This window comes from Sphingomonas sp. (genome assembly GCF_035714405.1).
Taxonomy (GTDB): Bacteria; Pseudomonadota; Alphaproteobacteria; order Sphingomonadales; family Sphingomonadaceae; genus Sphingomonas.
Window position 1 is genome coordinate 55210 of the sequence record NZ_DASTMA010000028.1, and the last position, 56391, is coordinate 111600.

50 protein-coding genes, 2 tRNA genes and 1 pseudogene (2 of these 53 cut by a window edge) are annotated in these 56391 nt (G+C 67.6%); 26 read left to right on the top strand and 27 right to left on the bottom strand.

The annotated features are described in order from the left end of the window. Positions 1–419: the 5' portion of an arabinan endo-1,5-alpha-L-arabinosidase gene (locus VFQ64_RS15200; protein WP_414712909.1), read on the bottom strand. The gene continues 610 nt to the left of window position 1, outside the view; the window shows 419 of its 1029 coding nt (coding positions 1–419); the start codon lies at positions 417–419; its stop codon lies off the left edge, out of view. 34 nt (positions 420–453) lie between these two features. Continuing rightward, the gene (locus tag VFQ64_RS15205) at positions 454–3156 is read right to left on the bottom strand and encodes a TonB-dependent receptor (protein WP_325104196.1); all 2703 of its coding nucleotides are present in this window, start codon (positions 3154–3156) and stop codon (positions 454–456) included. A 187-nt stretch (positions 3157–3343) separates the two neighbouring features. Between VFQ64_RS15205 and VFQ64_RS15210 the strand changes: the two genes are divergently transcribed. Genes VFQ64_RS15210 through VFQ64_RS15220 form a run of 3 tightly spaced genes read left to right on the top strand, consistent with a single transcriptional unit; the run spans position 3344 to position 6824 of the window. Further along, on the top strand, positions 3344–4915 hold the full coding sequence (locus VFQ64_RS15210; RefSeq protein WP_325104197.1) for an aldehyde dehydrogenase (NADP(+)): 1572 nt from the start codon (positions 3344–3346) through the stop codon (positions 4913–4915). Then, a complete protein-coding gene (araD1, locus tag VFQ64_RS15215) occupies positions 4912–5898 on the top strand; it encodes an AraD1 family protein (protein ID WP_325104198.1) in 987 nt (328 codons plus the stop codon). The genes VFQ64_RS15210 and araD1 overlap by 4 nt, the downstream gene beginning before the upstream one ends. Then, the gene (locus VFQ64_RS15220) at positions 5895–6824 is read left to right on the top strand and encodes a Gfo/Idh/MocA family oxidoreductase (RefSeq protein ID WP_325104199.1); all 930 of its coding nucleotides are present in this window, start codon (positions 5895–5897) and stop codon (positions 6822–6824) included. Before araD1 ends, VFQ64_RS15220 begins: the two co-directional genes overlap by 4 nt. 3 nt (positions 6825–6827) lie before the next feature. Here VFQ64_RS15220 and VFQ64_RS15225 read toward each other — a convergent pair whose 3' ends face one another. The 3 genes from VFQ64_RS15225 to VFQ64_RS15235 all read right to left on the bottom strand — a co-directional run bounded on the left by VFQ64_RS15225 (position 6828) and on the right by VFQ64_RS15235 (position 11082). Further along, a complete protein-coding gene (locus VFQ64_RS15225) occupies positions 6828–7688 on the bottom strand; it encodes an SMP-30/gluconolactonase/LRE family protein (protein ID WP_325104200.1) in 861 nt (286 codons plus the stop codon). Then, the gene (locus VFQ64_RS15230; protein WP_325104201.1) at positions 7688–9493 is read right to left on the bottom strand and encodes an IlvD/Edd family dehydratase; all 1806 of its coding nucleotides are present in this window, start codon (positions 9491–9493) and stop codon (positions 7688–7690) included. The genes VFQ64_RS15225 and VFQ64_RS15230 overlap by 1 nt, the downstream gene beginning before the upstream one ends. 65 nt (positions 9494–9558) lie before the next feature. After that, a complete protein-coding gene (locus tag VFQ64_RS15235; RefSeq protein WP_325104202.1) occupies positions 9559–11082 on the bottom strand; it encodes an alpha-L-fucosidase in 1524 nt (507 codons plus the stop codon). A 113-nt stretch (positions 11083–11195) separates the two neighbouring features. Between VFQ64_RS15235 and VFQ64_RS15240 the strand changes: the two genes are divergently transcribed. The 3 genes from VFQ64_RS15240 to VFQ64_RS15250 all read left to right on the top strand — a co-directional run bounded on the left by VFQ64_RS15240 (position 11196) and on the right by VFQ64_RS15250 (position 14469). Continuing rightward, positions 11196–12233: an aldose epimerase family protein gene (locus VFQ64_RS15240; RefSeq protein ID WP_414712910.1), complete on the top strand. Its 1038-nt coding sequence runs from the start codon at positions 11196–11198 to the stop codon at positions 12231–12233. A gap of 87 nt (positions 12234–12320) precedes the next feature. Continuing rightward, positions 12321–12554, top strand: coding sequence for a hypothetical protein (locus tag VFQ64_RS15245; RefSeq protein ID WP_325104203.1), 234 nt, complete (start codon positions 12321–12323; stop codon positions 12552–12554). A 1-nt stretch (position 12555) separates the two neighbouring features. After that, complete coding sequence (locus VFQ64_RS15250; RefSeq protein ID WP_325104204.1) at positions 12556–14469, top strand: peptidase M61; 1914 nt, start codon at positions 12556–12558, stop codon at positions 14467–14469. A 10-nt stretch (positions 14470–14479) separates the two neighbouring features. Here the strand turns inward: VFQ64_RS15250 and VFQ64_RS15255 are convergent, their stop codons facing one another. The 3 genes from VFQ64_RS15255 to VFQ64_RS15265 all read right to left on the bottom strand — a co-directional run bounded on the left by VFQ64_RS15255 (position 14480) and on the right by VFQ64_RS15265 (position 18037). Beyond that, the gene (locus tag VFQ64_RS15255; RefSeq protein WP_325104205.1) at positions 14480–15454 is read right to left on the bottom strand and encodes a hypothetical protein; all 975 of its coding nucleotides are present in this window, start codon (positions 15452–15454) and stop codon (positions 14480–14482) included. 69 nt (positions 15455–15523) lie between these two features. Next, positions 15524–16285 carry a 23S rRNA (guanosine(2251)-2'-O)-methyltransferase RlmB gene (gene rlmB / locus VFQ64_RS15260; RefSeq protein ID WP_325104206.1) on the bottom strand — a complete coding sequence of 254 codons (762 nt, stop codon included), beginning with the start codon at positions 16283–16285 and terminating at the stop codon, positions 15524–15526. Positions 16286–16438: 153 nt separating this feature from the next. Further along, positions 16439–18037: a M20/M25/M40 family metallo-hydrolase gene (locus VFQ64_RS15265; RefSeq protein WP_325104207.1), complete on the bottom strand. Its 1599-nt coding sequence runs from the start codon at positions 18035–18037 to the stop codon at positions 16439–16441. 131 nt (positions 18038–18168) lie between these two features. Between VFQ64_RS15265 and VFQ64_RS15270 the strand changes: the two genes are divergently transcribed. Together VFQ64_RS15270 and VFQ64_RS15275 are read left to right on the top strand one after the other, a co-directional pair. Next, positions 18169–18254, top strand: a tRNA-Tyr gene (locus VFQ64_RS15270). A 12-nt stretch (positions 18255–18266) separates the two neighbouring features. Next, positions 18267–18340, top strand: a tRNA-Gly gene (locus tag VFQ64_RS15275). A gap of 101 nt (positions 18341–18441) precedes the next feature. Here VFQ64_RS15275 and VFQ64_RS15280 read toward each other — a convergent pair. Together VFQ64_RS15280 and VFQ64_RS15285 are read right to left on the bottom strand one after the other, a co-directional pair. Then, positions 18442–19161 carry an MOSC domain-containing protein gene (locus VFQ64_RS15280; RefSeq protein WP_325104208.1) on the bottom strand — a complete coding sequence of 240 codons (720 nt, stop codon included), beginning with the start codon at positions 19159–19161 and terminating at the stop codon, positions 18442–18444. 214 nt (positions 19162–19375) lie between these two features. Beyond that, positions 19376–21415, bottom strand: a complete 2040-nt coding sequence (locus tag VFQ64_RS15285; protein WP_325104209.1) for a M13 family metallopeptidase — start codon at positions 21413–21415, stop codon at positions 19376–19378. Positions 21416–21518: 103 nt separating this feature from the next. On the opposite strand from VFQ64_RS15285, the gene VFQ64_RS15290 reads away from it, so the two are divergent. Next, positions 21519–22793: a methyltransferase family protein gene (locus VFQ64_RS15290; protein ID WP_325104210.1), complete on the top strand. Its 1275-nt coding sequence runs from the start codon at positions 21519–21521 to the stop codon at positions 22791–22793. On the opposite strand, the gene VFQ64_RS15295 is transcribed toward VFQ64_RS15290, so the two are convergent. The 3 genes from VFQ64_RS15295 to VFQ64_RS15305 are packed head-to-tail and all read right to left on the bottom strand — an operon-like array spanning position 22790 to position 25108. Further along, a complete protein-coding gene (locus VFQ64_RS15295; protein WP_325104211.1) occupies positions 22790–24163 on the bottom strand; it encodes a glutamate--cysteine ligase in 1374 nt (457 codons plus the stop codon). The genes VFQ64_RS15290 and VFQ64_RS15295 overlap by 4 nt on opposite strands. A 40-nt stretch (positions 24164–24203) precedes the next feature. After that, positions 24204–24944, bottom strand: a complete 741-nt coding sequence (locus VFQ64_RS15300; RefSeq protein ID WP_325104212.1) for a 16S rRNA (uracil(1498)-N(3))-methyltransferase — start codon at positions 24942–24944, stop codon at positions 24204–24206. Then, positions 24944–25108: a hypothetical protein gene (locus VFQ64_RS15305; protein WP_325104213.1), complete on the bottom strand. Its 165-nt coding sequence runs from the start codon at positions 25106–25108 to the stop codon at positions 24944–24946. The genes VFQ64_RS15300 and VFQ64_RS15305 overlap by 1 nt, the downstream gene beginning before the upstream one ends. Positions 25109–25338: 230 nt before the next feature. Here VFQ64_RS15305 and ubiA point away from each other — a divergent pair, with 230 nt between their 5' ends. From ubiA to VFQ64_RS15320, 3 genes are read left to right on the top strand one after another with little or no spacing between them, the layout of a single operon-like run. Continuing rightward, a complete protein-coding gene (ubiA, locus tag VFQ64_RS15310) occupies positions 25339–26244 on the top strand; it encodes a 4-hydroxybenzoate octaprenyltransferase (RefSeq protein ID WP_325104214.1) in 906 nt (301 codons plus the stop codon). Positions 26245–26277: 33 nt separating this feature from the next. Next, positions 26278–27624: a TldD/PmbA family protein gene (locus VFQ64_RS15315; protein ID WP_325104260.1), complete on the top strand. Its 1347-nt coding sequence runs from the start codon at positions 26278–26280 to the stop codon at positions 27622–27624. After that, positions 27611–28396 carry a 3'(2'),5'-bisphosphate nucleotidase CysQ gene (locus VFQ64_RS15320; protein ID WP_325104215.1) on the top strand — a complete coding sequence of 262 codons (786 nt, stop codon included), beginning with the start codon at positions 27611–27613 and terminating at the stop codon, positions 28394–28396. The genes VFQ64_RS15315 and VFQ64_RS15320 overlap by 14 nt, the downstream gene beginning before the upstream one ends. 40 nt (positions 28397–28436) lie before the next feature. Here the strand turns inward: VFQ64_RS15320 and VFQ64_RS15325 are convergent, their stop codons facing one another. Together VFQ64_RS15325 and VFQ64_RS15330 are read right to left on the bottom strand one after the other, a co-directional pair. Further along, positions 28437–29039 (bottom strand): 2-hydroxychromene-2-carboxylate isomerase, encoded by a 603-nt coding sequence (locus VFQ64_RS15325; protein WP_325104216.1) that lies wholly within the window; start codon positions 29037–29039, stop codon positions 28437–28439. A 2-nt stretch (positions 29040–29041) separates the two neighbouring features. Beyond that, positions 29042–29785, bottom strand: coding sequence for an SDR family NAD(P)-dependent oxidoreductase (locus VFQ64_RS15330; RefSeq protein WP_325104217.1), 744 nt, complete (start codon positions 29783–29785; stop codon positions 29042–29044). 74 nt (positions 29786–29859) lie between these two features. Here VFQ64_RS15330 and VFQ64_RS15335 point away from each other — a divergent pair, with 74 nt between their 5' ends. Continuing rightward, complete coding sequence (locus VFQ64_RS15335) at positions 29860–30309, top strand: helix-turn-helix domain-containing protein (RefSeq protein WP_325104218.1); 450 nt, start codon at positions 29860–29862, stop codon at positions 30307–30309. Here VFQ64_RS15335 and VFQ64_RS15340 read toward each other — a convergent pair. Together VFQ64_RS15340 and VFQ64_RS15345 are read right to left on the bottom strand one after the other, a co-directional pair. Beyond that, entirely contained in the window at positions 30306–31022 is a 717-nt protein-coding gene (locus VFQ64_RS15340; protein ID WP_325104219.1) for a hypothetical protein, read from the bottom strand. The genes VFQ64_RS15335 and VFQ64_RS15340 overlap by 4 nt on opposite strands. Before the next feature lie 6 nt (positions 31023–31028). Then, positions 31029–32243 carry a toxic anion resistance protein gene (locus VFQ64_RS15345; RefSeq protein WP_325104220.1) on the bottom strand — a complete coding sequence of 405 codons (1215 nt, stop codon included), beginning with the start codon at positions 32241–32243 and terminating at the stop codon, positions 31029–31031. Positions 32244–32412: 169 nt separating this feature from the next. Between VFQ64_RS15345 and VFQ64_RS15350 the strand changes: the two genes are divergently transcribed. The 7 genes and pseudogenes from VFQ64_RS15350 (at position 32413) to VFQ64_RS15375 (ending at position 38967) form a co-directional block, all read left to right on the top strand. Next, a complete protein-coding gene (locus tag VFQ64_RS15350; RefSeq protein ID WP_325104221.1) occupies positions 32413–32676 on the top strand; it encodes a hypothetical protein in 264 nt (87 codons plus the stop codon). Continuing rightward, positions 32673–32965, top strand: a pseudogene (locus VFQ64_RS15630) (type II toxin-antitoxin system RelE/ParE family toxin). The gene VFQ64_RS15350 and the pseudogene VFQ64_RS15630 overlap by 4 nt, the downstream one beginning before the upstream one ends. 86 nt (positions 32966–33051) lie before the next feature. After that, positions 33052–34875 carry a translational GTPase TypA gene (gene typA, locus VFQ64_RS15355; protein WP_325104222.1) on the top strand — a complete coding sequence of 608 codons (1824 nt, stop codon included), beginning with the start codon at positions 33052–33054 and terminating at the stop codon, positions 34873–34875. An 8-nt stretch (positions 34876–34883) separates the two neighbouring features. After that, on the top strand, positions 34884–35951 hold the full coding sequence (locus VFQ64_RS15360; RefSeq protein WP_325104223.1) for a serine hydrolase domain-containing protein: 1068 nt from the start codon (positions 34884–34886) through the stop codon (positions 35949–35951). Between the two features lie 268 nt (positions 35952–36219). Continuing rightward, complete coding sequence (locus tag VFQ64_RS15365; RefSeq protein ID WP_325104224.1) at positions 36220–37020, top strand: 2OG-Fe(II) oxygenase; 801 nt, start codon at positions 36220–36222, stop codon at positions 37018–37020. 16 nt (positions 37021–37036) lie between these two features. Further along, complete coding sequence (locus tag VFQ64_RS15370) at positions 37037–37978, top strand: glycosyltransferase family 2 protein (RefSeq protein WP_325104225.1); 942 nt, start codon at positions 37037–37039, stop codon at positions 37976–37978. A 131-nt stretch (positions 37979–38109) separates the two neighbouring features. Next, the gene (locus VFQ64_RS15375) at positions 38110–38967 is read left to right on the top strand and encodes a methyltransferase domain-containing protein (RefSeq protein WP_325104226.1); all 858 of its coding nucleotides are present in this window, start codon (positions 38110–38112) and stop codon (positions 38965–38967) included. A gap of 40 nt (positions 38968–39007) precedes the next feature. Here VFQ64_RS15375 and VFQ64_RS15380 read toward each other — a convergent pair whose 3' ends face one another. After that, a complete protein-coding gene (locus VFQ64_RS15380; RefSeq protein ID WP_325104227.1) occupies positions 39008–39586 on the bottom strand; it encodes a L,D-transpeptidase family protein in 579 nt (192 codons plus the stop codon). 89 nt (positions 39587–39675) lie between these two features. After that, on the bottom strand, positions 39676–40077 hold the full coding sequence (locus tag VFQ64_RS15385; protein WP_325104228.1) for an EVE domain-containing protein: 402 nt from the start codon (positions 40075–40077) through the stop codon (positions 39676–39678). Positions 40078–40213: 136 nt separating this feature from the next. Here VFQ64_RS15385 and VFQ64_RS15390 point away from each other — a divergent pair, with 136 nt between their 5' ends. Together VFQ64_RS15390 and VFQ64_RS15395 are read left to right on the top strand one after the other, a co-directional pair. Beyond that, complete coding sequence (locus VFQ64_RS15390) at positions 40214–40582, top strand: hypothetical protein (RefSeq protein ID WP_325104229.1); 369 nt, start codon at positions 40214–40216, stop codon at positions 40580–40582. 85 nt (positions 40583–40667) lie between these two features. Further along, entirely contained in the window at positions 40668–40943 is a 276-nt protein-coding gene (locus tag VFQ64_RS15395; RefSeq protein WP_325104230.1) for a DUF3297 family protein, read from the top strand. Here VFQ64_RS15395 and VFQ64_RS15400 read toward each other — a convergent pair. The 8 genes from VFQ64_RS15400 to VFQ64_RS15435 form a co-directional block, all read right to left on the bottom strand. Beyond that, on the bottom strand, positions 40940–41074 hold the full coding sequence (locus tag VFQ64_RS15400; RefSeq protein ID WP_325104231.1) for a hypothetical protein: 135 nt from the start codon (positions 41072–41074) through the stop codon (positions 40940–40942). The two genes, VFQ64_RS15395 and VFQ64_RS15400, sit on opposite strands and share 4 nt — an antisense overlap. 75 nt (positions 41075–41149) lie before the next feature. Next, positions 41150–41962 (bottom strand): LytTR family DNA-binding domain-containing protein, encoded by an 813-nt coding sequence (locus tag VFQ64_RS15405; protein WP_325104232.1) that lies wholly within the window; start codon positions 41960–41962, stop codon positions 41150–41152. A 70-nt stretch (positions 41963–42032) separates the two neighbouring features. Then, positions 42033–43145: a sensor histidine kinase gene (locus tag VFQ64_RS15410; protein ID WP_325104233.1), complete on the bottom strand. Its 1113-nt coding sequence runs from the start codon at positions 43143–43145 to the stop codon at positions 42033–42035. Positions 43146–43255: 110 nt separating this feature from the next. Continuing rightward, a complete protein-coding gene (locus tag VFQ64_RS15415; protein WP_325104234.1) occupies positions 43256–46657 on the bottom strand; it encodes a TonB-dependent receptor in 3402 nt (1133 codons plus the stop codon). A gap of 159 nt (positions 46658–46816) precedes the next feature. Continuing rightward, a complete protein-coding gene (ligA, locus tag VFQ64_RS15420; RefSeq protein ID WP_325104235.1) occupies positions 46817–48886 on the bottom strand; it encodes an NAD-dependent DNA ligase LigA in 2070 nt (689 codons plus the stop codon). Between the two features lie 40 nt (positions 48887–48926). Next, the gene (locus VFQ64_RS15425) at positions 48927–49247 is read right to left on the bottom strand and encodes a hypothetical protein (protein ID WP_325104236.1); all 321 of its coding nucleotides are present in this window, start codon (positions 49245–49247) and stop codon (positions 48927–48929) included. After that, entirely contained in the window at positions 49244–50902 is a 1659-nt protein-coding gene (recN, locus tag VFQ64_RS15430) for a DNA repair protein RecN (RefSeq protein WP_325104237.1), read from the bottom strand. The genes VFQ64_RS15425 and recN overlap by 4 nt, the downstream gene beginning before the upstream one ends. Before the next feature lie 187 nt (positions 50903–51089). Further along, positions 51090–52088: an outer membrane protein assembly factor BamD gene (locus tag VFQ64_RS15435; protein WP_325104238.1), complete on the bottom strand. Its 999-nt coding sequence runs from the start codon at positions 52086–52088 to the stop codon at positions 51090–51092. Positions 52089–52165: 77 nt separating this feature from the next. Between VFQ64_RS15435 and VFQ64_RS15440 the strand changes: the two genes are divergently transcribed. The 4 genes from VFQ64_RS15440 to groL all read left to right on the top strand — a co-directional run. Continuing rightward, a complete protein-coding gene (locus tag VFQ64_RS15440; RefSeq protein WP_325104239.1) occupies positions 52166–52996 on the top strand; it encodes a phosphoheptose isomerase in 831 nt (276 codons plus the stop codon). 75 nt (positions 52997–53071) lie between these two features. Continuing rightward, a complete protein-coding gene (locus VFQ64_RS15445; protein ID WP_325104240.1) occupies positions 53072–54475 on the top strand; it encodes an MATE family efflux transporter in 1404 nt (467 codons plus the stop codon). A gap of 114 nt (positions 54476–54589) precedes the next feature. Then, positions 54590–54877, top strand: a complete 288-nt coding sequence (gene groES, locus VFQ64_RS15450) for a co-chaperone GroES (RefSeq protein ID WP_056531718.1) — start codon at positions 54590–54592, stop codon at positions 54875–54877. 75 nt (positions 54878–54952) lie between these two features. Then, positions 54953–56391: the 5' portion of a chaperonin GroEL gene (gene groL, locus VFQ64_RS15455; RefSeq protein ID WP_325104241.1), read on the top strand. It continues 205 nt past the right edge of the window; only the first 1439 of its 1644 coding nucleotides appear in the window; the start codon lies at positions 54953–54955; the stop codon falls past the right edge of the window.

Below are 56391 nucleotides of genomic sequence, written 5' to 3' on the forward strand. Positions count from 1 at the left end.
GGCGAGGTCGCGAGGCCGATTGCGGAATGATTGCTGCCGAAGGTCGAGACCGAATAGTATACCCGATACTGCCCGTTTACGAAGGCGACGTCCGGGGCCCATAGCCCCTTGGTGCCGCGAACGGTCGTCTTGGCCCATTCGGGCAGCTTGGCGAAGACCGCGCCGACCTTCGTCCAGGTGACGAGATCCTTCGACGTGCGGATGTGGATCAGGCCCGGCGGCTCGTTCTCGGAACTGACGGTGTTGAACAGGTACCAGGTGTCGCCGGCGCGGATCAGCGCCGGATCGTGGACGGGCGATATGTCCCCCGCCATGCGATCGTTGATACTGGTCGTGGGTGCGGGCGAGGGCGGAACAGGTGGTGCCGACTGGGCGCCGAGCATCAGCCCGGCGACCGCGACTGCTGCGCAACGTTTGATCGGCACACCCATCCTCCTGCCTGCCAGTACCGCCTCAGAGTCGGACGCGAACGCCCGCGCCGAACGTCCGGTCGAACAACCTGGTATCACGCGGCGTGATACCGCTGGTGCCGAAGCTGTCCTGGTACTTCTCGTCGAGCAGGTTGGTCGCGTCGATGGTCAGCGTGATCGCGTCATTGATCGCGTAGCTGGCGGAGAAATCGAGGAAGCTGAGCGGCTTGACGACGATCCGGCCGTCCGGGACCACCGCCGAATAGCTGTCGGTGTAAGACGAGCGCCAGTTGTATGCGAGCCGCGCCGAGAAACCGTATTTCTCGTAGATGCCAACGAGGTTGTAGGAGTATTTCGACAGCGGCGTGATCGCGCGCTCGACCCCGGCGGCATCGGTCAACGATCCGTCCGCATAGGTGAAGCTCGCCTGCGCGCCGAACCCGCCGAGCGCGCCGGGCAGGAAGTCGAGGAACTGCGTCGCCGCGATCTCCACCCCCTTCAACTCGCCGCTGGCCGTGTTGCGCGGCCGGGTGATGAGGAAGTTCTGCAGACCGCCGCCCGCGGCGACCTGCGGTTCGACGCTGGTCGAGGTCTGGATGTAGTTGCTCAGCTTCTTGTAAAAGCCCGCCACGGTGATCGAGCCGGTGCTCGACATGTACCACTCGGCCGTCACGTCGACATTGTCCGACTTCACCGCCGCGAGGTCGGGATTGCCGCCGGCGCCGGTGCCGAACGCCGTGCTGCCACCGGTGATCGAGGTCGGCGTGAGGCTGATCGCGGGATTGAGCTCGGCGAATTGCGGCCGGAAGATCGCCTTCCCGGCGACCGCGCGAAGCACCACGTCCTCCATGGGCCGGAACTTCAGCGTCAGGGTGGGAAGGATGTTCAGCTCGTTGCGCCGCCCGGTGGTCGGCGAGAGGACCGGGCCGGTCGGAAGGTTGGTGACCTGGATCGCGTCCAGCGTCGTCACGGTGTTGACCAGGCGCGCGCCGAGGGTTCCGGTAAAGGCTTCGCTTTCATTGCCGAACTGCACCTGCGCGTACGCCGCATAGACCGACTCGCGCAGCGAGAATACCGACGGGGGGTCGAACGGCGGCGCACCGGCCGGTCGGCCGGCGAGGGCGCGCAGCCGATCCAGGTTGGTGTTGATGTAGTCGGTGCTCGGCAACGCGAACCCGTCGACGCCCAGCGCGCCGCCGATGATATCGCCGGGCGCGTTGGTGATGATGCCCGCAAAGCCGCTGACCGGCGTAAAGTTCAGCCCATATGGGGCGTTGCTCGCCGCCGCCGAGTCGCCCTCGCGCAGCGCATAGCGCGCGCCGAACTTCAGATTCTTCAGGAAGCCGCCGTCGATGTTGTAGGTGACATCGCCACGCCACGCATATTGGTCGCTGTGCGCCTCGTTGCGCTGATCGAACAGCGTCAGCAGGTTGAAGTTGGCGCCGTTGGTCACATTGAACCCGTTGAACGCGATGCTCGGCGTACCTCCGACATCGAAATTATAGTCGACGCGGGGAATCACGAACGCGGTGTCGACGATAATGGCGCGGCTGAACACGTCGCTTTTGCTATAGGTGAATTCGGTCGAGACGACCGCGTCACCCGCGTTGAATCGCGTGCCGACGTTGAACTGATAACCATCGGTGACCTGGTCGAACGCCTGCTTGCTGGTGATGGTGAAATTGTCGCGGGTCGTGATCGTCCCGGCCACCGGGCGCAGCACCCGGTTGGGCACTGACGGCTCGTCGAAGCCGACCGTCCCCGTGCGACGCGTGTTGACGGTCACGGCACCAGCCTTGGGCAGGCCGACGAAGAAGTTGACGTCGTAGTTCTGCCGATAGCCGGTGTACAAGGCGTCCGCGAAGATCTCCAGGTCCGGGTTCGGCTTCCACTGGAACGAGGCATTGACCGCGGGACGCTGACGATTGCCGTCGGTCACCAGCCCGCCGACCGTGTCTGGGATCAGCGTGGGATCGGCGGCGCTGAGCGGGTTGAAGCCGAAGTTGAACGCGGTTTGGTCGCGATATTTGCGGTCGTTGTACGAGCCGCCGATCAGGATGCCGAATTCCTGTCCGCCGGAGGTTGTCCAGCGATTGCTGATCAGACCGCTGCCGACATAGCTCCACTTGTCGCGCTTGTCGCTGTAGAAGGCGCGCCCGCCGCCTGCCAGGGTGAAGCCGGTGTCGAAGTCGAGCGGCCGGCGCAGCCGGATGTCGATCGTGCCCGAAACGCTGCCTTCGATCTGGTCGGAAGTGGTGGTCTTGTAGACGTCGACGCCCGCGACGAGCTCGGCCGGGATATCCTGCAGCTGGACGCCGCGGCCGGTGCCGGTGAACACTTCGCGCCCGTTGATCAGCGTCTCGACATTGGGCAGACCGCGCACCAGCACCGAATTGACCTCGCCGCCGCCACGCGCGACCTGGATGCCGGTCACGCGCTGCAGCGCGTCGGACACGGTGTTGTCGGGGAACTTGCCGATATCCTCGGCGACGATCGAATCGACGACCGCGGTCGCGTTGCGCTTGATGTCCTGTGCGCCCTGCAAGCTGGCGCGGATGCCGGTGACGACGACGTCGGCAACGTCGTCGCTCTCTTCCTGCGGGGTGGTGGCCTGTGTGCCGCCGGCCGCGACGCTGCCCTGCGCGCCCTCGGCCGGGCTCGCCGGCGTGGTCTGCGCCCACGCGCCTGACCCGGTCGTCAATGCTAGAACCGATGCCGTAACGGCGAGCTGCCTGAAAAGCGTCATACCCTCTCCCCTGTGTTCGCCGATCTGTCGCCTGTGAAGGTTCCGTCGGCTATTACTCAGACAAAACGATAGACAAGCGTTTGGCGGGGTGCAAGTGACCTTAGTTCGATTAATCAGACAAAAGGCGCTGTTGCCCGGTGGCGGTTGGCGATAGCGTTGTCGCGACGAGATTTGGGGACGTGGTCGTATGCTGACGGGTCAATCCATCATTGCCGGGACGCCGGCCGGCGGCGGTCACCCGTTCAGGGCGATCGATCCCTCGACCGGTGCTTCGCTGGAACCCGAATATGCAGGTGCCGGGGAGGGAGAGGTGGCGCTCGCCTGTGCTGCGGCAGAGGGTGCGTTCGACACCTTCGCGCATGCCGCGCCGGAGGTCCGGGCGCGCCTGCTGGAGGTGATCGCCGACGAGATCATGGCGCTGGGCGACCCGTTGCTCGAGCGTGCGGCGGCGGAGTCGGGCTTGCCCGCTGCACGGCTGACCGGCGAGCGAGGGCGCACCGTGGGGCAACTCCGCCTGTTCGCCGCCGAAGTCCGCGAGGGCGGCTGGCAAGGTGTCCGCATCGATCCGGCAATCCCGGACCGTCAGCCGATGCCGCGATCCGACCTGCGGCTGCGCACGATCGCGATCGGGCCCGCGGCGGTGTTCGGCGCGAGCAATTTCCCGCTCGCCTTTTCCGTTGCGGGTGGCGACACCGCCTCGGCGCTGGCGGCGGGCTGTCCCGTCGTCGTCAAGGGCCACCCGGCGCAACCCGGCACATCGGAGCTGGTCGGCCAGGCGATCACGCGCGCGGTCGACGCCTGCGGACTGCCCGCCGGCGTCTTTTCGCTGCTGCTGGGCACGGGTAACGCACTGGGCAGCGCTCTCGTCGCCGATCCGCGCATCGCCGGCGTCGGCTTCACCGGCTCGCGCAGCGGCGGGCTGGCGCTCATGAAGATTGCCGCCGCCCGGCCGGTGCCGATCCCCGTCTATGCGGAGATGAGCAGCATCAATCCGGTGGTGCTGTTCCCTGGCGCGCTCGCGGCCCGCGCGGAGGCATTGGGCGCGGCGTTCGTGGCATCACTGACCCTGGGGTCCGGGCAGTTCTGCACCAACCCCGGCCTGGTGCTGGCGATCGAGGGCCCGAACCTCGACCGCTTCCTCGACGCCGCGGCGGCGGCCACGGTCGCAGCGGGGCCCGCGACGATGCTGACCCCCGACATCCACGCGGCCTATGAGGCGGGCGTGGCGCGGCTGGGGGCGCTACCTGACGTGATGGCGCTCGCCCGAGCCGATTCAACCGGCGGGCCGCACAGCGGGCGCGCGGCATTGTTCGCGATGCCGGCGCGCGCCTTCATCGCTCGTGCCGAGGCATCGCAGGAGGTGTTCGGCGCCGCGTCGCTGGTGGTGCGCTGCGCCGACGCGGACGAGCTCCGCGCCGTCATCGCGCATGTCGAGGGCCAGTTGACCGCGACCTTGCACTTCGATGCCGTCGACGAACCGGTGGTGGCGACCATGATCCCCGCGCTCGAGCGCATCGCCGGCCGGCTGATCGCCAATGGCTGGCCGACCGGTGTCGAGGTGTCGCACGCGATGGTGCATGGCGGGCCGTACCCGGCGACCTCCGACGGTCGCACCACGTCGGTCGGCACCCTGGCGATCGAGCGGTGGCTGCGGCCGGTCTGCTACCAGGACTTCCCCGATGCGTTGCTGCCGCCGGTGCTGCGCGAGGGCGGCCAGGCCGGTATCGCGCATCGGTTCGACGGCGCGCGGAGGGGTTGACGATGGCCAGCCTGATCCAGTTGATCGATCCCAAGGACCAGCGGATCGTCGCCCTGCGCGACGGTGACACGCGACGGGTGGAGGGTTTCGAGCGCACTTACGACCTGGCGCTTTCCGCACTGGCATCGGGCCAGGGGCTGCTCGACGCGGCCCGGGCGCGGCTTGGGCCGGCGGTGGATGTGGACGCGGCGATGGCGGAGCGCCGCGTGCTCGCGCCGATCGACCATCTCGATACCGCCCATTGCCACCTGACCGGTACCGGCCTGACGCATCTCGGCTCCGCCGCCGGGCGCGACCAGATGCACAAGGCGGCCGCCGGCGGCACCGTCACCGATTCGATGCGGATGTTCATGCTGGGCGTCGAGGGGGGCAAGCCCGCGCCGGGCGAGGTCGGTGCGCAACCCGAATGGTTCTACAAGGGCGACGGCACCGCGCTGGTCGCCACCGGCGCGCCGCTATCGTCGCCGGCGTTCGCGCTCGACGGCAGCGAGGAGCCGGAGATCGCGGGCCTGTACGTCATCGACGCCGACGGCACGCCCGTGCGGCTCGGCTATGCACTGGCAAACGAGTTCTCCGATCATGTGACCGAGCGCGGCAACTATCTCTGGCTCGCCCATTCCAAGCTGCGCAATGCATCGCTGGGTGCCGAGTTGTTCATCGGTACGTTGCCCGATGACGTGCGCGGCACCAGCCGGGTGTTGCGCGACGGCCAAACGATCTGGGAAAAGCCGTTCCTGTCGGGGGAGGCGAACATGTCGCACACGATCGCGAACCTCGAACATCATCACTTCAAGTACGCGCAGTTCCGGCGGCCCGGCGACGTCCATGTCCACTTCTTCGGCACCGCGACGCTGTCGTTCGCCGACGGGATAGCGACAGAGCCGGGCGACGTGTTCGAGATCGAGGCGCATCCCTTCACGCTGCCGTTGCGCAATACGCTCACGGTCGACGCCGCCGAAGCCGTCGCGTTGCGCGCGCTGTGAGCGAGCCGATCCGCATCGCGCTGGTCGGGATCGGCAAGATCGCGCGCGACCAGCATATCCCCGCCCTCGCCGCCAACCCGGCATATGATCTGGTCGCCTGCGTCACGCGCCATGCGCCGCTGCCGGGCGTACCCGCTTATCCGAGCATCGAGGCGTTGCTGGCGGAGCGACACGATGTGCAGGCGGTGTCGTTCTGTACGCCGCCCCAGGGTCGTCATGCGATCGCGCGTCAGGCGCTAGACGCCGGCAAGCACGTCATGCTCGAGAAGCCGCCGGGCGCGAGCGTCACCGAGATCGACGACCTGATCGCCACCGCCACTGCGCAGGGAGTCGCCCTGTACGCGACCTGGCACACGCGCGAGGCGCCCGCGATCGAGCCGGCGCGTTCGTGGCTCGCCGACCGCCGGATCGAGCGAGTGACAATCAGCTGGAAGGAGGATGTCCGCCGCTGGCATCCCGGCCAGGCGTGGATCTGGGAACCGGGCGGGCTCGGCGTGTTCGATCCGGGGATCAACGCGCTGTCGGCGATCACCGCGATCCATCCTCATCGCATCTTCCTGACCGCGGCGGCGCTCGACTATCCGGCCAATCGCGGCGCCCCGATTACCGCGCGCCTTTCGCTCGCCGACGCTCTGGCGACCCCGATCGAGGCGACGTTCGACTGGCTGCAGACGGGTGACCAGATCTGGGAGATCGCGATCGAAGCCGAGGGCTCGACGGTTTTGCTGTCGGGCGGCGGCGCGAAGCTGGCGGTCGACGGGACGACGCTGGTCGATGCGACCGATGCCGAATATCCCGGCCTCTATCGGCGCTTCGCAGAGCTGGTGGCGACGCGATCACTGGACGTCGATCTGGCGCCGTTCAGGCTGGTCGCGGATGCGTTCATGCTCGGCAGCCGCCGGCAGGTGGCGGCATTCGAGGACTGAGCGTCAGCCGCGATAGCGGTGCGGCGCGAGGCCCCTCACGCCCGGCTCGATCTCGAACAGCGCGCCCGCCAGCGGCTCGTGCTCCGCGCCGGCGGCGGCGGAGGTGACGAACATGCGATCCAGCCGCTCGCCCGCGAAGACACAGTTGGTGATCTGGCTGGCGGGTAGCGCGATCGAGCGATCAAGCTCGCCGTCCGGCGTGAAGCGGCTGACCCGGCCGCCGCCGTAGAAGGCGATCCACAATCCGCCTTCGGCATCCATCGTCATGCCGTCAGGCCGCCCCTGCGCGGGGTCGAAGACGAGGAACGGCTCGCATTTGCCAAGCTCACCGCGCGCGTCGATCGGAAAGCGGTACACCGTCGCGCGGCCGGTGTCGGTGTGGAACAGCGCCGAAGTCCGCTCGCAGATCGCCGGGCCGTTGGCGATGATGATGTCGCGTTCGATGCAGGCGACTTGGCCGTCGGGGTCGAGCCGATACAGCGCCCCGCTCGGGCGATCGGCAGTGACCGGCATCGTCCCGGCCCAGATCCGCCCCCAGCGGTCGGCCTTGGCATCGTTCATGCGGTTGTCCGGCAAATCCGGCTCGGGATCGTGGAACGGCATCAGCGTGAGGGGATCGAGCGTCAGGCGCGCGAACCCGCTTTGCAGGCCGACTATGAACCCGGGTGTGCCCTCTCGCTCGATGATCCAGCCGATCATCTCCGGCATCGTCCATTGCGAGACCTGCCCGCCCTCCAGTCGCAGCCGGTGGAGTTTGCGACCGAGGATGTCGGTCCAATAGACGCTGTCCTCGCGCGCCGACCACCACAGCCCCTCGCCGAGCAGGTCGCGGTGATCGCGCGCGATGACGCGGGGTTGCGGCATCAGTGATTGTGGCGGGGGATGCCGTGGGTCTGGGCGATGCGCTTGAACTCCACCGCGTCGCGCAGGACCATCCCCTCGCCGAGCTGATCGACCCCCGATCGCAGGATCTTCTGCCACGGCGTCTGGCTGGCGGGAAAGGCGAAGCCACCCGCCGCCTCCAGCGCGGCGCGTCGCCGCTCCAGCTCACCCGGTTCGAGCAGTGCGTTGACCTGGCCGCGCTTCAGGTCGACGCGCACGCGATCGCCGGTTTGTAGGAGGGCCAGTCCGCCGCCCGCGGCCGCTTCGGGCGAGGCGTTGAGGATCGACGGCGACCCCGAGGTGCCCGACTGGCGCCCGTCGCCGATACAGGGCAGCGCCTCGATCCCGGCTTCGATGAGCCGCACCGGCGCCCGCATGTTCACCACCTCCGCGGCACCCGGATAGCCAATCGGGCCGGCGCCGCGCATAAACAACAGGCTGGTCGCGTCGATGCCGGTGGCGGGATCGTCGATCCGGGCGTGATAATCCTCGGGCCCGTCGAACACGACCGCCGTGCCCTCGAACGCGTCGGGGTCTTCCGGGTTGGAGAGATAGCGGGCGCGGAACGCGTCGGAGATGACGCTCAGCTTCATGATCGCGCTGTCGAACAGGTTGCCGCGCAGCACCGTGAACCCGGCCTCGTTCTTCAACGGCGCGTCGAACGGGCGGATCACGCGCTCGTCCTCGATCACGGCGTCGCGATTGTTGTCGCCGATGCTGCGGCCGTTGACGGTCAGCGCACCCTCGTGGATCAGCCCCTGCTTCATCAGTTCGGCAACTACGGCGGGGACGCCGCCCGCGCGGTAGTAGTCCTCCCCCAGATACTCGCCGGCGGGCTGGAGGTTAACGAGCAGGGGCAGGTCGCGCCCGAATGCCTGCCAGTCCTGCAGGTTGAGATCGACCCCTAGATGCCGCGCGATCGCGATCAGGTGGATGGGCGCGTTGGTGGAACCGCCGATCGCTGAGTTGACCCGGATCGCGTTGATGAACGCCTCGCGCGTCATGATGTCGGACGGCTTGCGGTCGGCGAGCACCATCTCGACGATAGTCTGCCCGGTCCGCCATGCGCATTCCTGACGGTCGCGATAGGGCGCGGGGATCGCGGCGGAACCGGGCAGGGACATGCCCAGCGCCTCCGTCAGCGAGTTCATCGTGGTCGCGGTGCCCATGGTGTTGCAATAGCCGGTCGAGGGCGCGGAGGTCGCGACCAGCTTCACGAACCCGGCATAATCGAGTTCGCCCGCTGCCAGCAGCTCGCGCGCCTTCCACACGATCGTGCCCGAGCCGGTGCGCTCGCCCTTGTGCCAGCCGTTCAACATCGGCCCGACCGACAGCGCGATGGCCGGGATGTTGACGGTCGCCGCCGCCATCAGGCACGCCGGCGTGGTCTTGTCGCAGCCGATCGTCAGCACCGTGCCGTCGAGTGGGTAGCCGTACAGGATCTCAACCAGCCCGAGATAAGCCAGATTGCGGTCCAGCCCGGCGGTTGGGCGCTTGCCGGTCTCCTGGATCGGATGGACGGGGAATTCGATCGCGATGCCGCCGGCGTCGCGCACGCCCTCGCGTACCCGCTCGGCGAGCACCAGATGGTGGCGGTTGCATGGGCTCAGGTCGCTGCCCGTCTGCGCGATGCCGATGATCGGCTTGCCCGACTGCAGCTCCTCGAGCGACAGTCCGAAGTTCATGTAACGTTCGAGGTACAGCGCGGTCATGTCGGCGTTCGACGGATCGTCGAACCACGCGCGCGACCTCAGACTGCGTCCGCCACCGTTCTTGTCATCGTTCACGAGAATGTCCGCCCACCCGATTTACTCAGACAAATGCCTAGAACTGGCCCGGCATGCAAGGGGCGTTAGGCGAAGCTAACCTTGAATACGCTGGCATGTCGGGACGGCAACTCCTCGGGTACGCGCAGGACCAATGCCCCGTCCTGCTGCGAAAAGGCGACCGGCGTCGGCGACCCGAGCAGCTTGACCGATCGGATCGGCCGAGCGGCGCTTGCGTTCTTGCCCAGCGCGGTGACGGCGAGATCACCCGTCGGCACCCCTAGCACGGTGACGTAGAGTGCCTGCCCCTTGGTAGTGAAGCGCAGGTCCCGGGGCGTGTAGATGGCCTTCTCGTTGAACGCGCCTTCGACGGTCTCGGTCGGGCCTTCGCCATAGGCGGTCCAAGGCCGCGTGCCGTGGATCGCCTCGCCGTTGATCTTCATCCAGGCGGTCATCTCCGCCAGGAACGTGTCGCATTCGGGCGGCAGGCTGCCGTCGGGATATTGTACCACGTTGATCAGCAGGTTGCCGTTCTTGCTGACCACATCCGTCAGCATGTGGATGACTTCGGTCGTCGATTTGTATTTGAAGTTCTCGCTATAGTACCAGTCGCCGATCGACGTGTCCGTCTGCCAGGGTAGCGTGTTGATGCCCTTGAAGGTGCCGCGCTCGACATCCTGTACGCCCGCCTCGCGATAGAATTCGCCGGTGCCCAGATCCTTGTATGCATAGACCGCTTCCAGCTTTCCCCGGTGCCGCGCCATGTTTCGATTATAGAAGTGCGCCAGCAGCGTCCGGCCGACATCGCCGAACGGAATGCCGCCATCGGTGTAGAGGTAATCGGGCTGATAACTGTCGATCAGGTCCTGGACGCGGTCGAACCATTTGCGATGCCAGACGGGATTGTTCGCATACCAGGACCGGCCCCAGCGGAACGGCTCGTCATGCGGCGGGTGGTAAAGGTCGGCGTAGGCGGGATCGTTGCCGTCATAGCCGACGCCGCCGAGCGGCCAGACCTGATCGTACATGTGACTGGGGTAGAACCAGGCATAGCTTGGGCCGAGATGCTCGGACACGCCGAAGCGCAGTCCGTGCTTCAGCGTCGCCTTGCGCCAGTCGCCAACGATGTCGCGCTTGGGCCCCATCGCGACAGAATTCCAGCGATGGTGTTTCGAGTTCCAGAGATCGAAGTTGTCGTGATGGACACCCATCGACACGAAATACCTGGCGCCCGCGGCGCGAAACTGCGCCATCAGCCCGTCGGGGTCGAACTTCTCCGCCTTCCACAGCGGGATGATGTCCTTGTATCCGACCTTGGAGGGGTGACCGTAGGTCTTGACGTGGTGGTCGTAGTGCGGATGCCCTGGAATATACATGTTGCGCGCATACCAGTCGCCGACGCGCGGCACCGCCTGTGGACCCCAATGCGACCAGATCCCGAACTTGGCGTCTCGGAACCACTCGGGGCATTGATACTGTTTGAGTGAGGCGACGGAGAGATCGAACTGCCCGGGCGCCGCGACGGGAGCAGCCGCCTGAGCAAAGCTGCGCGGCGCGATCGGCGCCAGCAGCGACGCGCTCAGCAAAGCACGTTTCCCGAGATCGACCACCGCTACGTCCCCTTTTGTGATTTGTCTGACAATTCGCTAGTTCTGCGCGTGTCCGAAGCGGGCGACAAGAGGAAGATGCGATGATGGGGATCACGCGGCGAGGCTTCGGGCACATGCCAGGGGGCGACGCAGTCGAAGCGATCACGCTGACGAACGGGCGCGGGACGGCGGCCACGATCATCAGCTACGGCGCCACGCTGCAGGCCTTGGTCGGGCCGGACAGTCGCGGAGAGATGGCCGACGTTGTCCTCGGCTACCCGGCCTTGGAAGGCTATCTGTCGGGACGCGACTATCTCGGCGCAACGGTCGGCCGGGTCGCGAACCGCATCGCCGGCGGCCGCTTCGTCCTCGATGGAATCGAGTATCGCCTGACTCGCAATAACGGCAAAGCGCATCTGCATGGCGGCGAGGCGGGGTTTGACCGGGCGCTCTGGGCGGTGGACGGGGTCACAGAGCTTGCGACCTCAGCCTCCGTGACATTGTCGCATTTGAGCGTCGACGGCGACGAAGGCTATCCGGGCCGGGTCGAAGTGGAGGCCCGCTATACGCTCGACGACGAGGATCGCCTGACCATTGCATATCGCGCCACGACCGATCGGCCGACGATCGTCAACCTGACCAACCACGCCCTGTTCGACGCGGCGGGGGAAGGGTCGCCGGAAGGCGCGCTCGGCAATGTCCTGACCCTTGCCGCCGATGCTTATCTGGAAGTCGACGCTGATCTGATTCCGGTCGGTCCGCCCCGGAAGGTCGCCGGAACCGCTTTCGATTTCAGGCAGCCCCGCGTCATCGGGTCGGATACGGGGGCAACGGCCGAGCGGGCCGCGGTCGCGCGGCGCTATGACCACAACATGGTGCTACCGGACAATGCGGCACGCGCCGTGCGGTTGGTGGCGCGGCTGGAGGACCCGTTGTCGGGCCGCGCCATCGAATTCTCCACCGATCAACCCGGCCTACAACTCTATACCGGCGGCTTTCTGGACGGGACGACGCACGGCAAGCGGGGCAACCCCTATCGTGCCGGCGACGGCGTCGCGATGGAGCCGCAGCACTTCCCCGACGCGCCCAACCGGCCGGATTTCCCGTCGATCCGGCTCGACCCGGGTGCCGTTTACCAAAATCGTTCGGTGCTCGCCTTCGCCGCGCGTTGACCGCAAGGGGCCGCTTATTCCGAGGAAATCACACTATCATTCGTCAGCCAACCCGAACCCTCGTCTCGGCTGCGACGTTTCTAGCCCATGCCATTGTTCTCACTATGCATTCGCGATCGTGCCGGAGAGGCGCTCAACCACACCAGCATCGAGGCGGCGAACGTCTATGAAGCGCTCGCCTATGCCAACACGCGACTTCGCGACGCCTTCGAAGATGAACGTAGCGGCATTGACGCCAAGGGGCATATCGACGTCAGGGTTCCCGAGGGCGAGACGGTGGCGAGGTTGGTGTGCGCCGAAGCCATGATCGGCATGTCCTGACATGAACTGGCTACTCGCCGACGCGGACCCTCACGAGCTGCACCAGTCGCTGCCCGGTCCGCCGCGGCAGCAGGGTGAGCCCTCGCCGCCGCAGCCCTTGCCCGAGCCACCCGGCATTCCCGAGCCGGTCGACGCGCCGTACCCCGGCACACTGCGTCTGCGCGTCGACGCGACTGACGTGCAACGCGGTATCTTTCGCGTCCACCAAATCATTCCGATCGCCCAGCCGGGGCCGACCGTGCTGCTCTACCCCAAATGGCTGCCGGGTTTTCACGCGCCGCAAGCGCCGATCGAGCTGTTCGCCGGGCTAGTGCTGCATGCGGGCGGGGAGCCGATCGGCTGGTCACGGCACCCGGCGGTGGTCAATGGCTTCCGTTTCGACGCGCCGCCCGGCGTGGCGGCGATCGAGGCCGAGTTCCAGTATCTGTCGCCCACGGACGCGTCGCAGGGGCGTGTCCATTGCACACCCGACATGCTGTTCCTGCCCTGGAACACCGTACTCCTCTACCCGGCGGGCCATTACGCGCGGCAGATCGAGGTCGCCGCCAGCGTGCGTCTGCCCGAGGACTGGGAACATGCCTGTATCCTCGAAATGGAGGAGCAGGATGGCGCGGAACGCCGGTTCGCGCCCGTTGCGCTCGATACACTGATCGACTCGCCGGTGCTGGCGGGCCGCTACTTTCGCCGTTTCGCGCTGGACGAGCATGTCGGGCTCAGCGTCGCCGCCGACCAGCCGCATCAGCTGGATGCGACGTCCGACCAGATCGCAGCCCATCGCGCGGTGGTGGAGCAGGCGGACCGGCTGTTCGGCAGCCGCCGCTTCGACCGGTTCGAGATGCTGCTGGCGCTCAGCGACGAGATGGACGGGGCGGGGATCGAGCATCACCGTTGTTTCGAGGCGGTCAGCGTCGCAGACTATTTCATGCAATGGACGGACAACGTCACTCACCGTGACACCGTGTCGCACGAATATCTGCACAGCTGGAACGGCAAGGGACGACGCGGCGCCGACTCCTGGCAGCCCTGTTTCGAGCGCCAGATTCGCAACAGCCTGTTGTGGGTCTATGAAGGGCTGACGCAATATTGGACGCCGGTGCTGGCCGCGCGGTCGGGGCTATGGACGCCGGCGATGGCGCTCGGCTCGCTGGCCTACGCGGCGGCGCGCTACGACATCCGGCCGGGCAGCCGCTGGCGGCCGACCATCGACACGGTGCGCGATCCCGAGATCGCCGCACGCGCGCCGCTGCCCTGGCCGAGCTGGCAGCGTAGCGAGGACTATTATGGCGAGGGGGCACTGATCTGGCTCGACGTCGATACCCGACTGCGCGCCGACTCCGATGGAAGGTGCACGCTCGACGATTTCGCCCGCGCGTTCTTCGGCGGCGCCGCCGGCAAGTGGGAGTCGGAGCCCTATCGGTTCGAGGACGTGGTGCGGACGCTCGAGACCTTGCACTCCTTCGACTGGAAGGACTTCTTCGAGGACGCGCTCACCAACACCCACCGCCACGCGCCGCTCGGCGGGTTGGAGCGAGGTGGCTATCGCCTATGCTATCGCGAGCGGCCCAACGAGTACCAGGCGGCGCTGGACCGGTCGCAGGGGCTGGTCGACCTGACCTTCTCGCTGGGACTGGTCACCAATAATCAGGGCAAGTTGAGCGACGTGCTGTGGGACGGCCCCGCCTTTACCGCCGGGCTGACGATCGGCGATACGATCACCGCGGTAGGCGGACGACAGTTCGATCCCGACACGCTGAAGCGGGCGGTGGCGGAGCAGGACCACATCGAGCTGACGCTGACCAAGGGCAAGCGCGTGTGGCGAACGGAAATTGCGTTCGACGGCGGGCTTCGCTTCCCGAATTTGGAGCCCTTCGAGGACGCGCCGGCGCTGGATGCGATCATGCGGCAACGGCCTTAGCCGGTTCCCCTCAGGCCGGCGGACCGTAATGCTCGAGCAGCCACCTCTGCCAGTCGGCATCCAGCCCGGCCAGCGTGGCGGGCAGACGATGCCTGGCGCCGTCGCGGGCGAGCCACTCGGCGAAACTGCCGCCCTGGCGCATGCCGTCGCTGATCGCAGCGAAGATGCGGCGATCACCGCTGCGCTCGATAAGGTAATCCGCCAGGACGCGTATTTCGGCATAGAAGAGCGACGGCGCGCTGGTCAGCCGGATCGGGCCGGGAGCACCGCCGGGTGCCGGCAGCCTGTCGCTGACTGGATGCGGCATAGTCATGAGGTCGGCGAGCGGGATCTCGGGCGGGATCGCCGCAGCGCGTTCGCGGTCGGGGTCGCGACCGTCGGAAAAACGGTTGCGGTGCGTGGCCGCGCGCGTGTCGGATTCCATCAGGATCGCCGCCGCCTCGTCGAGCCAGTCCGGCGCGGCGCTGCCATAGCGGTCGCGCGGTGGCCGCGCGACATCCGTCCAGAATAGCTCGCCATACCAGAGGTGGGCGAGTTCATGCGGGATGTGGTCGCGGTCGTCGAGGTTGCGCGGCTCGTCGCTAGACGCGGGGTTCCTGACGACCATTGTGCCGCCGCGCACCATCGCCACCGCCGCCGCGGCACGGGCCCGCTGCTGGGCTACGAACTGCGCCGCGGGGACCGGCAGCACCGCGACAATGCCCAGCCGCCGCAGCGCCGCCTGCCCTGGCGCAATGGCGGTCGGGTCGGAGAAGGCGTGGATCGGGTAGCGCGACGGCGAGCGTCCGAAGGTTGCCGCGAAGCGGGTTTCACCAACCTTGGCGTCGGCGATCAGCCGTTCCGCCTCGGCCTGGGTGTTGGCGAGTGCGAGACCGACCTGCGAGGCGGCGCAGGCCCTGGCGGAGGGGACCGCCCCCAGCGCCTCGGCGCAAGCCGCGGGCGACATTGCGGCCAACGCCTGCGCGATCAGCATGAACCAAGCCATCAAGAGCCCTCCCGGCCAAGCGCACCACCCGCGCGGTCGGACCGGACATGCCGTCGATTACAACTGTAGTCAATCTTGTCGTGAGGCAACAGCGTAAAGTGCGATGGCGGCCGCGTTGGAGACGTTGAGGCTCTCGACCTTGGACGAGATCGGCAGCTTGGCCAGCTCGTCACAATGCGTCTGCGTGTTGTGGCGCATGCCTTCGCCTTCCGCCCCGACCACGATCGCGACGGTTCGATCGACGCCCAGTGGATTCAGGGCGTGGGCGAGCGTCTGTGTGGCGTGGCCGGTCAGGCCGATGCGCCAGAAGCCGGCTTCCGCGATTTCGTCGAGTGCGCGGGCGAGGTTGACGACGCGGACCCAGGGTACAGTCTCCAGCGCGCCCGAGGCAGAGCGGGCGACGGTGCCGGATTCGGGCGGAGCGTGGCGGTCCTGCGTGACGATGCCGAGCGCGTCGAAGGCGGCGGCGGAGCGCAGGATGGCGCCGACGTTGTGCGGGTCGGTGACCTGATCGAGCACCACCAGCGGGCGCCGATCCCCGCGTCCGTGTTCCAGCAGGTCGCCCAGCCACATCTCCTCCAGCGGATCGACCTCCGCCACCAGCCCCTGATGCGGGGCGTCGGAGGGAACCAGGCGGCCGAGATCGGTCACTTCGGCGAACGTGACGGGCAAACCGGGCGGTAGGTCTAGCGCGCCCAGCGCCTCGCGCGTGCCCCACAGCTTGCGCACGGTGCGCTCCGGGTTGGCGAGCGCCGAGGTGACGGCGTGGCGGCCCCAGAACCGCGGGCGGTTGGCGGTGCCGATCGACGGACGGTGGCCACGGCGTTTCATATCCTCCTCCGCTCCGCGGGGGAGGTGGCGCGCGGCGTAGCCGCTCGGCGGAGGGGGCCTCTCCGCGCGCGATCCACCTGCGGCAACGCTCCCTCCGTCACGCGCTCCGCGCGCGCCACCTTCCCCGCGTAGCGAGGGAGGACAATGCGGCCCTCAATCGTCATCGTTCACCGGCGTCGCGAAAGGATCGGTGGTCACCGGCCGCTGCGGCACCGGCGGTCTGGGCAGCGGACGCTCGGCGTTGGCGGCGCTGAGCAGCACATGCGCGAGCACCATCGAGCCCTGGCGCATGTCGTCGGCCTTGAGATGGTCGAACGTGTCCACCGAGGTGTGGTGGATGCGCGGGAAATAATCGAGCGGATCCTGGATGAACTGGAAGGCCGGGATGCCGACCGCCTGCATGAAGACGTGGTCGGTGCCCCCGGTCGGCTGCACCGCAACGGTCGAGGCACCCATCGACGCGAACGGCGCGAGCCACTCACGGAAGATCGGCACCACCGCCGGGTTGCGCTCGGCGTACAGGCCGCGCAGCTTGCCCGAGCCGTTATCGATATTGAAATAGGCGGCGAGCTCGCGGTGGCCGGGCAGCGGCGTGATCGGCCAGCGGTTCGACCAGCCGTAATAGAGCTTCTCGCCGTTCAGCTGCGGGTCGGACGCGCTGCCGCGCCGCGCCAGGTGGCGCTCGACATAGGCGAGGCTGCCGAGCAGCCCCTGCTCCTCCGCCGCCCACAGCGCGAAGCGGATGGTGCGGCGAGGGCGCGCGCCGGTCTTCACCAGAATACGCGCGGCTTCCATGATCATCGCCGAGCCGGCCGCATTGTCGGCGGCGCCGTCGGCCGCGACCCAGCTGTCGAGATGCGCCCCGGCCATGACATAGCCGGCGTTGGGATCGGTGCCCGGGATCTCGGCGATGACATTGTAGGCGTTGGTGTCGGCGTCGTGGAAGCGGACGTCGTGCACCACCTCCAGCGTCGGCGCGGGGCCGACCTTCGCCAAGCGGGCGAGGCGGCGATAATCCTCCGCCGCGATCTCGACGCCCGGCATCGACGGGGTCTCCCCGACCGCGAACTGATAGCCCTCGCCGGTCACCAGCTTGCCGTCGCGATAGGATTTGGTGGCGTACGCGACCGCGCCCTCGACCTTGAGGAAGGCGTCGAGCTTGCGCGCCCAATCCGCGCGCTTGACGCGGCGGTCCGCAGCGTCGGGATCGTAGCGCGGCTGTTCGAAGCGATCGAGCTTGGCGAGGTCCTCGCCGGTGTAGCGCTTGAAATCGCCCGTGGTCGGTTCGTCGCCGGTGCCGGGCTGCGAGATCATCACGATCTTGCCACGCAGCTGACCGCGCCACTTCGCGAAGTCGCGTTCGCGCGCGATCGGCGCGACGATCACCGTCGCGGTCAGGTTGCCGGCCGGCGTCCAGGCGATCGGGATGCTGGTGAGCTGGACCGGGCGAGGGCTGACCATGCGCACCGAGGAGCGCTCGATTGACCAGCCGCGCCCGAACGGCACCGGCTCCTTGCGGGCGTTTCGAAGGCCCCACTCGACGAATTTCGCCATCGTCCAGTCCTCCGCCCGCCTGGCGGCGGGGGAGTTGGTCAGGCGCGGGCCGATCACGTCGGTCAGGTGCTGCGCTGTCACCATAACCTGGCTCTGGTTGGTGCCCTCGTCGATGATGCCGTTGACACTCGCGCGGTCTTGCGCCGCGGCGGGCAGGGCGATGGCGGCAATGGCGGTGGCGAGCAGCAGGCGACGCATCGGGTTCCCCTCGTGAACGGTTGCACGGCTGCTATGCGGGCGCGCCCGCGCGGGCAAGGGGGCGTGGCCCGCGTTGACAGCGCCGGGGCGCTTCGGCATGGGGCCGCTTCGCTTCGGCGGAGCGGCAATCCGGACAGGTGGCCGAGTGGTTAAAGGCAGCAGACTGTAAATCTGCCCGTGCAAGCGTACGCTGGTTCGAATCCAGCCCTGTCCACCAGCCCTCCGCTGCGCGGGTGTAGCTCAATGGTAGAGCAGAAGCCTTCCAAGCTTATGACGAGGGTTCGATTCCCTTCACCCGCTCCAGCGCGGCGCGCACGACGCCAGCGGAGCTGGCGACGAGACGCGCAAGCTCGGCCGGCGTCGCGCAGGCGATGACCGACGACGCGGCTTCGCCGCGGCGCTCGTTAGGTGAGCAGCACCTCATCCCCAATCCTTGCCAGCCCAGGCCGCGCGATCGAGGCGTAGCACGCCACCCGGTTGTCGAACGCCTGTGCCACGGTGCGCAGCACGCCCGCATCGCGCACTGCAGTGTCCGGGTCGATCGTCACCATCGCACAACGTGGAGCGAGGCCGGCCATCTGCAGCTCGGCCGCGTTCTCTTCGCCACCCAGGCGCAGGCGGTGCCCCGCCCAGTTGCCCTCACGCGCGTCGCTCTCCACCACGATGTTGGCGCGGAAGCGGCGGGGATCGAGGGGCGAGCCATGCTTCCGTTCCAGTGCGGCAAGCGTGGCGGTTGTGAGCACCGATACCGGCATCGCGTCATAGGCCCCGATGCCGAGCTGGATCAGGTCGATGGGCCTGCCGAACTGTTCCTCCAGCCAGTCGGAAAGGGCGGGGTGGTCGAACGGCCAGTCGCCGGCCGGGGTGCTGACCGTCACGGCGGCGGTACGCGGAGCAGCGGGGTCGGCATAGCGCGCGCGGCACAACACCATCGCCGACACGTCGCGACCGGTCAGCCATGGGAAGCGTGAGCGGTCGCCCCGCTTCACGAACGCGTATTGCCGGTCGCCCTCCAGCCCCTGCCAGTCGAACTCGGCCTCTTCCAGGCGCTCGCCCGCCATTGATTTCACCGGGAACCGGGTGATCGCGGCGATGCGGCCGAGCGTTCCGGAAATCTGCGACATGGAGCGGCTGTAGCGTGGTGTCGGCTAACAAAGCCACCCGCTCCTCCCCGCCCGCTTCTCGACGGGGCGAGGAGCGCAGGGGCGCCGCGGCAAAGGCTCTCCTGAGCGCCTGCCTACAGGCAGCCGAAGGGCCGCGCCGTCGAGCCCCGGCGTGCGCCGAGGCCGGCCGCGCTTGCGCGAGTCAGCCGGACGTAGCCGGCTGACTCGCTGCACGTTACCAAATACGCACGCGCTGCTCGGGCCGCAGGTACAGCTTGTCGCCGGGCTTGACGTTGAATGCGGTGTACCAGGCGTCGACGTTGCGGACGATGCCGTTGACCCGATAATAAGCCGGCGAGTGCGGGTCGGTGAGGAGCTGCGCGCGTTGCGCACCTTCGCGCGCCTTCGAGCGCCAGGCCTGCGCATAGGCGAGGAAGAAGCGCTGGTCGCCCGTCAGACCGCCGATCACCGGCGCCTTGCCGTGCTTGGCCTGGTATCTCTGGTAGGCGCCATAGGCCGCCTCAACGCCGCCGAGGTCGCCGATGTTCTCGCCCAGCGTCAGCTCACCCTTCACCTTGGTGCCGGGGATCGGCTCATACTGGTCGAACTGGCTGACCAGCACGACGGTACGCTTCTTGAAGGCTTCGCTGGCGGCCGGCGTCCACCAATTCTCGAACTTGCCGGTCGGACCGAAGCGGCTGCCCTGGTCGTCAAAGCCGTGACCCATTTCGTGGCCAATCACCGCGCCGATCGCGCCGTAGTTGACCGCGGCGTCGGCTTTGGGATCGAACATCGGCGGCTGCAGGATCGCAGCCGGGAAGGTGATCTGGTTGGCGAGCGGATTATAGTAAGCGTTCACGGTTTGCGGCGTCATGTCCCACAGCTGGCGATCGACCGGCTTGCCCAGCCGTGACAGACCCAGCTGATGCTGGAACTCGCCCGCGCGCTGCGCATTGCCCAGCGGGTCGCCGCGCACGATCTTGAGGCTCGAATAATCGATCCACTTGACCGGGTGACCAATGCGCGGGTCGAACGCGGCGAGCTTCGCCAGCGCCTTGGTGCGGGTGGTCTCGTCCATCCACTGGCTGGCCGCGATCCGCTCGCCATAGGCGGCGCGTAGGTCGGCGATCAGCTCCGCCATCTTGGCGTTGCTCTCGGCCGGATAGTGACGCTTGACGTAGATCTGACCGATCTGCTCGCCGAGCACGCCGTTGACCAGGCCGATTCCCCGCTTCCAGCGGTCGCGCTGTGCCTCCTGCCCGGAGAGTGTCTTGCCGTAAAAGGCGAAGGTGGCGTCGTCGAATGTCTTGGGCAGCATCGACGAATTGGCGCGGAGGAACAGGAACTTGGACCAGTCCTGCCAGGTTGAAACCGGCGTTGCGGCGTAGATCTTGCCAAGCTCGGTCAGCGCGGTCGAGGTCGCCATGATGACCACCGGGAACCGGTCATAGCCGGCGGTCTTGAGCATCAGCGGCCAGTCGAACTCGGGCGCGAGCTTGGCGCGGCCGGCGGCGTCCATCGGCTTCAACATCGCCATCAGGTCGCGCTGTTGGATGGGGGACCAATGGACCCTCGCCATCTGAGTCTCGAGTGCGATGATCCGGTCGGCGCGAGCGGACGCATCCGGCACACCGGCGAGCGTCAGCATCCGTTCCACATAGGCGCGGTAGGCGGCGCGATAGCCGTCATACTTCTCGCCTGGCAGGATGTAGTAATCGCGCCCGCCCATGCCCAGCGAGCCCTGGCTGGCGGCGGCGACATACTGGGTCGGATCGCTGGGATTGGGCAGCTGGCCGATCTCGACCGGCGAGGCATAGCCGGGCGTCGCGAACAGCGTCTGTAGCTTGGTCTTGTCGTTGGCGGCGTCGATCTTCGCGAAATAGGGCTTCAGCGGCGCGGTGCCGGCGCGCTCGATCGCGGCGGTGTCGAGGAAGCTGGCGTAGAGGTCGCCTAGCTGCTGCGCGCCCGCGCCGACCCCTGCCGGGTTCTTCGCCGCGTCGTCCAGAATCGTGCGGACCTGCAGCTCGGCCTGGTCGACCAGCACCACGCCGACTCCTGCGGACGCGCGGTCCGCCGCAATCGGCGTGCGCTTGTCCCAGGCGCCGTTGGCAAAGGTCCAGAAATCGTCGCCCGGCTTCACCGCCGTGTCGCGGGCCGACAGGTCGACGCCGAATTCGCCATAGCGGATCGGCTGCGTCGTCTGGGTGGAGGCGGTGCCGGCGAGCACGAGCGCGGCGCCGGCGAGCGCCAGCCGGCGGAAGGAAGTCACGGACATCGTTGGAAAAGCCCCTCTCTTGATTGTCATAGGTTGTAAACGCGCCGCGCACCCCGCGCAATGCTTCACCGGATACTTACCACTCATAGGCATGGGGTGGCGCATGTATCACGACCCCGCTCTGGCCCAAGCCGTGGCCGATCCGCGTCCGGTGTCCGCCGTCAGCGCCGGCGCCGGTCTTGCCGGGCTGATCGGCGTGGTCGGCTGGTGCGCACTTGCCCGTGCCTTCGGCATGGACGGGCCCTATGCAGCGTTGCTCAACCTCGTCGCCTGCGGGCTGCCGATGATCCTCTGGTCGCTGGCGGTGGACAAAGTGCATCGGCGGTCCTCGACCGGGATCGACTGGGCCCTCGCGCGATCCTGGCGGGAGACGCTGGACGTGAGCCTGGTCAAGCTCGCCGGGTTGTTCGCGACCTTTGCCGCGATCGCGCTGATCTATGCGACGGGGCGCTTCTATTGGGACGGCAATTTCGCGTTCGCGATGTGGTGCTTTACCCGTGCCGCGCCGGTCGTGCTGGTGCTGAGCGTCCCATATGTGCTGTGGCTCGACCGCTATCTGATCGAACCCAAGGACGGCACCTGGCATCTGGGCGCCTGGCTGTGCGGACAGCCCGGCGTCGAGCCGGAGGCGATCTTCGCGCATCTGCGCAGCTGGGCGGTGAAGGGATTCTTCCTCGCCTTCATGCTCGCCATCGTGCCGCCGGGCTTCGGCGACTTCGTGCGCCGCGACATGGCCGGGCTGTGGAGCGATCCCGTGGCGCTGACCAATTGGCTGGTCACCTTCATGTTCACGCTCGACGTGGCGTTCGCGAGCGTCGGGTACATCCTGACCTTCCGCCCGCTCGATAGCCATATCCGCTCGGCCAATCCGTTCGCGGCGGCGTGGGCGGCGGCGCTGATCTGCTATCCGCCCTTCATCCTGATGCAGGACGGCGGACCCCTCGATTATCATCCTGGCACCAGCGACTGGACGCACTGGTTCGCGGGCCAGCCATGGCTGCTCTGGCTGATTGGCGCAACGCTGGTCGCGCTGACCGCCATCTATGCCGGGGCGACGGTGGCGTTCGGGCCGCGCTTTTCCAACCTTACCAATCGCGGCATCATCACGCATGGGCCGTACGCCTGGTCGCGGCACCCGGCCTATTTGTCGAAGAACCTGTTCTGGTGGCTTTCGACGATCCCGGTGCTGACGCTCGGCAGCTGGGTCGACGCTACGCGCGCGACGCTGCTGCTCGGGGCAGTGAGCGGGATTTACTGGTGGCGGGCGAAGACGGAGGAGCGGCATCTGGCGCTCGACCCCAACTACCGCACCTATTCGGAATGGATGGAGCGCCGCGGCCTCGTGCCGCGCTTCTTGCGTTGGATGCGCGGAAGCTAGAAACTCAGCTCCTCGTACACCCGTGACACGTCGCCGCCCCATGCACCGTGGTAGCGCTCCAGCAGAACCTCCGCCGGCACCTTGCCCGATCGCACGATCTCGCGCAGTGGATCGAGGAACCCGGTCTCGTTGTCGCCCGCGAAATTGCCACGGCCGCGCGCCGCCAGCCCCGCATGGGCGATGTCGAGGACCGCGCCGGCGATGTCGCGCAAGCGACCGCCGCCCGGCAGCGGCGCGTCGAGCGCGAGCCTGGGCACCGAGTCGCGCAAGGTCTGGCGTTCCTCGAGGCTCCAGTCCCTCACCAGGTCCCACGCGGCGTCGAGCGCGCCCTGGTCGTACAAGAGCCCGACCCACAGTGCCGGCAGCGCGCAGATGCGGCTCCACGGGCCGCCATCGGCGCCGCGCATCTCCAGGAAGGTCTTGAGCCGGACCTCGGGAAAGGCGGTGGAGAGATGGTCGGTCCAGTCGTCGAGCGTCGGCTTCTCGCCCGGCAGCACCGACAGTTCACCACGCAGGAAGTCGCGGAACGACAGCCCGGCGGCGTCGATGTAGCGGCCGTCGCGATAGACGAAGTACATCGGCACATCGAGCGCGTAGTCGGCATAGCGTTCGTAGCCGAAGCCGTCTTCGAACACGAAGGGCAGCATGCCGGTGCGGTGCGGATCGGTGTCGGACCAGATATGGCTGCGGAACGACAGCATCCCGTTGGGCTTGCCCTCGGTGAACGGCGAATTGGCGAACAAGGCGGTGGCGAGCGGTTGCAACGCCAGGCCGACCCGGAACTTCTTCACCATGTCGGCTTCGGAAGCGTAGTCGAGATTGACCTGGATGGTGCAGGTACGCAGCATCATGTCGAGCCCGAGCGATCCCACGCGCGGCATGTGCCGGCGCATGATATCGTAGCGACCCTTCGGCATCACCGGCAGCTCGGCGCGGGCCTTGTCGGGCCACATGCCGAGGCCCAGGAATCCAATGTCGAACCGTTCGCCGACGCTTTTCACCTGGTCTAGATGACGGCCGGTCTCCGCGCAGGTCTCGTGCAAATTCTCCAGCGGCGCGCCCGACAGCTCGAACTGGCCCGCAGGCTCCAGGCTGACGGAGCCATCGGCGCCGGTCAGCGCGATGACCTTTCCGCCCTCCAGCACGGGCGTCCAGCCGAACTCGGTCAGCGCCATCAGCAGGTCGCGGATGCCGCCGGGCTCGTCATACGAGGGGGCATGGTGGTCGGCGTGGCTGTAGACGAACTTCTCGTGCTCGGTGCCGATCCGCCAGCGCTCGGCTGGCTTCTCGCCGCGGGCGAAGCTGGCGATCAACTGGTCGCGCGAGTCGATGACCGGCGAGTGTTTTGGCGCGTCGGTCTTGGTCGTCATCGCCGCGCTTTAGGCGGGGACGGGGAGGGGCGCTAGTGGCTCACCAGTCGCCGGTCGCCGCCATCCACAGGCTGACCGCGGCGGCGGCGGCTGTGTCGGCGCGCAGGATGCGGGGGCCCAGGCTGATGCCGACGGCCTGCGGCAGGGCGCGGATCGTGTCGCGCTCGTCGGCGTCGAAGCCGCCTTCGGGCCCGATCAGTATCGCGGCGGGGCCGGGGTGGGCGCGCATGGCCGCGAGCGCCGAAGTGCCGCCGGTCTCGTCGGCGAAGAAGAGGGTGCGCTCGGCCGGCCAGTCGCGCAGCAGCGCCGCCAGCTTGACCGGCTCGGTCAGCGCGGTGAGGGCCGTGCGACCGCATTGCTCCGCCGCTTCGATCAGGTGCGCGCGCAGACGATCGGCGTTGGGCTTGTCGACGACGGTGCGCCGCGTGACGACCGGCACCAGCCGCGCCACGCCCAATTCGCACGCCTTCTCGGCCAGCCAGTCGACCCGTCCTTTCTTAAGCGGCGCGGCGCACAGCCACAGGTCGGGCACCGGCTCGCGTTCCCGCAGGCGTTCGGTCACGTCAAGATGGAGGTCGCGCTTGCCGGTGGTAGCGACAGTGGCGAGCCATTCGCCGGTGCGGTCGTCGAACAGCTTGACCGGATCGCCCGCCTTGAGCCGCATGACCTGGACGAGATAGTGCGCGGGCGCGCCGTCCAGGGAGAGGGGACCCGGCGCGAGCTCGCGGTCGACGAACAGCCGCGGGGTCGATTGCGGGGGCCAGGCGGGAGTGGCCGGCATCAGGCCTTGCGCCGCTTGCGGACGATCCGGCGGATGAGGATAAAGACGACCGTCAGTACCAACGCGGCCGCGAAGACGCCGGCTGTGACGGTCCCGGCAACGCGCAGGATCGCCCAGAACAACGCCTCGATGAAGCGGCCGACCGCGACCGAGAGGCCGATCATCAGGGGGCGGTTCCGGTCACAGCGGCGCAGATAAGCCTTCGCAGCCTGCCTAGCCACCCCGGCGATCACGCTCTTCCCCGCGCCTACTCTCTCCCCCGGCGAAGGCCGGGGCTCAGTTGCCGCTCGCGGGCCAGGAGGATGCCACTCCCTCCGAGCAGCTCGAGCCTGGGCCCCGGCCTTCGCCGGGAAGAAAGAAGGGCGGGCGGCCGGAAGACGGCTATAGCAAGCGGATGGCCGACCTCGTCACTACGCCCGACACCGAACATCCCGGCCTTCTCGGCCTGCTTCCGCGCAGGCTGCGTGGCTTCGCCTTGCTGGCGCGGTTCGATCGGCCGGTGGGCTGGTGGCTGCTGTTCTGGCCCGGCGCTTGGGCAGTGGCGCTGGCGGGCGGGGCGTTCACGCACTGGCCGTTGCTGGTCTGGCTGCTGATCGGCAGCATCGCCATGCGCGGCGCGGGGTGCGTGTACAACGACATTGTCGATCGCGACCTCGACGCGCAGGTCGTGCGCACCCGGACCAGGCCGATCCCGAGCGGGCTGGTGTCGGTACGCGCCGCTTGGGTATGGCTGGCGGCGCTGTGCCTGGTCGGGCTGATCGTGCTGGTGCAGCTTCGCCCGCTAGCGGCGGGGGTGGCGGTCGCGAGCCTGGCGCCGGTCGCGGCCTATCCCTTCATGAAGCGGATCACCTGGTGGCCGCAGGCGTGGTTGGGCATCGTCTTCTCCTGGGCGGCGCTGGTCGGCTGGGTGGAGGTGACGGGCGGCTTCGGGATCGCACTGCTGCTGCTCTATGCGGGCGCTATCGCCTGGGTGGTCGGGTACGACACGATCTATGCGCTGCAGGACCGCGAGGACGACGCGCTGATCGGCGTCCGTTCGTCCGCGCTGCGGTTGGGCCGGCACGTCCGCGCGGGTGTGGTGCTGTTCTATGGGCTGGCGGTGGCGTTGTGGGCGCTCGCGATCTGGCAGGTGCGCGCCGATCCGCTCGCGCCCGTGGCGCTGCTCCCGGCGGCGTGGCACTTGGCGTGGCAGGCGTTGACGCTGAAGCCGGATGACGGCGGCGGTGCGCTGCACCGCTTCCGCGCCAACCGCTTCACCGGCCTGCTCGTCTTCCTCGCCTGCGTGGTGGTGGGCACCTAGCGCGGCGTGCCGACGCCGCCTAAGTCGCTCGCCATGCTGACCACCGATCAAGCCCGCGACCGCGCCGCTGACATCGTCGCGCGCGCCGTGCGAGCCGGCGCCGACGCCGCCGACGCGGTATACGCCGCCGACGCCTCCACCGATGTGTCGGTGCGACTGGGCGTATTGGAGGATGTCGGCCGGTCCGAGGGCGAGGAGCTGGGCCTGCGCGTGTTCGTGGGCCGCCGGTCGTCCAGCGTTTCCACTTCAGATCTCGCGTCCGCCGGCATCGACACGCTGGTCGAGCGCGCGATCGCGATGGCGCGCGAGGCGCCCGAAGACCCCTGGGCCGGCCTCGCGCCCGCCGATCGGCTGCTCCACGGCGCACCGCCGCAGCTCGATCTGGATGACGGCGGCGAAGTCGAACCCGCCGAGCTCAAGGCGCTGGCGCTGGAGGCGGAGGATGCCGCGCGCGCCGTGTCGGGCGTCACCAACAGCGAGGGCGGCGGCGCGTCCGCCTCGCGTCACGTCTGGGCGCTGGCGACCTCACACGGCTTCGCGCAAGGCTATGCGACCACCGGTTATGGCCTGTCCGCGAGCGTGCTGGCGGGTGAGGGCGCGGGGATGGAGCGCGACTATGCCCATCACGCCGCCCGTCGCCGCAACCATCTCGATGCACCCGCCGAGATCGGCCGCCGCGCCGGCGAGCGTGCGGTGGCCCGGCTCAACCCCGGCAAGGTGGCGAGCGGGCCGATGCCGGTGGTGTTCGATCCGCGTGTTGGCGCGTCGATGCTCGGCCACCTCATCGGCGCGATCGGCGGCCAGGCGATCACCCGCAAGACGAGCTTCCTGCTCGACGCGCTGGGTACGGAGGTGTTCGCACCCGGCGTGACGGTGCAGGATGATCCGCACCGGCCCAACGGGCTGCGCTCTCGGCCGTTTGACGGCGAGGGGCTGCCGGTGTCGCCGATGACGATCGTGGCGGAGGGGATGCTGGAGACCTGGCTGCTCGACTCCGCCTCGGCCCGTCAACTCGGGTTGGAGCCGACCGGCCATGCCGCGCGCGGTGGTGCGGGGTCGCCGGGCGTGTCGTCCTCCAACCTCTACATGGAGAACGGACTGCTGCCGGTGGCGACGCTGATCGAGGACATCGGCGAGGGCGTCTATGTCACCGAGCTGATCGGGCAGGGGGTCAACGGCGTCACGGGCGACTATAGCCGCGGCGCGGCTGGGTTTCGCATCGTCGGCGGCGAAATCGCCGGGCCGGTTGCGGAGTTCACGATCGCCGGCAACCTGCTCGCCATGTTCCGGCAGCTGACGCCGGCCAACGACCTGCAGTTCCGCTATGGCATCAACGTGCCGACGTTGCGCGTGGACGGGATGACCGTTGCCGGCGGCTGAGCTGCTCGCCGACGTCGCGGCCATTGCGGCCGAGGCGGGCGCGCTGGCGATGCGGAGCTGGCGCGGCGACTTCGAGCGGTGGGAGAAGGCCGGCGGAAGCCCGGTCAGCGAGATCGACCTAGCGGTGGACGCGTTGCTGCGCGAGCGGCTGAGCGCGCTGCTGCCCGACGCGGGCTGGCTGTCGGAGGAGACGGCGGACGCGCCCGACCGGCTCGCGTGCAGGCGCGTCTGGGTGGTCGATCCGATCGACGGCACCCGCGACTTCATCCGCGGGCGCGACGGCTGGTGCGTGTCGGTGGCGCTGGTGGAGGACGGCCGCGCGGTGCTCGGCGTGCTCGACGCGACGGCGCGGGGGCAGGTGTGGCGTGCGACGCTGGGGCGGGGTGCCTGGCGGAACACGAAACGGCTCCAGGCCGGTGACCGCGCCCGGCTTGAGGGCGCGCGCATCCCTGCCGACGCGATGCCCAAGGCGGATCGGCTGTTCCGCACCGTTCACAAGCCCAACTCCATCGCGCTGCGCATGGCGATGGTCGCAGCGGATGAGGCGGACCTGATCGCGACGCTGCGATGGGGCCACGAATGGGACATCGCCGCCGCCGCGCTGATCGCCAGCGAGGCCGGCGCGCGGGTGACCGACGCGTTGGGCCTCCCGCTGGTGTTCAACAAGCCGCGCCCGCAGGCGTTCGGGGTGCTGGCGAGTACGCCCAGGCTGCATCGTGCGGCGGTGGCGCATTTGGCGGAGCGGGCGGAGCGGCTGGCGAGCGCGCCTTAGGCTTCGATACGTACTCTGAGCCGCTGGACCTAAGCCACCGTCATGGTTGGTGCGTCAGCGCTTCCTCGACATCGCGCAGCCGCTCCTTGCCGAAGTACAGTTCGTCCCCGAACAGAAAGGACGGGATGCCGAACGCGCCGGCGTCGTGCGCCGCCTGCGTGTTGGCGGCCAGCCGCGCCTTCACGGCCGGGGTCTGCGCGGCGGTGAGCAGTTGCTCCGCATCGAGGCCGACCTCCGCCATGGTGGCCGCCAGCACCGCCAAATCGTCGAGCTTACGCGGCTCCTCCCACATGTAACGGAACATCGCCTCGTTATACTGTGCGCCGAGCCCCGCCAGCTCGGCAGCCACCGCCGCGCGCATCAACATCAGCGTATTGACCGGAAAATGCGGGTTCATGCGGAACTGGGTCAATCCGTGCCGTGCGACGAAGCGCTCGGTCTCGCGGCGCTCATAGGCCAGCTTGTTCGGCACACCCGCAAAGGCAATCATCGGCGCCTGGTTGCCGCTCAGCTTGAACAGGCCGCCGAGCAGGACTGGACGATAGACGAACCGGGCGCCCGTGCGCGCCTCGATGTCGGGGATGAGTCGGTGCGCGAACCAGGCGTTCGGGCTGCCAAAGTCGAACAGGAAGACGGGGGCCATGCTCACCAGCTTTCCCCGAACGGACGCAGGTCCAACTCGTGGGTCCAGGCGTCACGCGGCTGGCGGTGCAGCTGCCAATAGGCTTCGGCGATCGAGGCCGGGTTCATCAGCCGGTCCGGGGCCATCGCGTCGACCGCGGCCTGGCCGTCGCGCTCGGCGATCCGCTGGCGAACCCAGGCGGTATCGACCCCGGCGTCGATCACCAGATGCGCGACGTGGATGTTCTGCGGGTGCAGCTCGCGGGCCATCGACTGCGAGAGTGCGCGCAGCCCCGCCTTTGCGGCGGCAAACGCGGCATAGCCCTTGCCGCCGCGAAGCGACGCAGTGGCGCCGGTGAAGAAGATCGAGCCCCGTCCATGCGGGAGCAACCGCCGCGCCGCTTCGCGCCCGGTCAGGAAACCGGCATAGCAGGCCATCTCCCACACCTTGCGGAAGACGCGTTCGCTGGTGTCGAGCAGCGGGACTTGGACGTTGGCCCCGATGTTGAAGATGCACACCTCCAGCGGTGCGTCCGCGTCGGCGGCGTCGAGAAAGGCGGTGATCGCGTCCTCGCGTCGGGCATCGAGCGAGTGACCCTGGAAGCGCTCGCCGCGCGAAGTGATCTCCGCTTGCAGAGCCTCAAGCTTCTCGCCCTGCCGACGGCCGCCATGCACCCGATACCCCTCCGCCGCGAAGCGGCGCGCGATCGCTGCGCCGATGAAATCCCCTGCGCCCACAATCGCGACACTTGCCTGCCGTTCCATCATGCAGCCGTCCTTAAGTTCCCAAAAGAGACGGACTACATCTTGATTTGGAACCGAGTCAACGGCAGGATCGGACGATGCAATGGCGAGAGCTGGAAACCGAGCCCTGTTCGTTGGCGCGCGCGCTGGCGGTGGTCGGCGATCGCTGGACGCTGCTGGTGTTGCGCGAGGCATTCCTGAAGGTACGTCGCTTTGATGATTTCCAGCGCCGGCTGGGCATCGCCCGTCGTGTGCTGGCACAACGCCTCGGCGGGCTGGTCGCAGATGGCGTGATGGAGAAGGTGGTGTATCAAGAGCGGCCCATACGGCACGAGTATCGGCTGACCGAAAAAGGTCTGGCGTTACACCCGGTGGTGCTGTCGCTGGTCCATTGGGGCGACGCGCATTATGCGGGCGCGACAGGGCCGCCCGTGCTTCACCGCCACACGGTATGCGGCCACGACTTTCGCTCCGTGCTCACCTGCTCCGTCTGCGGCGAGCCGGTGGACGCGCGGGCGGTGGAAGCGCGGCCGGGTGTCCCCAGCTAGCCCTTGCTCTCGTCGCGGTATTTCAGCTCTAGGTAGCGCCCGCGGGTCTGCAGCTGGTCGAGGTCGCTCGCCGCCAGCCGCTGTGTCATGTCGCCGATCTCCTGCTCGATCAGCTTTAGCCCGTCGACCAGTTCGCGGTCGGGGCTGCGGCCGTTGCGGTCCACACCGCGCAGGTTGGCGGGGACGCGCTCGTAATCCTTGATGAAGGCGGGCAGCTGCTCTCCGACCAGCTTCCTCACCTCGAACGCCGCGTCGGTGTTGTCGTCGACGCGCGCGAGCTGGGGCTGCAGCGTCTCCAGCCGCTGGCTGATCGAATCGACCAGCCGCACCGCTGGGGCCGGCAGGGCCAGGCGCTGCGCCTCCAGCCAGCGTTCGGTCTGGCGAGGCAGCGCCGTCAGCTCGACCTGCTTCAACTTCTCCTCCGTGACGGGCCGAGCGGCGGGGGCCATCGCGATCAGCAGCGTCGCCGCGATGAGCAGCATGAATACGCCCAGCGCGCCGAACAGCCCAAGCCCGCCGATCACCGCACCTAATATGGCGGCGGCGATCAGGATGGCGGCATCGACCGCCGCGATCAGCGCCAGCCGTTTGCCGACGCCCGTCGCTTTGCGCCGGACGCGGCGGCGGGTGTGGCGGATCTGGTCGCCATATTCGGCGGAGATCCGCTCCATCGACGCGCGCGCGCGGGCGATCTGGTCGTCGACGTCGCTCATGCGCGCCTACAACGCCTCAAGCTGGAACTGTGCCGGGCTCGGCCCGCCGACCTTGCCCTGCGCGGCACCTTCGGCGCGGGCGATATAGCCCTTCGATTTCTCCACCTCGTTGCCGAGCGCGGTCACCGTTGTCTTCATCGAGTCGAGCGCCTTCAGCTTGAAGGTGTCGATCGCATCCATCGTGTCATAGATGTTCTGGAAGGCGCGCTGCAGCGTCTCCAGCGGAATGGTCGCCGAGGCCGCCTGTTCGTGGATGCGCGCAGTGTTGTCCTTCAACAGCTTGCCGGTCGAATCGATGATGTTCGCGGTCGTCGTATTGAGCTGCGTGATCTGCTCCAGCACCAGCTTCTGGTTGGTCAGCGCCGACGCGACGGTGACGGCAGTGCGGAGCGCCGAGACGGTGGTGGTCGACGCGCGGTCGACGCCCTTCACCAGCTCTACATTGTTCTTCTTGACCAGGTCGAGCGCCAGATAGCCCTGCACCGTCACCGCCATCTGCGTTAGCAGGTCCTGGGTACGCTGACGGGTGTAGAACAGCGCCGTCTCGCGGATCGCCTTGGCCTTGGCCGGGTCCGTATGGTCGAGCTCGTTGGCCTTGTCCTCCAGCCCCTGGTCCATCGTCTTGGACAGGTGGATCATCTGCTCCAGCTTGCCCATCGCCGCCCACAGGTTGGCGCGTTCGGTGTCGATCGCGGCGTTGTCCATCAGCAGCTCGTCCTTGCCGCTGGCGAGGCTCTTCAGGATCGAGCTGATGTGCGTCTGGCTCGACTTGTAGCTGTCGAAATAGTTGCGCATCTTGTTGCCGAACGGGATGATCCCGAACAGCTTCTGGGGCGCGGTCAGGTTGCCCTTCTTGCCCGGGTCGAGATCTTCCACCACGCGGCGCAGCTGGGCCAGATCCTTGCCGACGCCATTCTCCTGATCCATCGCTCGGATCGGCCGGTCGAGGAAGCGATTGGACTGACCCGCCGCGTCGCGAATCTCCTTTTGCCCCATGCCGGTGATGGCGTCGACACGGCGCCCGAACTCGGGCGAGTTGACGTCCTGCGCGATCAGCTCGGCGATGAAGGTGTCGACCCGCTCGTCGAGCTTCGACTTGGCGTCGGCCGAGACCGGCACCAGCCCGGCGGCCTTGGTGGCCTGCACCACCGGCACCGGATCGGGCGGGGTCAGCGTCAGCGTCGGTTCAGCGGTCAGCGTGTCGGTGGTGGTGGTCGCCATCTCGTGTGCAGCTCCAGCATTCGGATCGACGAACCTTAGGGCGAAGCGCGCCGATCGCAAAGTGTGTTGCGTAGCTAAGACGCATGAATGCTCCCCGCAACTCCCGCCATGACATTCGCAGCCTTCGAGCGTAGATGGGCGGACTTGCAGGAGGTTGCCGATAAACGAGATGGTGAAGATCGTCCGCTCCGCCGACGGCCAGTCCGTCGCGCTGCCGGACGGCTATCGCTTCGATACCGACGATGTACGGATCAGTCGCGAGGGTGACCGGGTCATCCTGGAGCCCGGCGATCGGATCGACGTGGAGACGGGGCTGCCGCTCTCAAGGCTACGCGCGTTGATCCAGGAGGGGCTCGAAAGCGGGCCGAGCGAGCCGCTGGACATGGACGCGATCAGGCGGGAAGCACGTGCAGCCTGGGAGGCGCGCCGCTGAGCCGGGTCACCCGCTCGCCGCTTGCGAAGCGCGACCTGGTGGAGCTCTGGGCCTACGTTGCGGCGCACAATGATGACGCTGCCGACGCATTGTTGACGCGGATCGAGACAAAACTGGACCTCCTCGCGGAAACTTCCGGGATCGGAAGCCCTCGTTTCGAGCTCGCGCCAAACCTTCGCAGCATCACCGTTGGCACTACCTGATCTTCTATCGTCCGGCCGACACCGGGATCGACCTCATCCGCGTCCTCCACGGCGCCCGCGATCTCTCCGCCGTCGACTTCGGCTAGCCACCCTTCCCGCAACGCAGCAATTCGGCTATGCGCGACGGCGACCCGGGGCGCCCGCGCTCCATGCCAAGCAATCAGGATACGCAATGAACCTCCGCAACGTGGCGATCATCGCCCACGTCGATCACGGCAAGACCACGCTCGTCGACCAGCTGTTCCGCCAGTCAGGCACCTTCCGCGACAATCAGCGCATCGAAGAGCGCGCGATGGATTCCAACGACCTGGAGAAGGAGCGCGGAATCACGATCCTGGCGAAATGCACCTCGGTCGAGTGGCAGGGGACGCGGATCAACATCGTCGACACGCCCGGCCACGCCGATTTCGGCGGCGAGGTGGAGCGCATCCTGTCGATGGTCGACGGCGTCATCCTGTTGGTCGACTCGGCGGAAGGGGCGATGCCGCAGACCAAGTTCGTCACCGGCAAGGCACTGGCGCTGGGTCTGCGCCCGATCGTCGTCGTCAACAAGGTCGACCGCTCCGACGCGCGCATCCAGGAGGTGCTGGACGAGGTGTTCGACCTGTTCGTCAGCCTGGAGGCGACGGACGACCAGCTCGACTTCCCGGTGCTCTTCGCGAGCGGCCGCAACGGCTATGCCAGCGAGGACGCGGACGTCCGCGAGGGCACGTTGACGCCGCTGTTCCAGAAGATCGTCGACCATGTGCCGCCGCCGTCCGCCGACCCGGCCGGACCGTTCAAGTTCCTGGTGACGCTGCTCGACCGCGACAACTTTCTCGGCCGCATCCTGACCGGCCTGGTCTTCTCCGGTTCGGTCAAGACCAACATGCCGATCCACGCGCTCGACAACGACGGCAACATCGTCGAGACCGGCCGCGCGTCCAAGATCATGTCGTTCCGGGGGCTGGAGCGCGTGCCGGTCGATGAGGCCAATGCCGGCGACATCATCTCGATCGCCGGGCTGACCACCACCACCGTGTCGAACACGATCTGCGACCCGAGCGTCACCGAGCCGCTGCATGCGCAACCGATTGACCCGCCGACGCTGTCGATGCGCTTTGCCGTCAACGATTCGCCGATGGCGGGGCGTGAGGGGTCGAAGGTCACCAGCCGGATGATCCGTGACCGCCTTTTCCGCGAGGCGGAATCCAACGTCGCAATCAAGGTGACCGAGGCCGCCGATCGCGACAGCTATGAGGTCGCGGGCCGCGGCGAGTTGCAGCTGGGTGTGCTGATCGAGACGATGCGCCGCGAAGGCTTCGAGCTCGGCATCAGCCGGCCGCGCGTGCTGTTCGGCGAGGACGAGCAGGGCAAGCGCACCGAGCCGTACGAGACCGTCATCATCGACGTCGACGACGAGTATTCCGGAACGGTCGTCGAGAAGATGGCAATCCGCAAGGCCGAGCTGACCGACATGCGGCCGTCGGGCGGCGGCAAGACGCGGATCACCTTCTCCGCGCCCTCGCGCGGGATGATCGGCTACCATGGCGAGTTCCTGTCCGACACCCGCGGCACCGGCATCATGAACCGGCTGTTCGAGAAATACGGGCCGCACAAGGGCAATATCGAAGGCCGCAAGAACGGCGTCCTGATCTCCAACGGCACCGGCGAGGCCAATGCCTATGCGCTCGGCTTCCTGGAGGAGCGCGGCATCCTGATGGTGGCGCCGGGCGACCCCTTGTACGAGGGCATCATCATTGGCGAGAACGCCAAGACCGATGATCTCGAAGTCAATCCGATGAAGGCCAAGCAGCTCACCAATTTTCGCGCCTCGGGTGGCAAGGACGATGCGATCCGGCTGACCCCGCCGCGCCGGCTGACGCTGGAGCAGGCGATCGCCTATATCGACGACGACGAGATGGTCGAGGTGACGCCCAAGTCGATCCGCCTGCGCAAACGCTACCTCGATCCCCACGAGCGCAAGCGCGCGGGGCGACAGAAGCAAGCGGCATGAGGCATGGCGTGAACATCGCGCGAAAGCTGTGCGCGACCGCCCTGCTGGCGTTCGCCGCTCCGGCCTCCGCGCAGGATGCGCCGACGGTCGATCCGATTGCGTTGGGCGAATTGGACGGCTTCCTTACCGGAGTGACGCTCGGCGACCGGTTTTCGGGGGTGGTGCTGGTCGCGCAGGGCGGGCGCGTCGTGTTCGAGAAGGCGTACGGCAAGCGGGACGAGCGCAGCCCCGCGCGCGCGCCGGACCTGCTGACCACCGATACCCGCTTCAACCTGGGTTCGGCCGGCAGGATGTTCACGGCGGTGGCGGTGCTGCAGCAGGTAGCAGCGGGCAAGCTGAAGCTGGACACCAAGGTCGGGCAGGTCCTGAAGGACTATCCCAACCGCAAATTCCGCAACGTCACCGTGCGGCAGTTGCTCGCCGATCGAGCCGGCGCCGGTGACATCGCGCTGTTCGGCGTGGAGAACGCGGTCAACCGCGGACGCTATCGCACGGCGGCCGAGATGGTCGCCGCGTTCGGCGCGCGCGGGCCTGCGTTCAAGCCGGGCTCGCAGCAGCAACCTAGCGATTTTGGCTATGTGGTGCTCGGCCGCATGGTGGAGGTGCTCTCGGGCGAGCAATTCGAGGCGTACCTCGCCCGCAACGTCTTCGCGGCGGCGGGCATGACCCGGACCGACCACACGCCCTGCGGCACCGGCGCGACCGATCTGGCGGTCGGCTATGTCACGCTTGCCGGGCAGCGTCAGCGCAACTGTGTCGCACAGCCGCTCGCCGGCTTCGCCGCCGGCTGGCAGGTCGGCACCGCGCGCGACCTGCTGCGTTTCGCGACCGCGCTGGACGAGGGGAAGCTGATCCCCAAGCCGCTGCTGGCCCAGGCCGTCGCCGCAGCGCCGGCGGGCGGACTCGGCCTGGGCACAGGCGAATACTGGGGACAGGCGGGCGGCGGCGCCGGGACATGCGCGGAGCTGCGCCGCTACCCACGCGCAGGAGAGACGATCGTGGTGCTCGCCAACCGCGATCCCGCGATCTGCTCCACCGTGGCCGGTTATCTGCCGAAACAACGAGAGCGTCGCTGAGCTGCCTCGCCGTGCTATCGGCTGGCCGGTCGTGCCGCCTTGCCGCGCAACACGATCATCACGTTACACCAGCCTGGCTGCGGCGCACGGCAGCTTGCGAGCGGCACGGGCGCGCGGATAGGCGCGTGGCAATGCCCAATCGGGCATTCCCTTGTGAGCGTGACTGACGAAACTGCTGGCTCGCAGAAGGGCTTGGCTGGCGTTCTAGATTGTAACCAGAGCCGCACACCGACTATGCGGCGGTCGGATCGAGACACAGGAGCGAGCGATGGCGACGTTGGTTCGGAGCGAGGAGATGCTCCGTCGGGATGCTCTTGCCGAGCCTGAACGCCTTCGCGCCGCCTATCAGGCCGCGACTCCGTACCCGCATCTGATCATTGACGACTTCCTCGACGGCCAGTTCGCCGATCAGGTGCATGAGGAGGCGCGTCTCACGGCCGCCAACAAGGACGCCAGCAACGGGATCACCCAGTCGCTGAAGGTCGCGTGCACCGACTGGGCTGCGTTCGGTCCGCAGACCCACCGTTTGATCTCCTACTTCAACTCCGATGAATTCATCGCCAGACTTGGGGAGATCGTCGGCATCGCCGACCTGTTCGGCGATCCCGAGCTGGAGGGTGGGGGCATCCACATGACCCGCCGGACGGGGTTCCTGAAGATGCACACGGACTTTAATTGGCACGACAGGTTGCAGGCCGATCGGCGGATCAACATCCTGCTCTACCTGAACAAGGATTGGCAGCCAGCCTATCGCGGCGAACTGGTCCTTTCCGACCTGGAGCTGCGGGATCCGGTCTCGGTCGAGCCGATCTTCAATCGCCTGGTGATCTTCAACACCAACGATCTGACGCTGCACGGCCATCCCGACCCGCTGATGTTCCCCGACAACTATCCGCGGACCAGCATCGCCATGTATTACTATTCACATGGCAAGCCCGAGGCGGAGCGTATCCGGGGCCGTGCGACCACCACGCGCTACCTGCCGCGAGACAAGCACGACATCAGCTTGAAACAAGGTTCGTTGAAGGCGCGGTTGGGATACCTGGCCCGACGTTTCCTGCGTATCTGAGCGAATGACCGGTACTATGGCGGCGGCCGGCCAGGACAACTCTCCCGCCGCCCATGGACAGGCGGTCGATGTGGTGATCGTCAACTGGAACGCCGGCGATCAGCTGGCAACCTGCCTCCAATCCTTGGCGCGCTTTGGTGACGGACTGATACGCTCCGTGGTCGTGGTCGATAACGGGTCTACCGATGGGTCAGCCGATTTCGAGGTTCCGGGCCTTTCCTTGAGGATCATCAGAGCGGGCGAGAACCTCGGCTTCGGCCGCGCATGCAACCTCGGCGCCGCGGACGCTGCGGCCCCGCTGCTGCTGTTCCTCAATCCGGATGCGGCCGTGCTGCCGGACGCACTGTCGCGGGCCGTGGCCTTCATGGCTACACCCGAGGCCGACGACATTGGCGTACTCGGGATCCAGCTGATCGACGAGGACGGGGACGTCCATCATCATAGCACCGACCGCGCATCGCCCCGCACGATGTTCACGCACGCGCAACGGGCGGTGCGTTTCGACCACCTGCACAGCCGCGAGGTGGATCATGTGATCGGCGCGTTCTACCTGATCAGAACGGAGCTGTTCCGCAGCCTTGGCGGGTTCGACGAACGATTCTTCGTCTATCTGGAAGATGTCGACCTTTCGGCCAGGGTCCAGGACGCCGGGTGGCGTGTTCATTATCTGGCCGAGGCGCGGGCGTTCCACAGAGGAGGCGGAACGTCGGACCAGGTCAAGGCCAAACGACTCTTCTATGCATTGCGCAGCCGTGTCCTGTACGGCTTCAAGCACTTCTCGTTCGCCTCGGCCGTTGCGGTGACCGCGGCGACGTTGCTGGCCGAACCGGGGCTCCGGCTGGGCCGTGCCGTTATGCGACGGTCGATGCGCGAGGTGCACGAAACGCTGGGCGCCTATGGTCGATTGTACCGCGACCTGCCCGCCATCCTACGCGCGGCGCGGCGCGGCAGGCCGTGACGACCCGCCCCGCCGGCGTGATGGGCCTCGCGGCGTAGGATTGCGCGCACCCCGCCCAGCTTCTCATGCGCGACGCACTTCAACGCTGGCGTGAGTGCGGCTATCGGAGGCAACCTGGGCCCAACGGCCCGATGTTCCGCGCTGAAAGGACCGATGTTGAAGACCACGCTGCGAAACTGACGCCGCGACTGGTCTGGCGGACAGCCTCGTTCGGCAAGGCCTCTCTGCTCGATGGGTACGACCGGATCAGCGGTCGAAATGACGGCCTTCGCCCCCCGCGCCGTGCCAGTTTCGTCGGCAGTGGCGACTTCGATGCAGCCGGTGCGGAGTTCAGGAAGCTGTTCATCGAAATCGGGGGTCTCAAGCCGTCCGACGCGGTGCTGGACGTGGGCAGCGGCATCGGCCGCATGGCGGTGCCGCTGACCACCTACCTCACAGGGGGAGGGCGCCTGGAGGGTTTCGATATCGTCCGCAGCGGTGTGCAATGGTGTCAGAAGAACATCAGTTCCCGGTATCCCAACTTTCAATTCCGGCATGTCGATGTTTTCAGCAAGGAGTATAATCCGCAAGGCAAGCTGCAGGGCAAGGACTTCGACTTCCCGTATCCGGACGCGACGTTCGATTTCGTCTTCCTTACCTCCGTGTTCACCCACATGCTGGACGAGGACATCAAGAACTACCTGGCAGAAATCGCCCGCGTGACGAAGCCTGGCGGCCGCTCCTTCATCACTTGGCTCGTTCTGGACGACGAGGCCAAGGCGAACGTCGCCGGCGGCCGGGCCGCCCAGAATGTGGTTCATCCGCAAGGCGCAGGGTTCGTCGCCAATCGCGACGTGCCGGAGGAGGCGATCGCTTTCCCGCTCGAAACGGTGCGGGCTCTCTATGCCGAGGCCGGGCTTCGGCTCCTCGAGCCGATCCGGTTCGGGAGCTGGAGCGGGCGGAAGGATGGGGTCACCTTCCAGGATATCGTCGTGGCCGAGCGCCCCTGAGAAGAAGGGTCGGCGCCCGCCCGCCTGGCCGTGCGGGCGCTCAGGCGGTGATCGGCTGCCCCAGTGCCAGCGCCTTGCCACGCGTCACGATCACCACGTCGCCCAGCTTCACCGCGCCGAACAGCTTCTTCGCGAACGGAACGGGCACACCGATACAGCCATGCGTCGCATAGCCCCACTCCACGCTCGTGCCGTGAACCGAGATGCCGTCATTGGTCATGCGCAACATGTACGGCATCGGCGCGCCGTAGAGATTGGAGACGTGATCGGCGTCCTTCTGGGTGATCGGAAAGCGCCCGAGCGGCGTCGGCTTCTCGTCGTCGCCGTAGAGGATCGCCGCCGCGCCGATCTCATAGCCGTCGCGGAACACCGACAGCACCTGCGCCGCGAGGTCGACGGTGATGACCACCTGCCCCGTTGAGGGTGCGCCCGCCTCGTCCCAGTGATGCGCGCCGAACTTGATCGGTCCGATCGGCAGCACCCGCCTGACGATCAGCGCCTCGGGTGCGGGTTGAGCTCTCGGCGCGGGGCGGATCGTCTTTGCGGTAGGCGCGTGCGCGGGGACGATAACCAAAGCAGCCAGCGCCGCCGCCGCCGACCAGAAGGAGATACCCGCCATGCGCTTGATTGTGCCTGCGTCCGTGGCCGTGCGCCAGTGGCCGACCGGGGGTGTCCTTCAGCGGGACACCCGAAGCCGTGCTTAACCGATCAGCCGTCGGCGAGCTTCAGGATCGCTCTCCATTCCGTCTCGCTCACCGGCGACACCGACAGTGGCGACTGCCGAAGCATCGCCATTCCTTCGAGCGCCGGTTCCGCCTTCATCGCCGCCAGCGTGACCGGGCGGGGGAGGGGGCGGTCCGGCTCGATCCGAACCGAGACCCAGCGTACATCGCCGCCATCCTCCCGGGCGGTGCGCGACACGCGGGCGATGCCGACCGCAGCCTTGTCGGCGCCGCTGTGGTAGATCAGCACCGTGTCACCCTCCACCATGCGCCTGAGGTGCCCCGCGGCGGCGGCGTTGCGGACGCCGTCCCATTCCGTCCCTCCGTCACGGCACAGGTCCGCCCAGCCATAGGAGGCGGGCTCGCTCTTGAGCAGCCAATATCCCAACGCATTCTCCTAAACCGTGGCTTAACAACGTGTTCCGGGCCGGTTCAGCGCGACTCGAGTAGAAGTCCAGGCAAGGTCGCGGCGTCGTTTGTTCGACGGCATCGGAGACCCTAGCGTATCGAGTAGGAGGTCTGCCATGACTGGATTGATCACGAAGACGGTTCTGGGCGGCGCGTTGGCCGCGAGCACGCTGGTGGCGGTGGCCCCGGCGGAAGCGCAATACTACCGGCGGCATCATCGCGGCAACGGTGACGCTGCGGCGGGCGCGATCATCGGCGGCATCGTCGGTCTGGGCCTGGGCGCGGCGATCGCGTCGGGCAACCGCGACCGCTATTACGACCGGGGCTACGCCTATGATCGCGGCTACTACAACGCGCCGCGCGCCTACCATTATCAGCAGCCCTACGCGTACAACTACCGCCAGAGCTATCGGCCGCGTTGCTGGACCGAGCGTCGCTACGACCCCTACTACGGCCGTCGCGTCCGCGTCCGCATCTGTAACTGAACCGGATGATCAAGGAGCGGCGCGCGGGAGACCGCGTGCCGCTTTTTTGTGGCCTGAGCACGGGTGCTCTGGCTAAGGGATGGGGATGACCGACACCCCTCCAGACCGGCTTTCATCCGACCCGCGCTCGCCCCACTTCGATCAGGCGGCGCTGGAGCGCGGCATCGGCATCCGCTTCAAGGGCGCGCAGCGTCACGACGTCGAGGAGTACAGCCTGCCCGATGGCTGGATCCGCGTCGCACTGGGCAAGAAGGTCGATCGTCACGGCCGCCCGCTGACGCTCAAGCTGAGCGGACCGGTGGAAGCGTGGTTCGAGCGCCCGGCCGCGGGCGCGGAGGACGAGGTCGAGACCGACGCTTAGGCCGGCGTCGAGAACACGATCCTGCCGGCCTTGACCTGATCCGAGCCGCTGTTCGCCAGCGTCCCGGCAGCAAGCGCGATGGCGGCGGCGGTGAGGCCGAAGCTCACCGTCGCGATGCGGATGGTTCTCATGATCGTCCCCTGCCGGTCCCACCCGGCCGGATGGGACTAGGCCCGTGCGGACGCCGCCACTACTTACAAATGCGGTTAGTGGACGAAGCGCGCCACCACGTCGCGGTAGGAGCGGCTGACCTTCACGGTGCCGCCCGAGTTCAGGACCAGGAAGCATTCGCCGTTGGTATGTGGCTTGACCTGCTTGACCAGGTCGAGATTGACGATGGTAGAGCGGTGGACCCGCTGAAACCGGCGCGGGTCGAGGCGCTTTTCCAGATCCTTCATCGTCTCGCGCAGCACGAGGCTGTTGTCGCCGGTCTTGATAACCATATAGTCGCCCGCCGCTTCGATCAGCTCGATCGTGTCGACGTCGACGCGGAAGATCTGACCCTGGTCCTTGATGTTGATGAGCTTCTCGAAACGGTTCGACGACACCTCGCCCCCCCCGGCCATGCCCTCGCCCGCCAGATCGGCGGCGGCGTCGGGGGCATGTTCGGCAAGCGCCTCCTTCAGCTTCTCCGCCTCACCGACGCTCTGCTTCTCGTTCAGTCGCAGCCGGACGCGGTCGAGCGTGTCCGCCAGCCGCGCCTCATCCACCGGCTTCATCAGGTAATCGACCGCCTGCGCCTCGAACGCGCGCAGGGCATGGTCGGAATAGGCGGTGACGAAGACGAACAGCGGCGGCTCGACCTCCATCAGCCCCTGTACGACCGAGAAGCCGTCGAAGCCCGGCATTTGAATGTCGAGGAAGACGAGGTCGGGCTTATGGGTCTTGATCGCGCGGATCGCTTCGCGCCCGTTGATGCATTTGTCGATGATCGCGATGTCGTCGAAGGCTTGCAGGCGGAGCTCCAGCCCCTGGATGGCAAGCGGCTCGTCGTCGACGAGAATGGTGCGGATGGTCATGCGGCCTCGTCTGGTTGCGGGCAGGTCGGCGATGTAACGGCGCCCAAGTGAACGGCGCCTTGCAGCTTGGTCATGCGGCCTCCCTGTCCTCCAGCTGGTACGGAATCTCGATCGAGACCGAGAATCCGCCCGCCGGCGTCGAGTGCGTGGTCAGCCGCTGGTCGGGACCATAGGCCTGCGCCAGCCGCTCGCGGATGTTGGTCAGCCCGACCCCGGTGGAAAGGCTGGGCGGCGGCGCGCCGTCGCGCAACCCCGGGCCGGTGTCGGATACGGTGATCCGCACGCGTTCTCCGGCGAGCCGCACCTCGACACGAATGTCCGCGCCCTCCTCGAGCGGGCTGACCGCGTACTTGATCGCGTTCTCGACCAGCGGCTGCAGCAGCAGCGAGGGCAGGCGGGCGCGCTCGGCGGCGGGATCAATGTCGAACTGCGGTCGCAGCCTGGCCTCGAACCGCATCTTCTCGATCTCGAGATACAGCTTCAGCGTCTCGACCTCCTGGGCGACCGTCACATGCGCGGTCGGCTCATTGGCGAGCGTGTAGCGCAGGAACGAGCTGAGCCGGGACAGCATCGCGTTGGCTCGCTCCGTCTGCTTCAGCAGCACCAGCGTCGAGATCGAGTTGAGGGTGTTGAACAGGAAATGCGGGTTGAGCTGATAGCGTAGCATCGCCAACTGCGCCGAGCTCGCCTGCAATTCCAGGTCGCGCATCTGGTCGATCTGCTCCTCGACCAGAATGTAGAAGTTGATGCCGAAATACAGCGCGGACCAGCCGGCCAGTACGGTGAAGCAGATGTAGAAGGCGCTGAGGAACGACGCCAGGCTGACGCCATAGCCCTTCATGCTGATGAACGAAAAGGCGAAGGCGACCAGAAAGGCGTAGAGCAGGGTCGCGCCGACCAGCGTCGCCACCGTCAGCGAGATGCCCGCGACCCGCGGCAGGCGGCGGTAATAGCCGTACAGCGTGGAGAGCAGCAGCGTGATGCAATAGCCCAGGATCGCCTCGATCAGCACCGGGATGACGACCTCGATCGACGGCCCACCCGAGATCGACGCCGCCTCGCGGACGATCAGATACCCGCCCCAGCCGACCGCCTGCAGCGTCCAGAACGCGCGGCTCTTGTCCTCGAAGAACGGCCGGACGTTGAGCGCTGTGCGCGGGCGGATGGGGGCAAGGGTGGCCACGGCGCGGTGTATAAGGGCGAGGTGCGCATGGCGGAAGGGTGCCGGACACAAGAAGGGCCGCCGCTCCGGTCAGAGCGGCAGCCCGATCAGACCCCTTCGGGCGCGGCCCTTTAGAAGGAGAAGCGCGCGCCGACGCGGATCAGGTAGAGCGAATTCGAAATGCTCGGGCTGATTTCAGCCACCGCCGGATCACGGAATGAAGAGTAGCGATACTGCGCGCAAGCCTGGGTGGAGTTGGTGTTGGCTACCGCTGGCAGGCCGGTCGGGTTGTTTGCCGCCGTCGTGCCGATGTTGACCACGCCCGTACCCGTCGCGACGGGGGCGCTCAGGCACTGCACCTGCACAACCGCCGACTGATAGGGGAAGCCGAGCTGACGCAGCCCGCCCCAGTTGCTGTTGAGCAGATTGGGCAGGTTCTCGATGTCCGCGAACACCGAAACGCGGCTGTTGCCGATGAATGCAGGCAACTCCTGCTCCAGGTGAAGGTCGATGCGGGTGAAAGCGCGGTTGCGGGCGATGTTCTTGGCCGCGATGCCGCCACGGTACTTCTTCAGGTTGGTCCGCTCGATCAGCCCGTCGACCGCCGCCTGCGTCGCCGCCGAGTCGTAGGAGACAAGCGGATCGGTCGTGCCGGTCGGCACATACATCAGGAAGCGGGTGTTGCCGTTGGTGCCGATGTTGGTCACGGTACCGAAGACCGGCGAACGGTTGCCGCCCGGATCCTGCATGGTGAAGCTGTACCGTCGGCCCGATCGGGTCTCGCCGAACAGCGAGATCGTGGTCTTGTAGTCGCCGAAGAATGCGTGGTCGAAGCCGATATTGTACTTGAACGCCCAGGTCGTTTCATCCGACGACTTGCCATAGGTCGCGAAGTTCGGATCCGCCATCGCGGCGTTGGCATAGTTGGACGAGGCCGTCGACGAGGTCGCCGGGCTGACGTCCTTCACGTCCTGCAGCGCATAGCTGCCACCGAAGTACAGGCCCCAGTCGAACTCCTTCTGAAAGCGCACCACGCCGATATGGGTGCGACCGCGGCTGTCGTTGTACAGCAGGATGTCCTGGTTGGTGTCGGTACCCAGACCGGTGGTCGCGATCTGACCGTTATACAGCGTCGTCGCGTTGTAGCGCGGGCGACCGTCCGGCAGGCTGCCGATCCGGATCGAACGGATATCGGTGAACGCCACCGACTCATTGGTCTTGCTGAAGATATAGTCGGCACCGAGATTGAAGCCGAATAGCTTGTAGTCGGCCGACAACGTCGCCTTGGTCACCGAAGGCAGGCGGAAGTCCTGCGCCAGCGCGTTTGTGGGCGCGGTCAGCAGCGACGCGGTGTTGGTCGACAGGAAGGTGTTCGCCGCCGCCGGGATGTTGGTCCCGGTCACCCCGTTCAACGCCGCCTGGCACAACGCGGCGTTGGCGCCGGTGTAGGGCGCAGTGCAGGTCGCGGTATTTTGCGAGCCGGCAACCGCACCCGGCGCGCCGGTGGCGCGCTGGACCGTGGTCAGCCGGTTGGAGAGCACGCCGGTGTTGGAATAACTGTTCGACAGATAGATGTCCGGCGAGCCACCGCCGAACACACCGACGCCGCCGCGGATGCGGAGGTTATCGATCGGCGGCTGCCAGTTGAAGCTGAACCGCGGCTGGAAGTTGTCCAGACCCTTGTAGGTCTGCGTGTTGAAGAAGCCGAAACGGTTGAAGAAGGCGTTGTTCGCCGCGACCGGCGACCGCTGCGCGAACACGTCATAGCGAACGCCCAGATTGACCTGCAGCGTGTCGGTAATGTCCCAGGTATCCTGAAGCCCGAAGCTGTACTGCTGGTACCGGAAGTCCGCCGCCACGTCCGGAAGGTTGAGCGACACCGCATTCGCGAAATCAAAGCTCGCCGCCGACCGGTTGCGGAAATCCGCGATCGAGTCGAAGTAATAGGCGCCGCTGGTGCGCTGCAGGAAGTAATTGAAGGTACGGTTCGCGGTGACCTCGAACAGCGCCTTCACATCATGGCCGCCCGAGACGTAGCGCGCCTGCAGCGAGCCGCCCCAGGTGTCGTTGAACAGCTCGTTGGTCTGACGGCTGATATCCGGTCCGAACGCGACGATCGGGATGCCCGTCGAGCAGGCGGTCAGGGAACCCACCGACGCCGCGTCGGTGCACACGCGGAACTCGGCGAAGCCACGGCCGCGCAGCGGGTTCTGGCCGGTGCGCTGCGACTTGTACTGGAAACGCGCTTCGGTCGAGAAGTTGTCGGTCCACTCAGAATTCAGCTGCGCGATGCCCGCGCGCACCAGCACCGAGCGCTCATAAGCGTTGGATTCGAGACCTAGGGAAGGGGTGGTGGTCGAGTTGGCGTTGGTGTTCTGCAACACCTGCGCCGACTCATAGGCATTGACGTACGACAGCGACAGGCGGTGGCCGGTGGCGATGTTCCAGTCGATCCGCCCCACGATCTTCTCGTCGCGCTGATTGTTGATGCTCAGGATGCCGCCGGTGTCGTAATTGTACACGCTGGACGCGATGCCGGTGATCGCGTCCACGACGCCTTGGTTGAGGCCGGTGACCTGCGCGGCCGTCGACGGCGTGAACGGCCGCGGATCGGTGTTGCGCTCGGCCGAGACCATGAAGAACAGCTTGTCGGCGATGATTGGGCCGGACAGCGTCGCGCCATAGGTTTCGGAATTGTAGTCCGGCAGCACCAGCGTGTTGGAGCCGATGCGCTTGCCCTGAAGCTCGTCGCGGCTCTGCGAGTAAAAGCCGGTGCCGTGGAACGTGTTGGTGCCCGACAGCAGCACGGTGTCAATGGCGACGCCCTGGAAGTTGCCCTGGCGGATGTCATAGGGCGCGAACGAGGTCGAGACCTGTGCGATCGCGTCGAACGGCACCGGCCCACGGCCGGTCGGGTTCGCGTCGGAGTTCAGGCCGAACTGATCGCCGACCTGGACGCCGTTGATGGTAAAGCGGTTGAAGCGTGGATTGACGCCGGCGAAGCTGACGGCGCGCGTATTCGACAGATCGAGGCTGGCGAGCGGATCGCGGCGCTCGATGTCGCGGATGTCGCGGTTCACAGAGGCGACGCGGCGTACATCCTCCTGCGTCAGCACCGTCTGCGGGCCGTCGGAGGTCGTGCCGGCGCCCTGGATGGAGTTGGCCGTCACGACGATCTCACCCGCAGTCGAGCCCGCGTCCTCGGCAGCGGCCAGCTCGACCGGCAGGTCGAAGGCCTGCTGAACGACCGTGAAGATGTCGGTCACGGTCTTGTTGCCGGACGGGCTCGTGACCTCGACGGTGAACGGACCACCGACGCGCAGGCCGGGCAGATTGAACGACCCGTCGCCGCCCGTCGTCGTCTCCGACCGGGTGCCCGACGGCACGTTAATGGCGACCACCGTCGCACCGGCTACGGGTGCGCCGTTCGCCGTAACGGTGCCGCGGATGGTGGACGTCGTCTCCTGGGCCGACGCCGCAGCGGGAATCGCGAGCGCGGCGATGGCCGCACCCAGAAGGAACTGATTTCGCATGGATTTACACCCTTTGGAGTTCTGGCTGGAGCGGCTCTGTTCGCTTCACCGAATGCCGCGCCCGTGCCCGCCTAATATTGCGACTCCGTGACAGCGGCTAGGTGATTGACCACCTGCTCACGACTCAATCCATGTTGCGTTGCAAAAAGGCATCACCTGTCAGCCGGCGGCGGCGACGATCGCGGCCCAGCCCGCTTCGTCGATGACCCGAATGTTCAGCTCGGCCGCCTTCTTCAGCTTCGATCCGGCGCCGGGGCCGGCGACGATCAGGTCGGTCTTGGCGGAAACGGAGCCCGCGACCCGCGCGCCCAGCGCCTCCGCCTGCGCCTTGGCCTCGTCGCGCGACAGCGTCTCGAGCGAGCCGGTGAAGACGATCGTCTTGCCGCTCACTTCCGAGTCGCGGCTCGCGACCACGAAGGGGGGTGGCGATAACTCGCCGAGCAGGTCGTCCCAGGCGGTGCGGTTGTGCGGCTCGTGGAAGAAGTCGCCCAGCGCCGCAATCACGCTTGGACCGACGCCGTCGATCAACTGCAACTGGTGCAGCGCATCCGGATCGTCGCCGCGCGCCCCCTCGGCCGCTTCACGCAGCGCGGGCAAGGTGCGGAACGCCCTCATCAGGTCGCGCGCGGTGATGCTGCCCACATGGCGGATGCCGAGCCCGAACAGCAGCCGTGCCGCATCGGGCGTGCGCTTCGCCTCGATCGCGGCGAGCAGCGCCTCGACCGACTTCGCCTGCCAGCCCTCACGCCCGATCAGCGCCTCGCGGTGCTCGCGCAGACGGAAGATGTCGGCGGGCTCGGCGATCCAGCCAAGATCGAGGAACTCGACCAGCGTCTTCTCGCCCAATCCCTCGATATCGAGCGCCCCTCTGCTGACGAAGTGCCGCAGCCGCTCCAGCCGCTGCGCCGGGCAGATCAGCCCGCCGGTGCAGCGGATGTCGACCTCCCCGGCCTCGGCCACCGCCTCACTGCCGCAGGCGGGGCAATGGTCCGGAAAAGCGAAGGCGGGCCGGTCCTCCTGGCGGGTCAGATTCTCGACGATCTGCGGGATCACGTCGCCCGCGCGCTGCAGGATTACCCGGTCGCCGGGCCGGACACCCAGCCGCGCGATCTCGTCGGCGTTGTGCAGCGTCGCGTTGGTGACGACCACGCCGCCGACCGTGACCGGCTCCAGCCGTGCCACCGGGGTCAGCTTGCCGGTGCGCCCCACCTGGATGTCGATGGCGTTCAAGGTCGTCTGCGCGCGCTCGGCCGGGAATTTGTGTGCGATCGCCCAGCGCGGTGCGCGGCCGACGATGCCGAGCCGCGCCTGCCAGTCGAGTCGGTCCAGCTTGTAGACGACTCCGTCAATGTCGAACGCCAGGTCTGCCCGCCCGGCTTCGATCGCGCGATAGGCCTCCAGCGCTTCTTCGAGGTTCGAACAGGTGCGAAAGCCCTCGGCGATCGGAAAACCCCAACCTCGCAGCGCCGCGACCACCGCCGACTGGGTATCGCCCGGCAGCGCCCCGGCCTCGCCCCAGCCATGCGCCAGAAACCGCAAGGGCCGACCGCGCGTGACGCTCGCGTCCTTCTGTCGCAGCGAACCGGCGGCAGCGTTGCGCGGGTTGGCGAACTGGCGCGCGCCCTCGCCACCCTCGGCCAGCAGGCGGGCGTTGAGGGCGGAGAAAGCCGCCTTTTCCATATAGACCTCGCCACGGACCTCGAAGATCGCCGGCGCATCGCCGGCAAGAGCCTGCGGGATGTCGCCGATCGTCGTGACATTGGCGGTGACGTCCTCCCCAACCGCGCCATCGCCGCGGGTTAGCGCCTGGATCAACCGGCCACCTTCATAGCGCAGCGAGCAGGACAGCCCGTCGATCTTGGGCTCGGCGGTCAGCACGACCGGCTCCTCATCGCCGAGCTTCAGGAAGCGGCGGACGCGGGCGACGAACTCGCGCACCTCCTCGTCGCTGAAGGCATTGTCGAGGCTGGTCATCGGCCGCGCATGCGCGACCTTGGCCAGATGCCCAGCCGGCGCGGCGCCGACTTGGCGGCTCGGCGAGTCGGTGCGGACGAGCTGCGGGAAGGCGGCCTCGATCGCCTGGTTGCGTCGCATCAGCGCGTCGTATTCGGCGTCCGAGATCTCAGGCGCATCCTCGGTGTGATAGCGCCGGTTGTGGTGCGCGATCTCGCCCGCCAGCCGCTCCAGCGCGGCGGCGGCGTCGGTCTCGGTGGTCGGCAACGCGGTCATGACAGAGACGGTAGGGGAGGGCGTCCACCCCCCGCAAGGCTCAGCCGAGCCACCAGCCCGGCCATCCGGCGACGACCACGCCGCTCCACAGCAACACGCCGGGTACCGGACGCCAGTCGAACGCCGCCATGATTGCAATTCCGGCCAGTATGTTTCGCACCGCCGCTGCCGCTGCGGCCAGCGCCCACAGCATTGTCCACAGCCATGGCCCGCCTCGAATGGGAGCGGCGAGCGCGAGCAGGACGACAGCGCCGAACGCAATCACCGACACGATGGTGATCGTCGCCCCGACTGGGAGCATGCCCAGCGCGATCCGAGCTTCGCGGCGATGGGCGCGAGAGGTGAGTTCGCTGCCCATCATGCCGCCTCCAACAGCCGGTCGGCCTGTGCCCGCGCCTCCGCAGTCACCGCCGCGCCGGACAACATCCGTGCGATCTCCTCCCGGCGCTCGTCCTCATTCAGCGCACGCACGCCGGTGCGGGTGACGGTGCCATCGTGGCTCTTGGCGATCAGCAGGTGCTGTGCCCCCCGCGCGGCGACCTGCGGGCTATGAGTGACGACCAGCAGCTGCGTGCCCTCGGCCAGCCGCTGCAACCGCTCGCCGATCGCCGACGCGACCGCACCGCCGACGCCGCGATCGACCTCGTCGAACACCATCGTCCGTGCGCCCCCGCGCTCGGCCAGCGCGACCTTGAGCGCGAGCACGAAGCGCGACAGCTCGCCGCCGCTGGCGATCTTGACCAGCGGCGCAAAGGGCGCGCCGGGGTTGGTCGAGATCTCGAACTCGACCCGGTCGCGACCTGATGCGGACCAGCCATCCTCATCCAGTCCGCTGATCGCGGTGCGGAACTGCGCCGCGTCAAGCTTGAGCGGTTTCAGCTCGCGCGCGACGGCCATATCCAACCGCTCGCCTGCCTCCGCCCGCGCCGTGGTCAGCGCCGCCGCCGCCTTCGCATACTCTGCGCGCGCGCTCGCCACGGCTGCTTCCAGCGCCGCCATGCCCTCTTCGCCCGCGTCCAACCGATCGACCTTGCCGCGCAGGTCTTCGGCGAGGGACGCGAGATCGTCGGGCTGGACCCGGTGCTTGCGGGCCATCGCGCGCAGCTCGAACAGCCGCGCCTCGTCCGCCTCCTGCGCGCGCGGATCGAACTCCAGCGCGCGCGCCGCCTCGCGCAATTGGTCCTCGGCCGCCGCGCCTTCGATCACCGCGCGATCGACCGCGCCAAGAGCATCGGCCAGCGCGGGATGATCGGCTGCGATCCGCTCCAGCACCCGCGCCGCCTGGCGCAGGCGCGCAAGTCCACCATCCGAGCCCTCCAGATGCTTGGCCACCGTGGCGAGATCGTCGGCGACCTTTTCCGCGCGCTGCATCCCACGCCGTCGGTCGGCGAGCGTCTCCTCTTCGCCGGGTTCCGGGGCGAGTGCCTCCAGTTCGGCGACGGCGTGCTCGAGCCAGTCGCGGTCCGCCTGAGCGGTGGCGATCTCGCCCCGCGCCGCCGCCAGCGCCCCCTCGGCGGCGCGCAGCCGCTGCCAAGCGTCTGCCGTGGGCCGCATGTCCACCCGGCCGAACCGGTCGAGCATCGCCCGATGCCCGGCGGGCGCTAGGAGTCCGCGATCGTCATGCTGGCCATGAACCTCGACCAGATGCGTGCCCAGCTCGCGCAGCAAGGCCGCGGACGCCGGCTGATCGTTGACGAAGGCGCGGCTGCCGCCGTCCGCCTTGACCAGCCGGCGTACGATCAGCGGTTCGCCGGGCTCGACCTCCAGCCCGCTGTCCGCGAGCAGCGCGGCGAGCGCCTCCCCGGAAGCCTCGAAGCTCGCGGTCACCACCGCCTGCGTCGCGCCGTGCCGGACCAGCCCGGTATCCCCGCGCGCGCCCAGCGTCAGTCCGAGCGCGTCGAGCAGGATTGACTTGCCCGCGCCGGTCTCGCCGGTCAGCACGCCCAGGCCGGCGTCGAACTGCAAGTCCAGCGCCTCGATCAGCACCACGTCACGGATGGAAAGCGCGGTCAGCATCGCGGTGGCATATAGCGCGGGTTGTCGGGGAACGGGAGGGGAACCGGCGTCCCTGCGTTTGGAGCTTGCCCCTGATCCCTCCCCGGCGAAAGCCGGGGCCCAGTCGGCCGCGCCGGGGTTTAGCGGCAATCTTATTAGGATAACAGCATCTGGGCCCCGGCTTCCGCCGGGGGAGGGTGCCAAAGCCTCAGTTCGGTGTCGGCGTCGTCGTACTCGGCGCGGTGTTCCCCGGCGTGGTCGTCGCCGGTCCGGCGTCGGCACCGGAAGGTGCCGTGGTCGTGGCATCGGTACTGCGTGGCGCGTCCGCAGTCGCCGTGCCGGTGCCGGCGTCACCCGGCAGCGACTTCGCCTGCGCACCCGGCGTCCCCGGCGGGATCGCGGCGCCCGCCTGCACGGCGGCGAGCTGCTGACCCGGATGCTGCTGCATCAACTTGTACGCGCGGTCATACCACGTCGTGCCCGAATAGTTCGCGCCCAGCACCGCCGCGGCCTTTTGCGCCTCCATCGGCACACCCAGCGACAGATAGGCTTCGACCAGCCGCATCAGCGCCTCGGGCGTGTGGGTCGTAGTCTGATATTGTTCGACGACGTTGCGGAAGCGCAGCGACGAGGCGAGCCACTGACCCCGCGTCGCATAGAAGCGTCCGACCTCCATCTCCTTGCCGGCGAGATGGTCATTGACCAGATCGACCTTCAGCCGCGCATCGGCGGCATAGCGGCTGTTCGGATACCGTCGCGACAGCTCGCCCAGCGAGTCGAGCGCCTGGCGCGTGATCTTCTGGTCGCGCGTGACGTCCTGGATCTGCTCGTAATAGCCGAGTGCGACCAGATAATAGGCATAGGGCGCGTCGCGGTTGCCGGGGTGCACCGCCAGGAAGCGCTGCGCCGACTGGATCGAGTTGGTGTAGTCCCGATCGAGATAATAGGAGAAGGCGCTCATCAGCTGCGCGCGCCGCGCCCAGACCGAATAGGGATGCTGGCGCTCGACCTCGTCGAAAAGCGCCGCCGACTCCTTGTAACGGCCTTGGTCGAGCCGCGTCTTCGCCGCCGAATAAAGTGTGCCGACATCACGCGCGACATAGGGCGTGTCGCCACGGGCACCGCCGCGACCGGCGCAGGCGGCGAGCGGGAGTGCAACGGCGGCGAGAAGCGCGAGGGTGAGGGCACGGGATCGTAGGATACGCATGGGTAGGGCCTTTAGCGCGCGCCGCGGGTGAGGCATAGACCCGCTTTGCCGCTGCCGCGCCGAGCCGAAAGGAAGCCATGCCCGCCACCCTGTTGCAGACTCATCGCGTCGAGAAGCCCTGGGGCCGGCACGATCTGTGGCCCGGCTTTGCCGATGCCGCGCCCGCGGACCAGCCGGTGGGCGAAGTCTGGTACAAGGCGCCGGGCGACGACACGCCGGACCTGCTCGTCAAATATCTGTTCACGGGCGAGAAGCTGTCGATCCAGGTCCATCCCGACGACGAGCAGGCCCATGCGCGCGGCCTGCCACGCGGCAAGGACGAGTGCTGGACCATTCTCGCCGCCGAGCCCGGCGCGACCATCGCGCTCGGCACCAAGGGGCACCCCGACAAGGCCACGCTCGCCCAGGCCGCGCGCGATGGCACGATCGAGGCGCTGCTCGATTGGCGAGCAGTCAAGGCCGGCGACTTCCTTTATTGTCCGTCGGGGACGATCCACGCGATCGGCGGCGGACTGACGCTGATCGAGGTGCAGCAGAATTCGGAAACCACCTATCGCCTGTTCGATTACGGCAGCGATCGCGAACTGCATCTGGACGACGGCATGGCGGTGGCGAAGGCCGAGCCCTACCACCCGATCGCCGCGCCGCGACCGGCCGGCGCCGGCCGCCAGATCAAGGTCGAGGGGCCGAAATTCGTCCTCGAACGCTGGGCCGGCGGCGAGCATCAGGTGGTGCTGGAGGAAGGGCGGACCGGGTGGCTGGTGGTCATCAAGGGCGCGGGCGAGGTGGCCGGCGTCGCCTTCGGCGCGGGTGAGTGCGTAACGGTGACGGGGCGCGAAACGGTGCGGTCGGGCGACGACGCCGATCTCCTTTTCGCTTATCCGGGCACACAGCGGATGACGGTATAGGCGCGAACCGGCTCTTCCGCGGCGGAGGGTAGGGCAGGGTGGTGAACCTCCGACTGCTCGGCTAACAGCCCCCGCATGGCCCACCCCGGCGCCCCTTCGCCGCAGGCCGGCCATGCCCCCGCGTCCGCGCGTGCCGAACTCGGCGCGCTGTCCCGGCTCGCGGCGCCGATCGTCGGCGCCAATCTGCTCCATATGGCGGTGTTTGCGGTCGACGTCGTGTTCGTCGCGCGGCTCGGCACCACCGAGCTTGCCGCCGCGACGCTCGCGGTGTTCCTGTTCAACGTCCTGTGCTGGGCGCTGATCGGGCTCACCTCGGCGGCCGAGCCGCTGATCGCCGCCGGGATCGGCCGGCGGGTCGGGGCGGTCCGCGACACCCGCCGCTCGTTCCGCGCCGGGCTGTGGCTCGGCGCGCTGGCGAGCGGCCCGATCATGCTGCTGATGTGGCAGGGCGAGGCGCTGTTCGTCGCGCTCGGCCAGGATCCGGTGGTCGCGGCGCGCGCGGGCGCGTTCCTGCGCATCGCCGCCTGGGGCGTGCCCTTCGCGGTCGCTTCCGGGCTGATGCGGCTGACCGCCGCGGCGCTCGGGCGAGCAGGCTGGGCCTTTGTCGTCACCGCGCTCGCGCTCGGCGTCGCGATACTGGGCAATTGGGCGCTGGTGTTCGGCCATCTCGGGATGCCGGCGCTGGGGCTCGAGGGTTCCGCACTCGCGGGTGTGCTGGTGTCGATCGCGATGTGCTTTGCCTATGCCGCGATCTTCCGACTGGACCGGCGGCTCAGGCGTTTCCAGCTGTGGGGTCGCTGGTGGCGGCCGGACTGGGCGCGCATGGGCGAGGTGGCGAGGCTCGGCGCGCCGATCGCGGCGACCTGGACCTTCGAAGGCGGGCTGTTCGGCGGCGCGGCGCTGCTGATGGGGCTGATCGGCCCGGTCGAGGTCGCTGCCCACGCCGTTGCGCTCAACGTCGCTGCGGTGATCTATCAGATCCCGTTCGGCATCGCGCAGGCGGCGACGATCCGCGTCGGCATGGCCTATGGCGCCATCGACCATCGCTGGATCGCGCGCGCCGGCAACACCGCGCTGATGCTGGGCATCGGCGTGATGGCGGTGACGGCGCTGATCACCTGGGCGGTGCCGGGGCTGTTCGTCGCCGTATATCTTGATCGCGAACTGCCCGACACCGCCGCCGCCGAGGCGCTCGCGATCAAATTGCTGGGCGTGGCGGCGGTGTTCCAGCTGATGGACGGCGCACAGGCGGTCGCGCAGGGCGTGCTGCGCGGCCTGCAGGACACGCGCGTGTCGATGCTGGTGGCGCTGGGTGGCTATTGGGTGATCGGCTTCGGCACCGCCGCGCTACTTGGCTTTCGTACGCCGCTCGGCGCGGTCGGCATCTGGTGGGGGCTGGCGACGGGGCTCGCGGTGGTGTCGGTGCTACTGATCTGGCGTTGGTCCGCGCGCGGTCGGCTGGGCCTGCTGCCAAGCTGAATTTCTGTTCAGCCCCGTTGACGGACGGTGGCGCGCGTCACATATGCGCCCTGCTGGCACTCGACTCCGGTGAGTGCCAAAAACCTGTCACAAACGTTAGAGGGACACGCCTCCATGAACTTTCGTCCGTTGCACGACCGCGTTCTCGTACGCCGCGTCGAGGCTGAAGAGAAGACCGCGGGCGGGATCATCATCCCCGACACCGCCAAGGAAAAGCCCCAGGAGGGCGAGGTCGTCGCCGCCGGCACCGGCGCGCGCTCCGAGTCCGGCGAGGTCCATCCGCTGGAGGTCAAGGCCGGCGACCGCGTCCTGTTCGGCAAGTGGTCCGGGACCGAGGTCAAGGTCGACGGCGAGGACCTGCTGATCATGAAGGAGTCGGACATCCTCGGGATCGTCGGCTGAACCTTCGTCGGGGCCGCTTCCGGCTCTGACGTAGCATGTACATCGTGAACTTCCAGATTTGAAAGGGTAGCCACCATGGCAGCCAAGGACGTGAAATTCTCCCGCGACGCCCGCGAGCGCATCCTGCGCGGCGTCGACATCCTCGCCGACGCGGTCAAGGTCACGCTGGGGCCCAAGGGCCGCAACGTCGTCATCGACAAGAGCTTCGGCGCGCCGCGCATCACCAAGGACGGCGTCACCGTCGCCAAGGAGATCGAGCTCAAGGACAAGTTCGAGAACATGGGCGCGCAGATGCTGCGCGAAGTGGCCTCGAAGACCAACGACAACGCCGGTGATGGTACCACCACCGCCACCGTGCTCGCCCAGGCGATCGTCCGCGAGGGCATGAAGTCGGTTGCCGCCGGCATGAACCCGATGGACCTGAAGCGCGGCATCGATCTCGCCGTGATCACGGTCGTCGAGGACCTGAAGGCGCGCTCCAAGCCGGTCTCGGGCTCGTCCGAGATCGCACAGGTCGGCATCATCTCGGCCAACGGCGACACCGTCGTCGGCGAGAAGATTGCGGAAGCAATGGAGAAGGTCGGCAAGGAAGGCGTCATCACGGTCGAGGAGGCCAAGGGCCTCGATTTCGAGCTGGACGTCGTCGAGGGCATGCAGTTCGACCGCGGCTATCTGTCGCCCTACTTCATCACCAATCCGGAGAAGATGACGGTCGAGCTCGCCGATCCGTTCATCCTGATCCACGAGAAGAAGCTGTCGAACCTGCAGGCGATGCTCCCGATCCTGGAAGCCGTCGTCCAGTCGGGTCGCCCGCTGCTGATCATCGCCGAGGACATCGAGGGTGAGGCACTCGCCACGCTGGTGGTCAACAAGCTGCGCGGCGGCCTCAAGGTCGCGGCCGTCAAGGCGCCGGGCTTCGGCGATCGCCGCAAGGCGATGCTGGAAGACATCGCGATCCTGACCAAGGGCGAGATGATCTCCGAGGATCTCGGCATCAAGCTGGAGAGCGTGACCACCGCGATGCTCGGCTCGGCCAAGCGCGTCACGATCGACAAGGACAACACCACCATCATCGACGGTGCGGGTGAAGCCGATGCGATCAAGGGCCGCACCGAGGCGATCCGGCAGCAGATCGAGAACACGACCAGCGATTACGACAAGGAGAAGCTCCAGGAGCGTCTTGCCAAGCTCGCCGGTGGTGTCGCGGTCATCAAGGTCGGCGGCGCGTCCGAGGTCGAGGTCAAGGAGCGGAAGGATCGCGTCGACGACGCGCTCCATGCGACCCGCGCGGCCGTCGAAGAAGGCATCGTTCCCGGCGGCGGCACCGCACTCCTCTACGCCACCAAGGCGCTCGAGGGCACGACCGGCGCCAACGATGACCAGACGCGCGGCATCGACATCGTGCGCAAGTCGCTGACGACGCTGGTCCGCCAGATCGCCAGCAACGCCGGGCACGACGGCGCGGTGGTCTCGGGCAAGCTGCTCGAGGGCAACGACCCGACGATGGGCTTCAA

What these genes read in the sequence shown, in the direction of transcription:
- VFQ64_RS15250 (WP_325104204.1), top strand. Translation starts at nt 12,556, where the DNA reads ATGAACTGGCTACTCGCCGACGCGGACCCTCACGAGCTGCACCAGTCG.
- VFQ64_RS15425 (WP_325104236.1), bottom strand. Translation starts at nt 49,247, where the DNA reads ATGATGGGCAGCGAACTCACCTCTCGCGCCCATCGCCGCGAAGCTCGG.
- VFQ64_RS15255 (WP_325104205.1), bottom strand. Translation starts at nt 15,454, where the DNA reads ATGGCTTGGTTCATGCTGATCGCGCAGGCGTTGGCCGCAATGTCGCCC.
- VFQ64_RS15330 (WP_325104217.1), bottom strand. Translation starts at nt 29,785, where the DNA reads ATGATGGAACGGCAGGCAAGTGTCGCGATTGTGGGCGCAGGGGATTTC.
- VFQ64_RS15365 (WP_325104224.1), top strand. Translation starts at nt 36,220, where the DNA reads ATGGCGACGTTGGTTCGGAGCGAGGAGATGCTCCGTCGGGATGCTCTT.
- VFQ64_RS15415 (WP_325104234.1), bottom strand. Translation starts at nt 46,657, where the DNA reads ATGCGAAATCAGTTCCTTCTGGGTGCGGCCATCGCCGCGCTCGCGATT.
- VFQ64_RS15315 (WP_325104260.1), top strand. Translation starts at nt 26,278, where the DNA reads ATGCTGACCACCGATCAAGCCCGCGACCGCGCCGCTGACATCGTCGCG.
- VFQ64_RS15300 (WP_325104212.1), bottom strand. Translation starts at nt 24,944, where the DNA reads ATGCCGGCCACTCCCGCCTGGCCCCCGCAATCGACCCCGCGGCTGTTC.
- ubiA (WP_325104214.1), top strand. Translation starts at nt 25,339, where the DNA reads ATGGCCGACCTCGTCACTACGCCCGACACCGAACATCCCGGCCTTCTC.
- VFQ64_RS15445 (WP_325104240.1), top strand. Translation starts at nt 53,072, where the DNA reads ATGGCCCACCCCGGCGCCCCTTCGCCGCAGGCCGGCCATGCCCCCGCG.
- VFQ64_RS15345 (WP_325104220.1), bottom strand. Translation starts at nt 32,243, where the DNA reads ATGGCGACCACCACCACCGACACGCTGACCGCTGAACCGACGCTGACG.
- VFQ64_RS15245 (WP_325104203.1), top strand. Translation starts at nt 12,321, where the DNA reads ATGCCATTGTTCTCACTATGCATTCGCGATCGTGCCGGAGAGGCGCTC.
- VFQ64_RS15390 (WP_325104229.1), top strand. Translation starts at nt 40,214, where the DNA reads ATGACTGGATTGATCACGAAGACGGTTCTGGGCGGCGCGTTGGCCGCG.
- VFQ64_RS15380 (WP_325104227.1), bottom strand. Translation starts at nt 39,586, where the DNA reads ATGGCGGGTATCTCCTTCTGGTCGGCGGCGGCGGCGCTGGCTGCTTTG.
- ligA (WP_325104235.1), bottom strand. Translation starts at nt 48,886, where the DNA reads ATGACCGCGTTGCCGACCACCGAGACCGACGCCGCCGCCGCGCTGGAG.
- VFQ64_RS15205 (WP_325104196.1), bottom strand. Translation starts at nt 3,156, where the DNA reads ATGACGCTTTTCAGGCAGCTCGCCGTTACGGCATCGGTTCTAGCATTG.
- VFQ64_RS15225 (WP_325104200.1), bottom strand. Translation starts at nt 7,688, where the DNA reads ATGCCGCAACCCCGCGTCATCGCGCGCGATCACCGCGACCTGCTCGGC.
- VFQ64_RS15340 (WP_325104219.1), bottom strand. Translation starts at nt 31,022, where the DNA reads ATGAGCGACGTCGACGACCAGATCGCCCGCGCGCGCGCGTCGATGGAG.
- VFQ64_RS15285 (WP_325104209.1), bottom strand. Translation starts at nt 21,415, where the DNA reads ATGTCCGTGACTTCCTTCCGCCGGCTGGCGCTCGCCGGCGCCGCGCTC.
- VFQ64_RS15350 (WP_325104221.1), top strand. Translation starts at nt 32,413, where the DNA reads ATGGTGAAGATCGTCCGCTCCGCCGACGGCCAGTCCGTCGCGCTGCCG.
- VFQ64_RS15280 (WP_325104208.1), bottom strand. Translation starts at nt 19,161, where the DNA reads ATGTCGCAGATTTCCGGAACGCTCGGCCGCATCGCCGCGATCACCCGG.
- groES (WP_056531718.1), top strand. Translation starts at nt 54,590, where the DNA reads ATGAACTTTCGTCCGTTGCACGACCGCGTTCTCGTACGCCGCGTCGAG.
- recN (WP_325104237.1), bottom strand. Translation starts at nt 50,902, where the DNA reads ATGCTGACCGCGCTTTCCATCCGTGACGTGGTGCTGATCGAGGCGCTG.
- VFQ64_RS15325 (WP_325104216.1), bottom strand. Translation starts at nt 29,039, where the DNA reads ATGGCCCCCGTCTTCCTGTTCGACTTTGGCAGCCCGAACGCCTGGTTC.
- VFQ64_RS15295 (WP_325104211.1), bottom strand. Translation starts at nt 24,163, where the DNA reads ATGACGACCAAGACCGACGCGCCAAAACACTCGCCGGTCATCGACTCG.
- VFQ64_RS15240 (WP_414712910.1), top strand. Translation starts at nt 11,196, where the DNA reads ATGCCAGGGGGCGACGCAGTCGAAGCGATCACGCTGACGAACGGGCGC.
- rlmB (WP_325104206.1), bottom strand. Translation starts at nt 16,285, where the DNA reads ATGAAACGCCGTGGCCACCGTCCGTCGATCGGCACCGCCAACCGCCCG.
- VFQ64_RS15375 (WP_325104226.1), top strand. Translation starts at nt 38,110, where the DNA reads ATGTTCCGCGCTGAAAGGACCGATGTTGAAGACCACGCTGCGAAACTG.
- VFQ64_RS15290 (WP_325104210.1), top strand. Translation starts at nt 21,519, where the DNA reads ATGTATCACGACCCCGCTCTGGCCCAAGCCGTGGCCGATCCGCGTCCG.
- VFQ64_RS15265 (WP_325104207.1), bottom strand. Translation starts at nt 18,037, where the DNA reads ATGCGTCGCCTGCTGCTCGCCACCGCCATTGCCGCCATCGCCCTGCCC.
- VFQ64_RS15400 (WP_325104231.1), bottom strand. Translation starts at nt 41,074, where the DNA reads ATGAGAACCATCCGCATCGCGACGGTGAGCTTCGGCCTCACCGCCGCC.
- VFQ64_RS15370 (WP_325104225.1), top strand. Translation starts at nt 37,037, where the DNA reads ATGGCGGCGGCCGGCCAGGACAACTCTCCCGCCGCCCATGGACAGGCG.
- VFQ64_RS15395 (WP_325104230.1), top strand. Translation starts at nt 40,668, where the DNA reads ATGACCGACACCCCTCCAGACCGGCTTTCATCCGACCCGCGCTCGCCC.
- VFQ64_RS15405 (WP_325104232.1), bottom strand. Translation starts at nt 41,962, where the DNA reads ATGACCATCCGCACCATTCTCGTCGACGACGAGCCGCTTGCCATCCAG.
- VFQ64_RS15335 (WP_325104218.1), top strand. Translation starts at nt 29,860, where the DNA reads ATGCAATGGCGAGAGCTGGAAACCGAGCCCTGTTCGTTGGCGCGCGCG.
- typA (WP_325104222.1), top strand. Translation starts at nt 33,052, where the DNA reads ATGAACCTCCGCAACGTGGCGATCATCGCCCACGTCGATCACGGCAAG.
- VFQ64_RS15305 (WP_325104213.1), bottom strand. Translation starts at nt 25,108, where the DNA reads ATGATCGGCCTCTCGGTCGCGGTCGGCCGCTTCATCGAGGCGTTGTTC.
- VFQ64_RS15210 (WP_325104197.1), top strand. Translation starts at nt 3,344, where the DNA reads ATGCTGACGGGTCAATCCATCATTGCCGGGACGCCGGCCGGCGGCGGT.
- VFQ64_RS15440 (WP_325104239.1), top strand. Translation starts at nt 52,166, where the DNA reads ATGCCCGCCACCCTGTTGCAGACTCATCGCGTCGAGAAGCCCTGGGGC.
- VFQ64_RS15435 (WP_325104238.1), bottom strand. Translation starts at nt 52,088, where the DNA reads ATGCGTATCCTACGATCCCGTGCCCTCACCCTCGCGCTTCTCGCCGCC.